Annotated in this window: 50 protein-coding genes, 10 tRNA genes, 3 rRNA genes, 1 other RNA gene and 1 riboswitch (1 of these 65 only partly in view); of the genes, 3 read left to right on the top strand and 61 right to left on the bottom strand. The window is 51.9% G+C overall.

Going from position 1 to position 57,671, the window contains the following annotated elements; translation table 11 throughout:
* A protein-coding gene (gene clpP, locus NSU01_RS00870; RefSeq protein WP_042132753.1) for an ATP-dependent Clp endopeptidase proteolytic subunit ClpP crosses the window boundary here: on the top strand, nt 1-138 show its 3' end. Its footprint begins 459 nt before the window's first position; the window shows 138 of its 597 coding nt (coding positions 460-597); its start codon lies off the left edge, out of view; it ends in the stop codon at nt 136-138.
* A gap of 86 nt (nt 139-224) precedes the next feature.
* Here clpP and NSU01_RS00865 read toward each other — a convergent pair whose 3' ends face one another.
* From NSU01_RS00865 to NSU01_RS00745, 25 genes are all read right to left on the bottom strand, one after another.
* The gene (locus NSU01_RS00865; RefSeq protein WP_042132752.1) at nt 225-863 is read right to left on the bottom strand and encodes a GDSL-type esterase/lipase family protein; all 639 of its coding nucleotides are present in this window, start codon (nt 861-863) and stop codon (nt 225-227) included.
* A 156-nt stretch (nt 864-1,019) separates the two neighbouring features.
* The gene (locus NSU01_RS00860) at nt 1,020-2,126 is read right to left on the bottom strand and encodes a DUF4163 domain-containing protein (protein ID WP_052421607.1); all 1,107 of its coding nucleotides are present in this window, start codon (nt 2,124-2,126) and stop codon (nt 1,020-1,022) included.
* 253 nt (nt 2,127-2,379) lie between these two features.
* On the bottom strand, nt 2,380-3,138 hold the full coding sequence (locus tag NSU01_RS00855; protein ID WP_076243422.1) for an SIMPL domain-containing protein: 759 nt from the start codon (nt 3,136-3,138) through the stop codon (nt 2,380-2,382).
* 95 nt (nt 3,139-3,233) lie between these two features.
* Complete coding sequence (locus NSU01_RS00850) at nt 3,234-3,770, bottom strand: GNAT family N-acetyltransferase (RefSeq protein WP_076243421.1); 537 nt, start codon at nt 3,768-3,770, stop codon at nt 3,234-3,236.
* Nucleotides 3,771-3,840: 70 nt separating this feature from the next.
* Nucleotides 3,841-4,110: an HPr family phosphocarrier protein gene (locus NSU01_RS00845; RefSeq protein WP_036651317.1), complete on the bottom strand. Its 270-nt coding sequence runs from the start codon at nt 4,108-4,110 to the stop codon at nt 3,841-3,843.
* 97 nt (nt 4,111-4,207) lie between these two features.
* Complete coding sequence (whiA, locus tag NSU01_RS00840; protein WP_076243420.1) at nt 4,208-5,137, bottom strand: DNA-binding protein WhiA; 930 nt, start codon at nt 5,135-5,137, stop codon at nt 4,208-4,210.
* Nucleotides 5,138-5,156: 19 nt separating this feature from the next.
* The gene (locus tag NSU01_RS00835; RefSeq protein WP_042140618.1) at nt 5,157-6,098 is read right to left on the bottom strand and encodes a YvcK family protein; all 942 of its coding nucleotides are present in this window, start codon (nt 6,096-6,098) and stop codon (nt 5,157-5,159) included.
* 57 nt (nt 6,099-6,155) lie between these two features.
* On the bottom strand, nt 6,156-7,055 hold the full coding sequence (gene rapZ, locus NSU01_RS00830; protein ID WP_039302396.1) for an RNase adapter RapZ: 900 nt from the start codon (nt 7,053-7,055) through the stop codon (nt 6,156-6,158).
* A 46-nt stretch (nt 7,056-7,101) separates the two neighbouring features.
* The gene (locus tag NSU01_RS00825) at nt 7,102-8,052 is read right to left on the bottom strand and encodes an ROK family glucokinase (protein ID WP_076243419.1); all 951 of its coding nucleotides are present in this window, start codon (nt 8,050-8,052) and stop codon (nt 7,102-7,104) included.
* Nucleotides 8,053-8,291: 239 nt separating this feature from the next.
* Nucleotides 8,292-9,551 carry a DUF438 domain-containing protein gene (locus tag NSU01_RS00820; protein WP_039302390.1) on the bottom strand — a complete coding sequence of 420 codons (1,260 nt, stop codon included), beginning with the start codon at nt 9,549-9,551 and terminating at the stop codon, nt 8,292-8,294.
* 14 nt (nt 9,552-9,565) lie between these two features.
* A complete protein-coding gene (locus NSU01_RS00815) occupies nt 9,566-9,793 on the bottom strand; it encodes a DUF1858 domain-containing protein (protein WP_042231578.1) in 228 nt (75 codons plus the stop codon).
* A gap of 167 nt (nt 9,794-9,960) precedes the next feature.
* Nucleotides 9,961-10,758, bottom strand: coding sequence for a class I SAM-dependent methyltransferase (locus NSU01_RS00810; RefSeq protein WP_076243418.1), 798 nt, complete (start codon nt 10,756-10,758; stop codon nt 9,961-9,963).
* A gap of 164 nt (nt 10,759-10,922) precedes the next feature.
* On the bottom strand, nt 10,923-12,617 hold the full coding sequence (gene thiC, locus NSU01_RS00805) for a phosphomethylpyrimidine synthase ThiC (RefSeq protein WP_144026042.1): 1,695 nt from the start codon (nt 12,615-12,617) through the stop codon (nt 10,923-10,925).
* A 169-nt stretch (nt 12,618-12,786) separates the two neighbouring features.
* Nucleotides 12,787-12,893, bottom strand: a riboswitch (TPP riboswitch).
* 72 nt (nt 12,894-12,965) lie between these two features.
* Complete coding sequence (gene trxB, locus NSU01_RS00800; RefSeq protein ID WP_039302384.1) at nt 12,966-13,919, bottom strand: thioredoxin-disulfide reductase; 954 nt, start codon at nt 13,917-13,919, stop codon at nt 12,966-12,968.
* Nucleotides 13,920-14,064: 145 nt separating this feature from the next.
* Nucleotides 14,065-15,813, bottom strand: coding sequence for a tetratricopeptide repeat protein (locus NSU01_RS00795; RefSeq protein ID WP_076243417.1), 1,749 nt, complete (start codon nt 15,811-15,813; stop codon nt 14,065-14,067).
* 244 nt (nt 15,814-16,057) lie between these two features.
* Nucleotides 16,058-17,005 carry a ribose-phosphate pyrophosphokinase gene (locus NSU01_RS00790; protein ID WP_039302378.1) on the bottom strand — a complete coding sequence of 316 codons (948 nt, stop codon included), beginning with the start codon at nt 17,003-17,005 and terminating at the stop codon, nt 16,058-16,060.
* Nucleotides 17,006-17,131: 126 nt separating this feature from the next.
* Nucleotides 17,132-17,953, bottom strand: coding sequence for a histidinol-phosphatase HisJ (hisJ, locus tag NSU01_RS00785; RefSeq protein WP_076243416.1), 822 nt, complete (start codon nt 17,951-17,953; stop codon nt 17,132-17,134).
* 14 nt (nt 17,954-17,967) lie between these two features.
* Nucleotides 17,968-18,684, bottom strand: coding sequence for a bifunctional phosphoribosyl-AMP cyclohydrolase/phosphoribosyl-ATP diphosphatase HisIE (gene hisIE, locus NSU01_RS00780; RefSeq protein ID WP_076243415.1), 717 nt, complete (start codon nt 18,682-18,684; stop codon nt 17,968-17,970).
* Nucleotides 18,681-19,439 (bottom strand): imidazole glycerol phosphate synthase subunit HisF, encoded by a 759-nt coding sequence (hisF, locus tag NSU01_RS00775; RefSeq protein WP_039302370.1) that lies wholly within the window; start codon nt 19,437-19,439, stop codon nt 18,681-18,683. Before hisF ends, hisIE begins: the two co-directional genes overlap by 4 nt.
* Before the next feature lie 52 nt (nt 19,440-19,491).
* Nucleotides 19,492-20,229, bottom strand: a complete 738-nt coding sequence (gene hisA, locus NSU01_RS00770) for a 1-(5-phosphoribosyl)-5-[(5-phosphoribosylamino)methylideneamino]imidazole-4-carboxamide isomerase (RefSeq protein ID WP_042132744.1) — start codon at nt 20,227-20,229, stop codon at nt 19,492-19,494.
* A gap of 48 nt (nt 20,230-20,277) precedes the next feature.
* On the bottom strand, nt 20,278-20,901 hold the full coding sequence (hisH, locus tag NSU01_RS00765) for an imidazole glycerol phosphate synthase subunit HisH (RefSeq protein ID WP_076243414.1): 624 nt from the start codon (nt 20,899-20,901) through the stop codon (nt 20,278-20,280).
* Nucleotide 20,902: 1 nt separating this feature from the next.
* On the bottom strand, nt 20,903-21,514 hold the full coding sequence (hisB, locus tag NSU01_RS00760) for an imidazoleglycerol-phosphate dehydratase HisB (protein ID WP_042132742.1): 612 nt from the start codon (nt 21,512-21,514) through the stop codon (nt 20,903-20,905).
* Entirely contained in the window at nt 21,501-22,811 is a 1,311-nt protein-coding gene (gene hisD, locus NSU01_RS00755) for a histidinol dehydrogenase (protein ID WP_042132741.1), read from the bottom strand. The genes hisB and hisD overlap by 14 nt, the downstream gene beginning before the upstream one ends.
* A gap of 145 nt (nt 22,812-22,956) precedes the next feature.
* Nucleotides 22,957-23,601: an ATP phosphoribosyltransferase gene (gene hisG, locus NSU01_RS00750; protein WP_039302355.1), complete on the bottom strand. Its 645-nt coding sequence runs from the start codon at nt 23,599-23,601 to the stop codon at nt 22,957-22,959.
* A gap of 112 nt (nt 23,602-23,713) precedes the next feature.
* The gene (locus tag NSU01_RS00745) at nt 23,714-24,931 is read right to left on the bottom strand and encodes an ATP phosphoribosyltransferase regulatory subunit (protein WP_042132740.1); all 1,218 of its coding nucleotides are present in this window, start codon (nt 24,929-24,931) and stop codon (nt 23,714-23,716) included.
* A 338-nt stretch (nt 24,932-25,269) separates the two neighbouring features.
* On the opposite strand from NSU01_RS00745, the gene gntK reads away from it, so the two are divergent.
* Nucleotides 25,270-26,814, top strand: coding sequence for a gluconokinase (gene gntK, locus NSU01_RS00740; RefSeq protein WP_179093480.1), 1,545 nt, complete (start codon nt 25,270-25,272; stop codon nt 26,812-26,814).
* 118 nt (nt 26,815-26,932) lie between these two features.
* Here gntK and NSU01_RS00735 read toward each other — a convergent pair whose 3' ends face one another.
* The 36 genes from NSU01_RS00735 to rpoE form a co-directional block, all read right to left on the bottom strand.
* Entirely contained in the window at nt 26,933-28,090 is a 1,158-nt protein-coding gene (locus tag NSU01_RS00735) for an acyltransferase (protein WP_042132739.1), read from the bottom strand.
* 59 nt (nt 28,091-28,149) lie between these two features.
* Nucleotides 28,150-29,361: an acyltransferase gene (locus NSU01_RS00730; protein WP_042132738.1), complete on the bottom strand. Its 1,212-nt coding sequence runs from the start codon at nt 29,359-29,361 to the stop codon at nt 28,150-28,152.
* Nucleotides 29,362-29,655: 294 nt separating this feature from the next.
* Nucleotides 29,656-30,165: an acyltransferase gene (locus tag NSU01_RS00725; RefSeq protein ID WP_076243413.1), complete on the bottom strand. Its 510-nt coding sequence runs from the start codon at nt 30,163-30,165 to the stop codon at nt 29,656-29,658.
* Nucleotides 30,162-30,815: a pyrophosphatase PpaX gene (gene ppaX / locus NSU01_RS00720; protein ID WP_076243412.1), complete on the bottom strand. Its 654-nt coding sequence runs from the start codon at nt 30,813-30,815 to the stop codon at nt 30,162-30,164. The genes NSU01_RS00725 and ppaX overlap by 4 nt, the downstream gene beginning before the upstream one ends.
* A gap of 8 nt (nt 30,816-30,823) precedes the next feature.
* Entirely contained in the window at nt 30,824-31,855 is a 1,032-nt protein-coding gene (gene lgt, locus NSU01_RS00715) for a prolipoprotein diacylglyceryl transferase (RefSeq protein ID WP_076243411.1), read from the bottom strand.
* A 12-nt stretch (nt 31,856-31,867) separates the two neighbouring features.
* Nucleotides 31,868-32,806: an HPr(Ser) kinase/phosphatase gene (hprK, locus tag NSU01_RS00710; RefSeq protein WP_042132736.1), complete on the bottom strand. Its 939-nt coding sequence runs from the start codon at nt 32,804-32,806 to the stop codon at nt 31,868-31,870.
* A gap of 286 nt (nt 32,807-33,092) precedes the next feature.
* Complete coding sequence (ugpC, locus tag NSU01_RS00705) at nt 33,093-34,214, bottom strand: sn-glycerol-3-phosphate ABC transporter ATP-binding protein UgpC (protein WP_039302337.1); 1,122 nt, start codon at nt 34,212-34,214, stop codon at nt 33,093-33,095.
* Nucleotides 34,215-34,323: 109 nt separating this feature from the next.
* Nucleotides 34,324-35,421 (bottom strand): helix-turn-helix domain-containing protein, encoded by a 1,098-nt coding sequence (locus NSU01_RS00700; RefSeq protein ID WP_076243410.1) that lies wholly within the window; start codon nt 35,419-35,421, stop codon nt 34,324-34,326.
* 116 nt (nt 35,422-35,537) lie between these two features.
* Nucleotides 35,538-36,482, bottom strand: coding sequence for an NAD(P)/FAD-dependent oxidoreductase (locus tag NSU01_RS00695; RefSeq protein ID WP_076243409.1), 945 nt, complete (start codon nt 36,480-36,482; stop codon nt 35,538-35,540).
* A gap of 154 nt (nt 36,483-36,636) precedes the next feature.
* Nucleotides 36,637-36,709: transfer RNA gene (locus NSU01_RS00690), tRNA-Lys, on the bottom strand.
* Nucleotides 36,710-36,720: 11 nt separating this feature from the next.
* Nucleotides 36,721-36,803 (bottom strand) — tRNA-Tyr (locus NSU01_RS00685).
* A 4-nt stretch (nt 36,804-36,807) separates the two neighbouring features.
* Nucleotides 36,808-36,883, bottom strand: a tRNA-Phe gene (locus NSU01_RS00680).
* Nucleotides 36,884-36,911: 28 nt separating this feature from the next.
* Nucleotides 36,912-36,989, bottom strand: a tRNA-Asp gene (locus NSU01_RS00675).
* Nucleotides 36,990-37,007: 18 nt separating this feature from the next.
* Nucleotides 37,008-37,083: transfer RNA gene (locus NSU01_RS00670), tRNA-Thr, on the bottom strand.
* Nucleotides 37,084-37,113: 30 nt separating this feature from the next.
* Nucleotides 37,114-37,189 (bottom strand) — tRNA-Val (locus NSU01_RS00665).
* 9 nt (nt 37,190-37,198) lie between these two features.
* Nucleotides 37,199-37,275 (bottom strand) — tRNA-Met (locus NSU01_RS00660).
* A 24-nt stretch (nt 37,276-37,299) separates the two neighbouring features.
* Nucleotides 37,300-37,391 (bottom strand) — tRNA-Ser (locus tag NSU01_RS00655).
* Nucleotides 37,392-37,472: 81 nt separating this feature from the next.
* Nucleotides 37,473-40,401: ribosomal RNA gene (locus NSU01_RS00650) — 23S ribosomal RNA — on the bottom strand.
* A gap of 155 nt (nt 40,402-40,556) precedes the next feature.
* Nucleotides 40,557-40,632, bottom strand: a tRNA-Ala gene (locus tag NSU01_RS00645).
* A gap of 29 nt (nt 40,633-40,661) precedes the next feature.
* Nucleotides 40,662-40,738: transfer RNA gene (locus NSU01_RS00640), tRNA-Ile, on the bottom strand.
* A gap of 44 nt (nt 40,739-40,782) precedes the next feature.
* Nucleotides 40,783-40,899: ribosomal RNA gene (gene rrf / locus NSU01_RS00635) — 5S ribosomal RNA — on the bottom strand.
* Between the two features lie 124 nt (nt 40,900-41,023).
* Nucleotides 41,024-42,581 (bottom strand): 16S ribosomal RNA (locus tag NSU01_RS00630).
* Together the 16S, 23S and 5S rRNA genes with 10 tRNA genes alongside form the textbook arrangement of a ribosomal RNA operon.
* A 302-nt stretch (nt 42,582-42,883) precedes the next feature.
* Nucleotides 42,884-43,150 (bottom strand): pro-sigmaK processing inhibitor BofA family protein, encoded by a 267-nt coding sequence (locus NSU01_RS00625; protein WP_076248760.1) that lies wholly within the window; start codon nt 43,148-43,150, stop codon nt 42,884-42,886.
* A 27-nt stretch (nt 43,151-43,177) separates the two neighbouring features.
* The gene (locus NSU01_RS00620) at nt 43,178-43,444 is read right to left on the bottom strand and encodes a DUF2508 family protein (protein ID WP_052421604.1); all 267 of its coding nucleotides are present in this window, start codon (nt 43,442-43,444) and stop codon (nt 43,178-43,180) included.
* Nucleotides 43,445-43,648: 204 nt separating this feature from the next.
* Nucleotides 43,649-44,248, bottom strand: coding sequence for a recombination mediator RecR (gene recR, locus NSU01_RS00615; protein ID WP_039309653.1), 600 nt, complete (start codon nt 44,246-44,248; stop codon nt 43,649-43,651).
* 36 nt (nt 44,249-44,284) lie between these two features.
* Entirely contained in the window at nt 44,285-44,596 is a 312-nt protein-coding gene (locus NSU01_RS00610; protein ID WP_039309650.1) for a YbaB/EbfC family nucleoid-associated protein, read from the bottom strand.
* Between the two features lie 52 nt (nt 44,597-44,648).
* Entirely contained in the window at nt 44,649-46,418 is a 1,770-nt protein-coding gene (gene dnaX, locus NSU01_RS00605; RefSeq protein WP_042132732.1) for a DNA polymerase III subunit gamma/tau, read from the bottom strand.
* Nucleotides 46,419-46,687: 269 nt separating this feature from the next.
* Nucleotides 46,688-46,956, bottom strand: an RNA gene (ffs, locus tag NSU01_RS00600) — signal recognition particle sRNA large type.
* Between the two features lie 60 nt (nt 46,957-47,016).
* Nucleotides 47,017-47,214, bottom strand: a complete 198-nt coding sequence (gene rpmE, locus NSU01_RS00595) for a 50S ribosomal protein L31 (protein ID WP_039309646.1) — start codon at nt 47,212-47,214, stop codon at nt 47,017-47,019.
* A gap of 123 nt (nt 47,215-47,337) precedes the next feature.
* Entirely contained in the window at nt 47,338-48,615 is a 1,278-nt protein-coding gene (locus NSU01_RS00590) for a radical SAM protein (protein ID WP_042132731.1), read from the bottom strand.
* A 25-nt stretch (nt 48,616-48,640) separates the two neighbouring features.
* Nucleotides 48,641-49,999 (bottom strand): transcription termination factor Rho, encoded by a 1,359-nt coding sequence (gene rho, locus NSU01_RS00585; RefSeq protein WP_042132730.1) that lies wholly within the window; start codon nt 49,997-49,999, stop codon nt 48,641-48,643.
* A 166-nt stretch (nt 50,000-50,165) separates the two neighbouring features.
* Nucleotides 50,166-51,419 (bottom strand): UDP-N-acetylglucosamine 1-carboxyvinyltransferase, encoded by a 1,254-nt coding sequence (locus NSU01_RS00580; RefSeq protein ID WP_039309636.1) that lies wholly within the window; start codon nt 51,417-51,419, stop codon nt 50,166-50,168.
* A gap of 246 nt (nt 51,420-51,665) precedes the next feature.
* Entirely contained in the window at nt 51,666-52,520 is an 855-nt protein-coding gene (fba, locus tag NSU01_RS00575; protein WP_039309634.1) for a class II fructose-1,6-bisphosphate aldolase, read from the bottom strand.
* Nucleotides 52,521-52,726: 206 nt separating this feature from the next.
* Entirely contained in the window at nt 52,727-53,113 is a 387-nt protein-coding gene (locus NSU01_RS00570; RefSeq protein WP_042132729.1) for a response regulator, read from the bottom strand.
* Nucleotides 53,114-53,456: 343 nt separating this feature from the next.
* Entirely contained in the window at nt 53,457-55,064 is a 1,608-nt protein-coding gene (locus NSU01_RS00565; RefSeq protein WP_039309630.1) for a CTP synthase, read from the bottom strand.
* 408 nt (nt 55,065-55,472) lie between these two features.
* Nucleotides 55,473-56,036 (bottom strand): DNA-directed RNA polymerase subunit delta, encoded by a 564-nt coding sequence (gene rpoE, locus NSU01_RS00560; protein ID WP_039309628.1) that lies wholly within the window; start codon nt 56,034-56,036, stop codon nt 55,473-55,475.
* A gap of 420 nt (nt 56,037-56,456) precedes the next feature.
* Between rpoE and NSU01_RS00555 the strand changes: the two genes are divergently transcribed.
* On the top strand, nt 56,457-57,656 hold the full coding sequence (locus NSU01_RS00555; protein ID WP_042132728.1) for a S8 family peptidase: 1,200 nt from the start codon (nt 56,457-56,459) through the stop codon (nt 57,654-57,656).
* The last annotated feature ends 15 nt before the right edge of the window (nt 57,657-57,671 follow it).

Genomic DNA, 57,671 nt, shown 5'->3' with positions numbered 1-57,671 from the left:
CTGTCCGAACGTACGGGCCAGCCGATCGAGAAGATCGAGAAGGATACCGACCGCGACTACTTCATGAGTGCTGCCGATGCAGCTGAATATGGCATTGTCGATAAAGTCATTGAGAAGACCTTGCCGACTGGCGTTTAATTTCTATACTTCACCAACACATAAAGAGGCTGCCACGGACCTACAGGTCTACGGCAGCCTCTTTATTTGGCATATATACTGATGTTTCACCTCAAGGTTCCATATCCCAGGGCATCCAGCTTGCCGGCAATCACCCGGTAGCCCCTGCCGTTCGGATGGATATGATCCAGGAACAGCAGCCCCCGCTCATTTCCGGCAAATTCATGATAAATGGAAGCAAACCCCACAACATAACTGCTGTAGCCGGCAGCATAGCGGTTGAACTGCCGCACCCAATCTGTAGCCGCATCCACCTGAGGATACGGATTATAGAGACCTACAATCCGGATAATGTAAGGACTTCGCGTACCCGCCTTCAGCTGTGCCAGAGTATTCATAATATCACTGAAATTCCGTTTGCATTCCCGGAGCGCTTTTTGCAGATATCCATTCAGCTCACCTGGCCTCCCCGCTGCGGCTTTGGCGGCCTTAATCAGATCATTGCCGCCAATAGAGACGGTGATGATCTCCGCATCCTTAACCGCAGAACGAAAGCCGCCATCTGTCTTGAGACGCTGCTCCAGCCCTGCTGTTGTCAGACCGTTCACTCCAAGATTCGCTGAAGCCACCGGAGTCTGCAGCCGCCCTTCCGCCATCCGGCGGTAGACGGGAACAAATCCGTTCCCGGGCAGAGCCCCGAATCCGGTCGTTAATGAATCTCCAATGGCCGTATATTGATAGACCATATCCTTCCCTCCCCGCTATAAGCTGCTTGCTTTCTTTAGCTTATGACTGCCTCGGGGATGTGGTAACGGCAGGGCAGCCTTAATAGGCCCGCAAAAGAAATCCTGCCCTTATGTCTCCGGAGGAAACGCATGGGCAGGATATATGAAACTACTATATTATTTCAGTGCAGCGAACGGACTGCTTCCGTCCGGCAGCAGCTCTTTGAAGCTGAAGATTACCTCCGGGAAGCCTGTAGCGTATGCAGTATACTCATATTGCTGGAAGAAGAGCACGGCTTTGCCCTCTTTCAGATAGAAGTATTTCTCTGTATTCAGGCCTGTGAATCCTCCCAGATAACCTCCGTTTGCTTTGATTTCAGTAGATACCTTGGCATTCAGCTGTTTCTTGTAGTTAGGATTAGCCTTGAACAAATCCCCCAGCAGCAGGCGTTTACCGTCTTTAAGTGAGAAGGTAAAGGCATTGCGGATAGTCGATCCATGTGCACCGCCGGTATATCCGTATTGATTCGTGATCAGACTGAGCACGCCGTCCTGATTATAAGTGACCACATAACCGCCTTCGAATTCATACGGACGGTCGTCCTCGGATTTAAGGGAGATTTGATCTTCGGCGTAAGCCGCGTATTTCTGAATCGTCTGTTTGATTGTATCATTGATTGCCTTCTCAGCCTCGCTACTTGCAAGACCGCTGACCTGTGGATAATCCAGCTTGATTGGTGCATCTTTATGGTCCTTAACATAGCTCTCAGTCTTTATAGTTACCGCATTTTGCGTTCTCTTCATCACATTGAGCCGTCCCGTAGCGGCACTCCAGTCACCCTTGTAGCCTAAGTAATCGCTGAGCAGGTCAAACGAAACATAGAAGCGGTTATCCATATTCTTCACTTCATATTCGCCGATAAAATAATTGTTCACTTTAATCGTAGTATAGTATTCAGTAACCGTCAGTTTAGTTTGTGTAGTACCTGTACCGATGGTATACGTCTTCTCTGCTTTATCATAAGATAGCGGCATCCCCAGCGCATCGCGCATAAACGTTACCGGAATCCATACCTTTCCGTCCTGGAAAAGCCCCTTCTGCGCTGCAATCTTGCCGTTTACCTTCAGTACTACTGGGGAGGATGCAGCCTTCACCTGAGCAGCTGCTGGAGCTGCCTGAGTTATACCTGCCGGTATTGCGGCTCCACCGAGCAGCATTCCCGCTGCAATCATTCCTGCGCCCCATTTACGGGCGTATTTCTTCGAAGTATCATTCATTTTCATTGTTGTTCTTCCCCTTCCGCTGGTGCGATGTATTATGACGTGATGTGTTCCCTCAGCTTCACTCTTCCTATTATAGGGATAAGAAGGTCGGCGGATGTTACAATGCGCTTTACAGTTTCTTAAGGATTGAAGAGTCTTTCTATCAACCTTATTACATTTATTTAAACAATTTGAGAGATTTCAACGAAAATTTCTCCTAAAAAAGGCGCCGCCCTGCCATAAACAGCAGAGCAAGCGCCTCTTCGCGGTCACTTTATTTCAATTCATAGGTTACGCTCAGCTGAGTGGTTACTTTAACTTCTCCGGGTTCAACGGAGCTTCCGGCAGCTGAATCATTCGCTGCTTTGGACATGGCGGCCTGTTCAACGAAGACAACCGGGTTATTCCCGTCGTCGTTCTGAATGACCGTTACCACCTGCCCGAGTCCGCGTTTCGCCGCTTTAGCAATCGCTGCCGCTTTTACATCTGCATTCTGCATTGCTTTTTCGATAACCTGTGCTTCAAAGGCTGATGGATCTTCGATCGCAAAGCTTGCATTGCCGATATTGTTCGCGCCTGCCGTCGATGCTGCATCCAGCAATTGTCCGACCTTAGTCAGATCACGGTAGGAAATCTTCAGCGTATGCTGGGCATTATAGCCTTTAACCTGCTGGCCTTCCTTTTCGCTATAGATGTAATTAGGCTGTACATAGAACTGCGTGCTCTGAATATCCTTGTCCGCAATTCCCCAGGTTGTTTTGAATAATGCAGTCAGCTTCGCAATCTTTGCCGCGGTACCCTTCTGCGCCTCTTGTGCAGTATCAGCCGTGGTAGTTACCCCGATGGAGAGATAGACGATATCCGGTTTGATCGCAAGTTCACCTTTACCGACTACGTTCACAATATTCTTCTGCACCTCATCGGCAGCGTAAGCCTTTTCAGGACCTTTTAGCACCCCGCTCAGCCCCATTCCTCCTATAATCAAGCTTCCTGCCAGCAGCACTGCTCCGATTGATTTGCCAAATTTCATCATGCTTGCCATCCCCTTTCGTTTCTTTAAGTTGTTGGTACCCTCTAGACGGACCAGCATGGCAAAAGTTGCATATCCTATGTACGTTATTTAATAATTTATTCCGTCTCTATCCAGAAACGCCGGATGACATTTCCGTCCTCCTCAATATATTCGCTATCCTCTACTCCGCCATTCTTGCGGATCGTCCGTTCCGATGCTGTATTGACGGCGTCGCAGACCACGAGTGCCTTCTCTATACCCAGTTCAGCAGCTTTCACGAGGGCCTGCTTCAGAAGTTCACTGGCATACCCCTGTTTGCGCTCCGAAGGGACCACGCCATAGCCGATATGCCCGCCTGTACGGAGTAACGCTTCCGTCAGCCGGTGTCTGATGTTCACGGCAGCCACCACCCGCTGATCCGTTGTCACCAGCCAGAAGGTTGAACTGCTCACCCATCCGTCTTTGATATTCACACCGCCGGCATGCTCACGCAGAGACTGAAGCATCCCGGCAAAGTCAGCAGGATCGATCTCGACTACCCAGGGAACGAATGATTCTCCGCTGGCCTTCCACTCTTCATAAAATGCCAGATAGGGCTCTCTGAGAGCTTCTGTAGGCTCCACTAATGTTACCTCACTGCCTTGGATCTGCATCTGTGTATCTCCCCTTACATAAATAATATGAAAAAAAGCCCCTAAGGGCTTTCGGTAAGACGTGTACCATTTATTGATTCTCGAGTTCTTCCTTACTTACAAGACTTGTCAAAGCGGTTACAGCTTGTTCCGCATCTGCGCCATCTGCGCTGATATAAATCTCCGTACCGGAACTGATCGCAAGGCTCATAATGCCCATGATACTTTTGGCGTTAACTTTTTTATCGTCTTTTTCCACGAAAATCTCCGACGAAAACTTATTAGCTTCTTGCACAAACAATGCTGCCGGCCGAGCATGGAGCCCCGTCTTCAACCGAACAACTACCGGGTGCTTTGTCATGAAACGCTTACCCCCTATTTGAGATCTGCCCAAAAATTTCACATTAATTTTATAATATTATATCATTATAACCTCTACCGCACTAGAAAAAAAATAATCAACTGCCCCGCACCTTGTCAGCCAGCTCATCAATTTTGCGCAAACGGTGGTTTACGCCTGATTTACTGACGGTGCCGCCCAGCATATCGCCAACTTCCTTCAGGTTGATATCCGGGTGTGCAAGTCTGATTTCCGCAACCTCACGCAGCTTATCCGGCAAGCTTTCCAGTCCCACCTCACGCTGCAGCAGCTTGATATTCTCAATCTGGCGTACCGCGGCGCTGATCGTTTTGTTAAGATTGGCCGTTTCGCAGTTGACGATCCGGTTAACGGAGTTACGCATATCGCGCATGATCCGTACGTCCTCGAATTTGAACAGTGCCTGATGGGCTCCGATCAAACTTAAGAATTCAATAATCTTCTCGCCTTCCTTGATGTATAGGATGAAGCCTTTCTTGCGTTCTATGCAGCGGGCATTCAGGTGAAATTCACCAGCCAGCTCCACGAGCGCATTGCAGTGCTCCTCATACATCGAAGCGATTTCCAGGTGATACGAGGAACCCTCCGGATTATTCACTGAGCCGCCAGCCATGAAGGCCCCGCGCAGGTAAGCACGCTTGCAGCAGTTCTTGCCGACGATTTCATCATCGATCCCATCGGTGAAGATGAAGCCTTCCGAGACAATCCGCAGATCCTTCAGGATCTCCTGAACCCGGTTTGGGATTCTTACGATATAGACGTTATTCTTCTTCAAACGCATTTTTTTACGCACGAGCAGCTCGATATGGACCTGGTAATATTTCTTAAGTAAAGAATATACCCGCCTTGCAATCGCGGCGTTCTCCGTCGAAATGTCGAGAACAACCTTTTTGCTCGAAAGCTGCACCGAACCATTCATCCGGATCAGCGCTGACATTTCCGCTTTCTCACAGCAGGGCTGGCTCTCGACCATCGTCAGCTCTTTTTTGGTAAGGGCCGCAAAAGACAAGGGGCTCACCTCTTTCATGTTAACTCTTTCTGTCAATCCAATCCTGAACCAGCTGGAAAATATGGTGGCTAAGCTTATCTGTATCATGCCGCAAATAGGTTTTAAATAATACCAGTTTGTCGGCAATCACCTTATATCCGTTGCCGTCAACGACATCGCGGTCAAGCTGCACCGGACGCGCGCCTTTCTCGGCATATTTGATCTGTACCTGCTCCGGGATCTCTCCGTCGTTCACAATTACATAATCGAACAGATGCAGTCCGATATGGTCGTATACCGCCTGAAGATGATCACTGACTGTATAATTATCCGTTTCACCGGGCTGGGTCATTACATTGCATACAAATATTTTGATCGCATCCGAGGCCACGACAGCTTCAGCCAGCTTCGGCACCAGCAGATTCGGCAGAATGCTTGTATACAGACTGCCCGGACCGAGCAGAATGGCATCCGCATTCCGGATCGCTTCCAGCGCCTCCGGCAGAGGCTCCACATCGGCAGGCTCCAGGAACACACGTTTGATTATACCGCCGGCCTCCGGTATTTTGGATTCGCCGGTAATCAGGGTACCATCCGACATCTCGGCGTGCAGTACCACCGCTTCGCCTGCAGCGGGCAGCACCCGGCCGCGGACGGCGAAAAGGCGGCTAAGCTCTCTGACTGCCGTAACGAAATCCCCGGAGATGTCTGTCAGCGCTGCCAGAATGAGATTGCCCAGGCTGTGTCCGGCGAGGCCCTCTCCGGTACTGAAACGGTAGCGCATGATCTGCGCCATCAGAGGCTCCACATCGGCCATAGCCGTCAGTACGTTACGGATATCCCCCGGAGGCGGCATTTGCAGCTCACTGCGCAGAATCCCGGAGCTCCCCCCGTCATCTGCCACGGTTACGATAGCCGTAATATCCAGCGGCTTCTCCTTCAATCCCCGAAGCATAACAGACAGCCCGGTACCGCCGCCCATGACGACGATCTTCGGACGCTGCCCTTGTTCTTCAGTCACTACTCATCCCTTCTCTCGTCAATGCCGATCACGTTCGGAATCCCGATGGCTGATTGCTACCGATTCCGTCTCGCTTACCCCCAGCATTTTGCCCAGATACTCTGCAATGGCTACGGAACGGTGTTTGCCGCCTGTACAGCCGATGCCGATAATAATCTGGGATTTGCCTTCCTTGCGGTATTGCGGAATAAGAAATTGAAGCATGTCAAGCAGCTTGGTCAGGAACGTCTGCGTTTCAGGCCATTTCATCACATAGTCATACACATCGTTGTCTTGGCCTGTCTTGGGCCGCAGCTGATCCACATAATGCGGATTAGGCAGGAAGCGGACATCGAACACCAGGTCAGCATCAATCGGAATACCATACTTGAACCCAAACGAAGTAATGTTAACGGAGAGGGTGCTTTTCCCGAGATGGGAGAACCGTGACACAATTTTTTCTTTTAGCTGTGCCGGCTTCATGCTGCTGGTATCCAGACACAGGGTAGCTGAATTCTTGAGCTCCTCCAGCATTTGGCGCTCCATCCGGATACCGTCAAGCGGCATGCCCTTGGGAGCAAGCGGGTGGTGACGCCGGCTCTCTTTGTAGCGTTGCACAAGCACTGAATCTGTTGCATCCAGGAAAAGAATCTCAAAGCCTATGGTCGACTCGTCCTTGATATAGGCCAGAGACTCCGACAGAGCGGTGAAGAATTCCCGTCCCCTGAGGTCGATCACGAGCGCCACTTTGGCGATTTTGCCTTTGGACTGCTCAATCAGTTCGGCGAACTTCGGGATCAGCACTGGCGGAAGATTATCGACGCAGAAGAAGCCGAGATCCTCCAGGCTCTGCACTGCAATCGTCTTGCCTGCTCCCGACATGCCGGTAATGATGATCAGGGTGGCACGACCGGGCGATATTTGCTCGAATTCGGTCATTAGAGCGTCCCCTCCCTAAGGTTAGTATATGAATAATTCCTGCTCCTTAAGAACGCAGCAAAAGACCTGCCGCACCAATAATACCGGCATCATTGCCAAGCTCCGCAGGCACGATGGTAACACCAGTCTGCAGAGGTGCAGGTGTTAGCTTGGCGAATACACGGCGGACTTCATCAAACAGGATATCGCCGGCTTTGGATACGCCGCCGCCTACGATAAACACTTCCGGATTCAGTACCGCAGCCACCGCAGCCATCGATTTGCCCAGGTAGAATGCTGCACGGTTCACAATACGCAGAGCGACTTCATCGCCTGCCTTGGCAGCGTCAAAGACCTCCTTGGCCGCAATCTTCTCCACCGTGGACAGAGTGGTGCGGTCCCCGCGGGCCACTGCATCATTCGCCATGCGGATAATGCCAGTCGCAGAGGAAACGGTTTCCAAACAACCTATGTTCCCGCAGCCGCACTGGATAGCTTCCAGATCGGGAACTACTGTGATATGGCCAAGCTCTCCGGCCAGACCGGCAAAGCCCTGATACACCTTGCCATTGATAATAATTCCGCCGCCTACCCCTGTACCCAGCGTATAGCAGACGCAATTCTCAATGCCGCGTCCTGCACCGCTCCAAGCCTCGCCCAGCGCAGCCACATTGGCGTCATTGTCTATTTTGACAGGCTTGTTCAAACGACCTTCCAGAATGGAACGGATCGGCACATCTCTAAATCCTATGTTAGGCGCAAGGATGATGATTCCTTCACGAATATTCGTAAACCCGGCAAGCCCGGCTCCCACACCGGCAAGCTGTTCCCAGGAATACGGAGAGTCCTCCACAATCAGGCGCACATACTTCTCGATATTATCGATAACGGCATCGACGCCGTCTGCGGTCCCCGTTGGACCTTCGTAAGTGTGCAGCAGGCTTCCCTCGGCATTGCAGATTCCAACCTTAATCGTGGTTCCACCTAAATCCACGCCAACGTAGATATTTTCAGACATGTTACAAGCCACCTTTTTCTATGCTAAAATAGTTAATCCTACGTACCCACTATAATAGAAGCCTCCCCTGCGGTCAAGGAAAGGCGATACACCCGGGGCAATGTTCTTCAGGAAGCGGTATGGGATGTTTTGACATGCTCCATCCGCGGACAACCCGCCTAACAAAAAGACCTTCTCACCCGGCAGGCAAGAAAGTCCGAAAGTAATCTTCTATTGCCCTGGTCCCTGTAAATCTGCCATTATTCCGACAAAATACGCTTTTGCCCCTCTAAGGCACGGATCGGAGCAATATTCTGTGTGAACTCCAGCGTTCCCATATAGCGGCCGGTCTCATCACGTACTGCGAAGTAGCGGATATAGATGAATTTATCTTTGATGGCAATCCAGAAATCCTCAGCATCCTTAACGCCTGCCTTGAAATCTGCCAGCAGCTTCTCCACTACATGCACGCTTTGCGGCGGATGACAGTTCTGCACCGTACGGCCGATAACCGCCTTGGTCCGGGCGAAGATCCGTTCCTTGCCATGCGAGAAGTAGCGGACCACATCGTTCTCATCGATAAAGGTCAAATCCACCGGCAGATGATTCATCATCGTCTCGAGCTGATGGAGTGACAGCAGCCCGGTCTCAAAACGGATGAAGCCCTGCGGTGATGCAGCTTCTCCTTCCTCCTGACTCTGGGCACCCTCCGGTTCAGCGGCACGCTCCGGAATCCATTCCTGCTCCGGCGCGGTCAGGCAGAAGCCGATCTCATCGCTTTCGCGGGCGATTTTGACCCATTCGTCTTCAGTAAGCTTATCGAGCGCCATCGGCAGCAGAATATTCTCTTCTTTGAAGATCATCTCGTTGACTTCTTTAATGATCTCTTCCAGTGAAGCTGCAATCTGCTCAGACTCCCCGTTGTACGCGCTGAGTGCTTTCTTAGCTTCCTTAATCATATTACGGATCCCGTCATCCACGCCCCACATTACCTTGGTTGGACCATAAATGCCGTACTTCTCTAAGTAAGGAAACAGCAGATTTTCCTTGCGGCTGTAATGCTTGTCGAGGTCGAGCAGTAGGCTCAGATCCTCCAGCAGCTTGAAGATGATCTCTTCGCTGGCGTTCTTCTTGAACTTATCTGTGTGCAGCTCCAGCCGGAAGTTAACCAGCCGCTCAATCTCACGGTTCTCCAGCTTGAAGGTATGCACAGGATGCCCCGGCTGCTCTTCGGCCTTCGAGGAACGGTGAATTTGCTCAATTGAGCCTTTGAAGATGGCCGTATGAACGGAGCAAAGGCGCTGTACTTCCTCTACCGGAATGCCCTCCTCCGTCATCAGGGAATGCTCCATGGCAGATATCTCAGCTACAGTCACATCGCCTACCGCTTCGGCAAAACGCGCCTTAACTTCCTCTACACTTTTACCCGCATGCAGCTCCTTGATGATCTCCTTCAGCATAGCCTGGCGGCGCGTCTGCTCCGGTACATCCACTTCACGGTTATTAATCAGTTCGCTCATTATATTCTCTCCTTCTATTCAATAATCTCGAAGCCGTGCTGCTCAAAGGCCAGCCGAACGGTTTCCAGCTCTATTCTCTTTAATTTCATGCCTTTGGATAATGTCATGAACCTGCCTGCCGTCTGCAGCATTCCAGGCTTCGTTATATCATGGAAACCCAGACCGGCCATAATATCTACGGCTTCCGGGTGCCTGGTTACCAGCTCCAATATAGACTCATCTAGCTTCAACACTTTGCTCAAGATCTGCACACCTCACAATTGAGAATTCTTCTCAGCAACAGCTTAGCATAGGGCAGGGGGGTAAATTGTGATTACAGTCACTAAGTATAAAATTACCCCACAACATATTAGCTTTTAAGGAAAAAGCTGCCCGTACGCCTGTTACAGCATAGGGACAGCCATGTATGTTAAGAATTCACAGAATTCAAGGCTTCGGCTATGAAAAGCGTACATATAAAATTCCTTTGCAGGGTGCCGCCATTCCGGCCGATCAGCTTATGTAACCTGGCGCTTAATTCAATCTGCTCCGCTTCCTTCAGCCCGATGAACCCGTTGCAGGTCCGCAGGAAGTTAATGAAGCTATCCGCGTCATCCCTGCTGTCCCAAGGATACCGGTAGACCTCCGGGGCTCTGAAATTTCCGCTGCCGGACAGCTCTGCTACAGTTCGCTCCACTCTCTGTTCAATTACATCCCGCTTATTAAACCAGAATACCTCATACTCCGCACAGACCTCGGCAATCTCTTGCTCCATCTCACTGTCTCCCTGCAGATAAAAATTCCAAAAGAGCGCGAGCCGCCCTCCCGGCTTCAGCAGCCGCCCACATTTCTTGTAACCTTCCGGCTGCGGCACCCAATGAAAGGCTTGAGCGGAGAAGATCAGGTCGAAATCCTTCTCCGGCCCAGACCAGTGCTCGAATCTGGAGGTTACAAATCGCACGTTTTTATCCCTATGCTTCTGTCTTCCCAATTCCGCCAGTTGTGGGCCCGGTTCAATACATAGCAGCTCATACCCGCGGTCCAGGAATAATTCGGAGGCTTTACCGCTCCCGGCACCGATCTCAAGAATTCTGGACTCCTTAGTCAGAGAGGCTTCTTGTACAATCTGCTCAATCAGGGCGAATGGATAACTGGGTCTATACCTATCATAGTATTCAGCCGCTTGATTGAAACGTTCGCTTTCCTTGAGCCAGTCTTTGTTCCTCATTCGATTCACTCCCTATACTTGGATAATGCTATTTACGCCAACGGTTGTGCATGGTTTCACATAATAGGGAGAAGAATCTTGTGCTATTCGCGCATAAGAAAAGCTGCCCTCACGCCTTTTACAGCATGGGACAGCAGGGAAATAGCTATAGAAGACTTGCCTTTTTACAGCGACCTGCTCAATCTGTAGGAATTACGGATATCATGCGAAATCCGCATGCTGCAGAATTTAGGACCGCACATAGAGCAGAAATGAGCTTGCTTCGCCCCCTCCGCAGGAAGCGTCTCATCATGATACTCCAGCGCCCTTTCCGGGTCCAGAGAGAGATGGAACTGGTCTCGCCAGCGAAACTCGAACCGTGCCTTGGACAGCGCATTATCCCTGTCCTGTGCACCCGGATGCCCCTTGGCGAGGTCTGCGGCATGTGCAGCGATCTTGTAGGTAATGACTCCCTCGCGCACGTCATTCTTGTTAGGCAGACCTAAATGCTCCTTGGGTGTAACGTAACACAGCATAGCCGTCCCGAGCCAGCCGATCATCGCCGCCCCGATGGCTGAAGTGATATGATCATAACCGGGTGCAATATCGGTAGTGAGCGGACCCAGGGTGTAAAAAGGGGCTTCCCGGCAAATCTCGAGCTGCTTGTCCATATTCTCCTTAATCTTGTGCATCGGCACATGCCCCGGGCCCTCAACCATTACCTGAACATCGTGCTTCCAGGCCAGCGCTGTCAGCTCTCCCAGTGTCTCCAGCTCAGCGAATTGAGCTTCGTCATTGGCATCTGCTATAGAACCCGGACGAAGTCCGTCCCCCAGAGAGAAGGCCACATCATACGTCTTCATAATCTCACATATAGCTTCGAAGTGTGTGTACAGAAAGTTCTCCTGCTGATGGGCAAGGCACCAAGCGGCCATAATCGAGCCGCCCCGTGATACGATTCCCGTCATTCTTCCGGCAGTCAGCGGAATATAGCGCTGTAGCACCCCGGCATGAATGGTAAAGTAATCGACCCCCTGCTCCGCCTGCTCAATCAGCGTGTCGCGATAGAGCTCCCAGGTTAAATCCTCGGCTATGCCGTTCACCTTTTCGAGCGCCTGGTATAAGGGCACCGTGCCGACAGGCACAGGAGAATTGCGTATAATCCATTCACGGGTGGTATGAATCTTGGAGCCGGTGGAGAGGTCCATGATGGTGTCGGCCCCCCAGCGGGTTGCCCACCGCATCTTCTCCACTTCCTCTTCAATAGAAGAAGACACCGCAGAATTTCCGATGTTCGCATTGATCTTAACCAGGAAGTTACGGCCAATAATCATCGGCTCGCTCTCGGGATGATTGATGTTGGCCGGAATAATGGCCCGTCCGGCGGCCACCTCATCCCTTACGAATTCCGGCCGGGTATTCTCGCGGATCGCGATATACTCCATTTCCGAAGTAATGATCCCTTGCCGCGCATAATGCAGCTGGGTAACATTGTTGCCCGCATGTGCCCGCAGGGGACTCCGCTGCAGCCCTGGATAAGCCTCTGCGGGCGGCCCGCCCCTGCGGATTCCATTATCCTGCGGCTGCACAGCTCTTCCGGTGTATTCCTCCGAATCGCCACGCTCCGCAATCCAGCATAAACGGTGCGGCGGCAGCCCCCTCCGAATGTCAGCCTCTTGCGCAGCATCGGTGTAAATTCCGCTTGTGTCATAGACACGCAGCGGTTCGTTCTCCTCTTCCCCGGCAACGCCCTCGGTTCTGCTGAGGCTGATCTCCCGCATCGGAACCTGAATATCCGGGCGCGAGCCCTCTACATACACTTTGCGGCTTGCAGGAAATCGGGAAAGGTCCACCTCTTCGTTCTTCATCATTTCTGGCATTCTAATCTCCTCCTCTTCGCCCTATGAGCCAATCAGATAAGATTTCACGCAGCAGACTGAGCCGAAGAATCATGTATAGCACAAGGCATATGAATTCTTGCAAGTCAAAAAGCCGCTCCACCTGGAGCGGCTTTATCAAAGGAACAGCCCAATAAGACTGTATTCAAAAAAAGGTCCGACTCCACTTTCCTACGCTGGTATGATCCAGATCAGGTTCAAGGGTCCGGAAATTCACTTTTCCCGTCTCAGCCTATTCAGGCTCCCCTAGTGGGTATCTTATCTAATTAAATACATTCTACTGGTATAGGATTTTTTTGTAAACCCGTAAATAACAAGAACCTTCTCCGGTTATTTATCGAGCGATTCGCTCCAGTCATGCACCATCGTGCCTTCCAGGAACTTCTCGGCATCCATGGCGGCCATACAGCCGGTTCCGGCTGCCGATATGGCTTGACGGTAACGCGTATCCTGCACGTCGCCGCAAGCGAATACGCCGGGAATATTCGTCTCTGTGGTGCCCGGGTTAACCACTATATAGCCATTGGCATCGGTGTTAATCTGCCCGCCTAAGAAAGCGGTATTCGGTGTATGTCCGATAGCGACAAATACACCATCCGCTTCCACCAGCTCGGTAAGTCCCGTCTCATTGTTAAGGACGGTGATGCCCTTAACTCCGGTATCGCCGACGGTTACCTCAAGCGGCGTGCGGTTCAGTGCCCATGACACCTTGCTGTTGTCGCGTGCGCGGTCCTGCATGATCTTCGAAGCACGCAGCTCCGGACGGCGGTGCACCAGCGTTACGCTGGAAGCAAAGCGGGTCAGGAAGCTGGCTTCCTCCATCGCGGAATCGCCGCCGCCGACCACGACAATTTTTTTGTTACGGAAAAAGAATCCGTCACAGGTCGCACAGGTGCTGACCCCGCGTCCTACATTCTCCTGCTCGCCCGGGATACCCAGGTATCTGGCGGAGGCGCCGGTCGAAATAATGACCGACTCCGCTTCCAGTACACCCATTCCGTCTACAGTCACCTTGAACGGACGCTGTGAGAAGTCAACCGACTCCACCCAGCCATTCTTGAATTCAGCGCCGAAGCGTTCGGCCTGCTTACGCATGTTGTCCATCAGATCAGGACCCAGAATTCCTTCAGGGAAGCCTGGAAAGTTCTCCACTTCTGTCGTCGTTGTCAGCTGTCCTCCCGGCTGCAAGCCTTCAATTACGAGCGGGCTCAGGTTCGCGCGCGCCAGATAAATCGCGGCAGTCAGCCCGGCCGGGCCTGTTCCGATTACAATCGTTTTGTACATTACATTGGCCTCCTTACAAGTAGGTTTGTATTTACAAGTGGAAACGGCTTTATCGTCCTTTTATTAAGACGGTACCGTTTCAGCGAGAAATATAAGGATAAGTTATCGTGAGAAACGTATAGATTCTTATATTTGAAAAAAGGGTTCAAATATTGTTGGTGGACGGCGACAAGCCGTCCGTTCCCGGCAGCATGCCCTGGGTATCGCATTCACTGTCGATCCGCCGTGCATAGCGGCTTACCATGGAGACCGAGACGCCGTAACGCTGTGCCGCCTCGCGGAAGGTGACCGGACGCCCGTGCAGCCTGGCAGTCAGATACTCCAGTGCCGCACACCAGCCGCCGTCATTGCGGAATAACGGTACATCCGGATACAGGCTGCCGATGAACTGCTTCCAGATAAACTCTGCATCCTTCTTCTGCACAGCATCATATCTCCGGTCCATCATGGCCACCGTATGATCGATAATCCGCTGCCAGTCTTCCTTCCATTCAGCCGGGCCCTTGGGGCTGGAAGCCGCTTGCAACGGCTCTTCCTCAGGAGCTGCAGCTTCTTCCAGATTCTCTCCAATCAGCCGCTGCAGGCTGAACAGCGCCGCCTCCTGCAGCCGGTCCTCCTGGAGCGGCTGATGCTCCAGAACTCCGCGCAGTACCTCGGACATCTCCTCATCCTCAATCCAGCGCAGGGCTTCGGTCACCTGCAGCTTCGTGGAGGAATCGCCGTAGCGCAGCGCCCAGAAGAACGAGGCTCGCAGCAGCGGATTGTTCCGTACTTCTTCAGTGAACTTGCCTGTATTCCCCTTCCACTGCTTAAGCTGCTCCTGGAAAGGCAATTGGTAATTATAGCTGACAGCAGGCATGGGTCTGTCTTCTCCCCGGGCTTGCTGGAGCTGGGACAGGAAGAATGCCGGCACGGCAGACTCAGGGTCCAGCTTCGCAGCCTGTCTCCAGCAGCGTAGCGCTTCAGTGTAGAGGCCGCTGTTGCTGGCCGCTGCTGCGCAGTAATGATACAGGCCGGCGTCTCCGGCGACCTCTTCATCCTTCAGCAGACGCCGGAAGTGGCTGTATGCTGCAGTATGTCTGCCCAGGATGCCCATCGTCGTGGCCATTTTGAATACATGCTCCTGATGAAAAGGCACAGTGGCTTCAAGCATGCCCAGCAGAGAATCCAGCTGCTCCTTGTCACCTGCATACTGCAGGAAGATCGCCATATTGCAGAGCGCATGCAGATTACCGGGGTCCTGCTTCAGCACCTCGTTCAGGCATTCCTTCGCTTTGGCAAACCGGCCCATATAGAAATAAGCGAGGGCCAGGTTATTATGCGCAGCCAGAAAGTCCGGCGAGATCGCAATGATCTCTTCCAGCAGCTCTACGGCCTGGGGAAACTTGCCCTCCTCCAGCAGACTGCGGGCCCGGTCATGCTCGACCACACCCTCACGGCTGCGGATCCGCACAAGCGGAGCAGGACGGTTCAGCTCATATTGCAGCAGCTCCATCAGCTCTTCGGATTCGGCCATGAACTCGCCGCTGGCATCCTCCTCCAGATACGTGACCAGCGAACGCTCCGCCTCTTCAAAGCTTTCCATATTGGCGTAATTATTAGCCATATAGAAATGACATTCGGTCATTGCGGGATCAATCTTCTCCAGTACATGGGTCAGAATCTCATTAGATGCTGTGTAATTACCCATCTCAGATAATATACCCGCCATGTTGCAATGATTCACCGGATTATCCGGCTCATATTCAACAGCTTTGCGAAAATTCTTTAATGCCTTATCATATTGAAAGCGGTCAAGCGACCGTACGGCTCTTTCAAAGAAAAAATTGGCATCCAGAGTGACCGGAATCACATTACCGCTGTCCGTATCATTCTCTGAAGTTTTCTCAATCATGGAAGCAAGGCACCTCCCTTTGTAAGCTTCCCTAGCCTAACGAAAAATAGGAGAGCGGCATCAAATATATACCCATACTCCCTGTCTTAAGTGTTCTTTTCGTTTCCATTTATGGACTTGGCTGTCTTCTTCACACAGTATACCACATGTGGTAGTGAGATTCTCAACCGGGGAGGAGAGTTAAGGGGAGGAAAAAGCTTGAAAAGTTGCTGCTGCAGCATAACTGTAAAAAGAAACGCAGGGACTATATCCCCGCGTCTCTAAATAGCTTGTCTATGGAACCGCCTTCGATGATAATACGTGTGGCTTCTGCCAGCATAGGTGCAACAGAGAGCACCGAGAATCTGCTGGAGTGCTCATCCGGCAGCGCAATAGAATCCGTGACGACAATTTCGTCGATATTGGGATGATCCATCCGCTCCAGCGCATCTCCGGAGAACAGCCCGTGCGTGGCACAGACGATGCTGTTCCGGGCCCCGCGCTCCTTCAGCCCTTCTACCACATTGACGATCGTGGTCCCCGTATCAATAAGATCCTCAATAATAATCGGCGTTCTTCCCTCAACGTCTCCGATGACATGGGTAATCACCGATTCGTTATGAGCCGGACGTTTCTTGATCATGATGGCAAACGGAGAGTCCAGCCGGCTGGCCAGCTTCTCAGCCATGGAGGCGCGGCCTGCATCGGGTGATACGACTACCAGATCGGAGAGGCCTTTGATCTTCAAATAGCCGCTGATCAGATCAAGCGCAGTCAGATGATCCACGGGAATGTTGAAGAAACCCTGGATAGCCGCTGCATGCAGGTCAATAGTTATCACGCGGGTAGCTCCTGCAGTGGTCAGCACATCGGCAACCATTTTGGCTGAGATCGGCTCACGCGGCGCAGATTTGCGCTCCTGCCGGGCATACCCGTAATAAGGAACGATAATATTCACTGTTCTTGCCGATGCGCGTTTGGCAGCGTCGATCATAACCAGCAATTCTACAAACAGCTCGTTAATCGGATGAGCCAGGGATTGCACCAAAAATACGTCGCAGTTCCGGATGCTCTCTTCATAATGCACATATATCTCGCCGCTCTTGAAACGTGTCAGCTTAATCAGGCCCAGCGGTGCGCCAAGGCGCTCCGCAATATCAGCGGCCAGCTTCGGATTCGACGAACCGGAAAAAATACGTAATTGATGATGCATAGTACCCTCCTGGGATTATAATTTAAACTTCGAACGCAAGTGGAAACGGCTTTGCCGTCCTTGTATGGACGGTACCGTTTCAGCGAGAAATAGAAGGATAATATATAGCGCGAAGCCTATACATTCTTATATTTGGACGGATGTGCGGCGGCGTCCTTCGAACACAGCCAGTTCACGGAAGCCCGTGCGCCACAGCATTTCCCGCGCCTCCTGTAAGCCGTCTCCCAGCTTCAGAGGGTCATGGGCGTCTGAGCCCACGGTGAGCGGAATGCCCAGGGCATACGCCTGCTGAAGCACATGCTCAGCCGGGAACATTTCGGCGCAAGGCTTAGTGAGTCCCGAAGCATTCAGCTCCATCGCGATTCCGCTGCCGGATATAACCTTGAGCGTCTCAAGCTCCAGTGCTCTGGCCTCGGCTCTTCCTTCCGGAGTCTGCGGCCCGTAACCGAACCTTTTGATGACATCCATATGTCCTATAATATCATATAATCCCGATAACGCCGACTTCTGCACTGCATCATAATATCGGCGGTAGACGCTCATCACGTCCTGGCCTTCCCAGCCATGGGTCTGCCGGTGGTCCGTAATATCCCATTCTCCGAGAAAATGCACCGACCCGATCAGATAGTCCCACGGATAGGGTGCTAAAAGCTCGCGGATCTGCTCTTCATATCCCTCGATATAATCCGCTTCAAGCCCCACCCGCAGCTCAATCGTTCCGCGGTAGCGCTCCTTCAGCGTAAGACATTCCTCCACATAACGCGGAAGCTCCGCAAGCGGCATAGCCATCTCGGGATAATAGTGCTCCGGATCTACATGGATAAGCGGCAGATGATCGGACAGTCCAAGCTGCTGCAGCCCGAGCGCTATGCCGCGCTGCACATACTCTTCAAGCTTCCCTACGGCATGGCCGCAGCGCTCATGGTGGGTATGGTAATCAATACGCATGCTGAACCTTCCTCCTAGTCCCGGCGAGGCCGTTCATGGCGGGCACTCAGCTCTTCCAGAATCTCATCCAGCGGAAGCTTCCGCTCCTGCAGCAGGACCAGTAAATGATAGATCAGATCGCTGACTTCAAGGCGAAGCTCGGCATTATCTTTATTTTTGGCGGCGATAATGGTTTCGGAGGCTTCTTCGCCGACCTTCTTGAGAATCTTGTCGACGCCCTTATCAAACAGATAAGTAGTGTACGCCCCTTCCGGACGGTTCACTTCCCGCTCGGCAATTACGCGCTCCAGCTCACCCAGTACAGCAAAGCGGTCATGGCCTGCTGCTGCCGAGTTAACTGTACCCCCAGCTGCTTCAGCTGTTGCCGGTGCATCGAGGGGAATCTCGCGGAAGAAGCAGCTGTTCTCACCCGTATGGCAGGCCGGTCCTTCCGGCACAACTTTCACCAGTAGCGTATCGCTGTCACAATCGTAATGGATGGAGGTGATGGCCTGGGTATTGCCGGAGGTTCCGCCCTTATGCCAGAGCTCACTACGCGAACGGCTCCAGAACCAGGTCTGGCCGCTCTCAAGAGACAGCCGTAGTGACTCCGGATTCATATAGGCGAACATTAATACTTCCAGGGTACGGGCATCCTGCACCACTGCCGGCAGCAGGCCAGCTTCATTCCAGCGGATGCCTGACAATGCCTCCTGCTGGCTCTGCGCTATATCTTTCTTGTCCTCGCTCATCGGATCTCTACCCCTCTTTGCTTCAGATCAGCCTTCAAATCATGAATGGCAATCTCTTTATAGTGAAAAATAGTTGCCGCAAGTCCGGCATCTGCCTTGCCTGCGGTAAATACATCATAGAAATGATCAATTCTTCCCGCACCGCCGGAAGCAATTACAGGAATGCTCAGCAGATCGCAGACTGCTGCCGTCAGCTTCAGATCGAAGCCGTCCTTGGTGCCGTCGGCATCCATGCTTGTAAGCAGGATCTCGCCGGCTCCCAGCCGCTCAGCTTCCTTGGCCCAGGTAAGCGCCCGGATACCGGTAGGCGTACGGCCGCCGTGAGTGTACACTTCCCACTCGCCCCAAGCCTCATTATATTTGGCATCCATCGCCACCACAATGCACTGGGAGCCGAAGTGGCGGGCGCCTTCAAGAATCAGCTGCGGATTATTGACAGCTGCCGTATTAATGCCGATCTTGTCTGCACCGGCACGCAGGATCCGCTTCATGTCCTCAGGTGTCGAAATCCCGCCGCCCACCGTGAATGGAATAGCAATCTCCCCGGCAGTCTGCCGCACGACCTCGACCATGGTCGCCCGGCCTTCCACCGATGCGGAGATATCCAGAAATACCAGCTCATCTGCACCTTCGCTATCATATAAAGCCGCCAGCTCCACCGGATCTCCGGCATCGCGCAGATTTACGAAATTAACGCCTTTTACCACCCGCCCGTCCTTCACATCCAGACAGGGGATAATCCGTTTGGCTAACATCCAAGACCCCTCCTTCACAGGCTAACAAAAGTAATTACTAAGCCCGTAACCCCTACGCCTTACCCAGCGCCTGCAGGGCTTCAGCCAGATCAATATTGCCGGTGTAGAGCGCCTTGCCGACAATCGCTCCACCGATCCCGCTGCCGCTATGTACGCTCAGACGCAGCAGATCGTCCAGGCTGGTAACACCGCCGGAGGCGATTACGGTTTTGCCGCTCGCCCCGGCCATGGACAGAATACCCTCCACGTTCGGACCCTGCATCATCCCGTCACGGGAGATATCTGTGTAGATGAAGGTCTCTGCACCCTTGGCTGCCAGCTCCTTGGCCAGATCCTCTGCGCGCACCTCGGAGGTATTAAGCCACCCATGCGTAGCCACATAGCCGTTACGGGCGTCAATACCGATCGCTACCTTATCGCCATACTTCGCGAGAACCGCCTCTGTAAAAGCATAATCATTGATCGCCGCCGTTCCAATAATGACCCGGCTGATGCCAAGACCCAGCAGCTTCTCCACATCCGCAAGCGTGCGGAGACCGCCGCCGACCTGAACCGGAACATTGGCATTCCTGGCAATGGCTCCGATGATGGCATCATTAACGGGATGCCCGGCCTTGGCGCCGTCCAGATCGACCAGATGGATAAACTGTCCGCCCTGCTCTTCCCAAGACTTGGCCACCTGAACCGGGCTGTCGTTATAAATAGTTTCCTGGCTGTAATCCCCCTGCTGCAACCGGACACATTTGCCGTCCCGGATATCAATTGCCGGATATACGATAAAAGAAGACATGTAGCGCTCCCCGCTTTCATTACAATTTGCAATATAGTTATTCAGGCTTCACGCCTGCTCTCTTCGAAGCCGCAGGAAATTCCCCAGCAGCTTGATGCCAAGCTCGCCGCTTTTCTCAGGGTGAAACTGCATGCCGTACACATTGTTCCGCCCGACTACAGCCGTTACCGGATGTCCATAATCCGTGACCGCCAGCAGGTCGCTGTCGCTACCCGCAAGTACATGATAGGAATGGACGAAGTAGACATGCCCTTCCTCAAGGCCGGTCAGAAGCGGACTCGCCGGCTGGAGGAAGCCCAGCCTGTTCCAGCCCATATGCGGCACCTTGTAGCCGTCACGGGGTGCGAAGCGTACCACCGAGCCCGGCAGAAGATCCAGCCCCTTATGCTCGCCATGCTCCTCGCTGCTGCTGAACAGCAGCTGCATACCGAGGCATATGCCCAGCAGCGGCAGTCCCGCTTCAGCTGCAGCCTTAACTACAACATCCATTCCGCTCGCCCGCAGATGCTCCATCGCATCGCCGAATGCACCGACACCCGGCAGGATCACGCTGTCTGCCGCCAGAATCTCACCGGCATCTGCCGTCACCAGACTCGTATACCCCAGGCGTTCCACCGCCTTGCTGACACTGTGCAGGTTGCCCATGCCGTAATCGACGATTGCAACGGTCATGCTACAGCACTCCCTTCGTTGAAGGCACACCCTTCACCCGGGGGTCCACTTGTGTCGCTTCATCCAGCGCCCGTCCCAGTGCCTTGAAGACCGCTTCAATCATGTGATGGGTGTTGGAGCCGTAATGCACAATGACATGCAGCGTAATTCTCGCTTCCAGCGCAAATTTCCAGAGGAATTCGTGAACCAGCTCCGTAGAGAAGCTGCCTACCTGCTGCGAAGGATACGTTGCCCGGTATTCAAAATGCGGCCGGTTGCTGATATCAATCACTACCTGAGCCAGTGCCTCATCCATGGGGATGAAGACACTCGCATAACGCTTGATGCCTTTTTTGTCGCCAAGCGCTTCCCGCAGCGCCTGTCCCAGACAGATACCGATATCCTCAACCGTGTGGTGGTCATCGATATCGATGTCGCCCCGCGCCTGTACGCTCAGATCAAACTGTCCATGCTTGGTGAATAGATCCAGCATATGATTCAGAAAAGGCACATCGGTCTCCAGCTCGGAAACTCCGCTGCCGTCCACAGCAAAGGTCAACGCGATGTCCGTTTCGTTGGTTGTACGGCTAAGTCCGGCCTTGCGCAGCGCCACTTCATTATTATTGTTCTCCATTTCCGTCTCCACCTTTCGCTTCGTTCTCCAGCCGGATTTCTATTGCGCGGGCATGGCCTTCCAGGCCCTCACGCCGGGCGAGCTCCATAATCGCCGCCCCGTCCCGCAGCAGTGCTTCCTTGCTGTAATAGATCAGGCTGGATTTCTTAATGAAATCATCCACGTCCACAGGCGAGGAGAACCTTGCTGTGCCGTTGGTCGGTATAATATGGTTCGGTCCGGCGAAGTAATCGCCGACCGGCTCCGAGCTGTACGGACCCAGGAAGATTGCCCCGGCGTTCTCAATCGCGCCGGTCAATGCCATCGGGTCGGCCACTACAATCTCCAGATGCTCCGGCGCCAGCCGGTTCACAATGGAGATGCCCTCCTCGAGCGATTCCACGACGATAATCGCGCCGTAGTTCTCTACCGAGGCCCGCGCGATAGCTTCGCGCGGCAACGTCTGCAGCTGCCGTTCTACTTCGGCAGCAACGGCCTCCGCGAGACGCTGCGACGGCGTCACAAGGATCGCCGAGGCCATCTCGTCGTGCTCGGCCTGCGAGAGCAGGTCGGCCGCGACGTAGGCGGCCTCGGCGGTATCGTCGGCGAGCACGACGATCTCGCTCGGTCCGGCGATGCTGTCGATATCGACAGCGCCGTAGACCTCGCGTTTGGCCAGGGCCACGTAGATGTTCCCTGGCCCGCAGATCTTATCGACCGGCACGATCGATTCCGTGCCGAAGGCCAGGGCGGCGATCGCCTGCGCGCCGCCTACGCGGTATATCTCGTTTACGCCTGCCTCAGCGGCGGCAACGAGAATATAGGGATCGATGCCTTCGAAGCCGCCCGTCGAAGGCGGTGTAACCATCACGATCTCCGGCACGCCAGCGATCTGTGCCGGAATAACGTTCATCAGCACCGAGGAAGGATACGCTGCCTTGCCCCCGGGAACATAGACGCCCACCCGCTTCAGCGGGCGGATGATCTGTCCGAGGATCGTGCCGTCCGGCTGCAGATCCATCCAGGAATTGCGCTTCTGCCGCGCATGGAACGCACGGATATTGACGGCTGCCGCCCGGATTGCCGTCACGAAGGACTCCTCTACCCGGCCATAGGCGGCCTCTAGCTCCTCCTGCGTTACCCGCAGCTGCGCAGGCGTCAGCACTGCGCCGTCGAAGCGCTCCGTATACCGGAGCAATGCCGCATCACCTTCCTGTTTGATACCGGCCACGATTTCACGTACCGCCTTGTTCTGCTCCGGCGTGCCGTATTCCACTTCACGCTGCAGCTTAAACTCCTTACTGGACTGGACCTTCACCGCTGCTTCCCCCCTGAACTTTCTATTTACTAGCTAGGCTCAGCCGTAACTACGGATAATGTTTGGACTTCCGCTCCTACAGTTCCAAACTTCCCCTTCGTCACTTCTATCCTTTTTTCATCTCTTAAAGTTTAATCTGTATAGCTTATTTAATCTGCAGCTCCGGGCCTGCAATCACGGCCTGCAGGCGGTCACACAGCTGCTGGATTTCCTCATTCTTCATCCGGTAGCTTACCCGGTTGGCCACCAGGCGGCTGGTAATTTCGAAGATACTGGTCATTTCCACCAGCCCGTTATCCTTCAGGGTCTGGCCGGTCTCCACCATATCCACGATCCGGTCAGCCAGTCCAATCAGCGGCGCCAGCTCAATCGAGCCGTTCAGCTTCACAACCTCGACCTGCTGGCCCTGCTCACGGAAGTACCGTGAGGCCACGTTCGGATATTTGGTCGCTACCCGCTGCTGGATGCCCGGCTGCCAGTTCGGGAGTCCGATAATCGACATCCGGCAGCGGGCGATTCCCAGATCAAGCAGTTCGTACACATCACGGTTTTCTTCCAGCAGTACATCTTTGCCGACAATACCGATATCCGCTACACCATACTCTACATATGTAGGCACATCTACCGGCTTGGCAAGAATAAACTCCATTCCGGCTTCCGGCAGTGAAATCACCAGCTTGCGTGATTCTTCCCCGTCCGGAGGAATCGGCAGTCCCGCCTTGCGGAACAGCTCTGCGGCTTTGTTGTAAATCCGGCCTTTCGGCATGGCTACCTTAAGAATCTGTGCCATTCATACCCGCCTCCATTTCAATTTCCGCTACATACTTGCAGGGATTACTTGAGTTCACATGTTCCTTCATTTCACGTATTGTCACCTATTGCTTCATTCCACATTTATGAGCTCAGCCATGCTCGCTGATAAAAGACACAAACGTATAAATCTCTCCGTAACGTTCACCCTCTGCCTCTACGGTATCCGTATCCAGGCGCTTCACAACCTTCAGCTCTTCCGGGCCTGCCGCCAGCCGGGTTACCACAGCGTGGCCCTCATTCCGCAGCCGGGCCGCCTCAGCAAGACCTTCCTGACGCCGCAGGGCATCGTACTGGACCAGTACCGGCAGTTCTTCCTCTTCGGTCACTCCGGATACACCATCCAGAATGCGGTTGGTCTTCAGTGAGAAGCCTGTCGACGGAATCGGGCGTCCAAACTGCTGAAGCAGATTGTCGTACCTTCCGCCGCTGCACACCGGGAAGCCCAGCTCCGAAGCATAACCTTCAAACGTCATGCCCGTATAATAGGAGAAATCACCGATCATCGTCAGATCAATCAGCACATGCTGAGAGACGCCGTATGCGACAAGCACCTCCCATACCTTGCATAAATGCTCAATGGAAGCGCGTGCCAGCGGATGGCTGCTGAGCTCCAGCGCCTGTCCGCAGATTTCCTTGCCTCCCCGCAGCCGCAGCAGTCCGTCCAGTTCCTTCTTCTGGGCTTCCGGCAGTTCCAGGCGGCGCAGCGTCTCCCGGAAAGCGACATAATCACGGCCCAGCAGATGACTCTTCAGCTCTTCCTGGGCCTGCGGGAGGCCGGATACCGCTTCCTGGAACAGACCGTCGAGGAAGCCTACATGCCCTATCGCAATTTTAAAAGATTTCACTCCCGCGGCCTCCAGCGAGGCAATTGCCAGTGCAACGACCTCAGCATCCGCCTCTGGTGAATCATCTCCGACAAGCTCCACTCCGGTCTGGAAGAATTCTGCTTCCCGGCCGGCCTCCTCTTCGATAGCACGGAAGACATTGGCATGATAGGACAGGCGCAGCGGCAGCGGTTCGTCCTTCAATAAGGAGGAGACTACGCGGGCAACGGGCGCTGTCATTTCTGAACGCAGCACGAGTGCCTGACCGCGGTTATTCAGTAATTTATACAACTTCTGGTCTGACGTGGAACTGGCCACACCGACCGTATCGTAATATTCAAGGGTGGGGGTAATCATCTGGCGGTAGCCCCAGCGGCTCATGCAGTGCAGCACATCGTTCTCAATCTTGCGCAGCTTCGTTACCGCACGCGGGAGATAATCCCGTACGCCGGCAGGCTTTTCGAATCCCTTTGGTTTGGACATCTTCACTTTTCACCTCATCAGATATCATAAGAAGCATCTTAAATCGCTTTAATATGGTAAAGTGGTAGTAAACTAAAGCAGTGGTAATATCGTATCACGGACTATCCTTTTGCGTCAACAATCTCCTTCTATACCCGCCGGTTTCGGAAGCTTGGACTATATATGTTAAGCAGCGCCTATCCATCCTCTCTTTGCCACCGTGATTACCTGCGAATATAATAAGCTGTAGAACATGAACTTCAGAATGTTTCATACGAAATATATAATATAATTGTACTTTATTTCCTGCATTAAGTATTCCCGGTATCTATTTCAGAGCAGAAAGAAGGACTGACGGCTTGAGTACATCCTATATGATCGGCGTTGATATTGGAACCACCAGCACCAAGGCTGTCCTCTTCGAGGAGAACGGAACAATCGTCACACAGAGCAACCAGGGCTATCCGCTGCATCAGCCTTCCCCTTCTGTAGCAGAACAGGACCCTGGTCAGATTCTGCAGGCTGTCCTGCACACTATCTCTTCAGTCATGCAGGACAGCCACGTCCCTCCTGGACAGGTTCTGCTTGTCTCCTTCAGCTCGGCCATGCACAGCGTGATTGCTGTAGATTCTTCCGGCAAACCGCTTACCGCCTGCATCACCTGGGCCGATAACCGGAGCAGTGCAGCTGCCCGGCGGCTGAAGAATGAACTGCACGGGCATGAGCTGTATATGCGGACAGGAACACCCGTCCATCCGATGTCTCCAATTACCAAGCTGATGTGGCTCGGTGAGGAGCATCCGGAGCTGTTCAGCCAGACCCATAAATTCATCTCCATTAAAGAATATATCTTCTTCAAGCTGTTCGGCAAATATGTAATTGATCACTCCATTGCCTCTTCTACAGGTATGTTCAATCTGGAGAAGCTTGACTGGGACGCTGAGGCGCTCCGTATCGCCGGAATTACTCCAGAACGTCTATCAAGACCGGTGCCCACCACGCAGATCCTGCAGGGGCTGCTTCCGGGACTTCCGGAAGAGCTTGGACTTCTGGCCGCCACACCGTTTGTCGTAGGCGCCAGTGATGGTGTCCTGTCCAATCTGGGGGTCGGTGCCATAGAGCCGGGGGTTATTGCCGCGACTATAGGAACCAGCGGTGCCATCCGCACCGTGGTCGACCGGCCGCTGACCGACCCGAAAGGGCGGACCTTCTGCTATGCACTAACGGACAAGCACTGGGTTATTGGCGGACCCGTGAATAATGGCGGCATGCTGTTCCGCTGGGTGCGTGATGAGTTCGCCGCCTCTGAGGTAGAGACCGCGAAGCGCCTCGGTATTGATCCTTATGAGGTTCTAACCCGGATCGCCGAGCAGGTACCGCCAGGCAGCAATGGCCTGCTCTTTCATCCCTATCTGACCGGTGAGCGTGCCCCGCTGTGGAACCCCGATGCGCGCGGCTCCTTCTTCGGACTGAGCATGAATCACCGCAAAGAGCATATGATCCGCTCTGTGCTGGAGGGTGTCATCTTCAATATGTATACCGTCCTGCTCGCTATGGAGGAAATTATCGGCCAGCCGGGCAGAATCCTGGCTACCGGCGGCTTCGCCCGCTCCGCTCTATGGCGGCAGATGATGGCGGACATATTTGATCAGGAGGTGGTAGTCCCTGAGAGCTTCGAGAGCTCCTGTCTTGGCGCCGTTGTCCTCGGGCTGTACGCCATCGGCCGGATCGATTCCTTCGATTCCGTATTCGGCATGATTGGCTCGACCCACCGCCATGAACCCGACCAGGCACATGCCAAAGTCTATAAGCAGCTGCTGCCCATCTATATCTCCGTATACCGCAGCCTCGAAGGCCAATATCAGGCGATTGCCGATTTCCAGCGCGAACAGGCCGGAGAGTAGTCTGCAATCCTGCCAATATATGAATAAAAGCGCCAACTGGCCCGCATCTGCGGCCAGTCGGCGCTTTTATCATTCTGGATTTGAAGTCCCCTTCATTACTGCATTTCAAGGCACCCAGCTACACTGTTGCTTTAGGCGCCCGCTTAACCTTCTGCGGCCCAGAGCCAAAGAGTACCCATGCCGGCTTCACATAACGGAAGACGAGGGCGACGACCAGCCAGGAGCCGGCGAAGGCTACCAGCCAGCCCCCGGCAATGGCAGCCGTGTAGGCAAGTGATCCGCCGTGCAGCGGCAGCTTTCTATAGAAGAAGAGCAGCGCCGGATGCAGCAGATATATCCCGAAGGAACAGGCGCCGGCAGAGATCAGCAATCTTGCCAGCAGGCTTCGCCCCGCTCCGTACAGCAGGAAGGACAGCTGGAACAGCACAAGACAAGAGAGCAGCGCATGAAGATTGGAGAAGCCTTCATACCATAGACTGTTGATGACCGTCTTCTTCGTATAATTGTTGAACCACAGCTCCACATGAACGATTCCTGCAGTGGCCCATATGAACCACAGCACAATCCAGCTTGCCCCCTTACCGGAGCGCCACCCTTCGCGTGTAGGAATCAGCCACTTTTTCAAAGAGCTGTAATATACCGCAATCGCTGCACCGAGCAGGAAATAAGAGAAGTACGTAATTGCAAGACTGCCCTTGGACAGCTGCCAGTATCCGTGATTAGCCATATATTTGTTCAGCAGCACGAATCCCCACTGTAAGGCCAGTCCGATGAGCGGTGCCCACACCGCCAGACGGCGGACCTTCTGCAGACACCAGAGCATGAGCGGGAACAGTACATAGAACTGAATTATGATAATAATATAGTACAGATGGGTATACGCCGTACCGGTCCACAGATATTTGCCGAATTTGGCCGCCTGCTCATTAAGAGGCATGCCCCATGTATGCCCGGCAGTCATTTTCAATATAAAGTACAGCACCGAGAAAACAAGATAAGGCACAATAATATAAATCAGCCTTCGGCTATAGAATTTCGCGAGAGTCTTCCCGCCAAGCGGACGGTCAATATAATTGTAGAACAGCACGAACCCGCTTAGGAATACAAACGAAGGTACAGCGAACTGGCTGAACTTGTTTATGAACAGAAACGGATGAAACAAAGAGGTATCCAGTGTTTCCGCCAGTGTCCGCGAAGTGGCGTGAATTGCTATGACCGCAATAATCGCTATCGCCCGGAATACATCAAGCTGCGGTATTCTTTCCTTTTGAGCCATTATCTTCCCTCCTGCCTAGACCCTCATCCCTGATGCCTGGGTTGGGGTCTGTTGAACTCTCATGATTTACTGATATCTTTACCTTCGAGCACTCTATTGGTGCTCCCGTGCACAGGCTTGTCCTTCACCGTAGGGGCAAGTGAACGCGGTACACTCCCGAATGCCACCCAGGACAGGCGGATGCGGCGGAACGCAAACTGCACAAGCATCCAGCTTCCTGCCAGCGCCGCAGCCAATCCCCCGTAAATATAGAATACATAGGTTAATGAATCTGTAGGAATTCCCGTTCCGAATCTTCTATACACTGCAAGCAGCAGAGGATGGATCAGATACACCGCAAATGAAACCTCACCCAGCCGGGTCAAAATAGCAACGATCACCTTCGGTGCCCTGCGGTAGATAAGAAAGGTGGCATACAGCAGCACCAGCGCTGACAGCATCGTATGTACATTCCAGAGCAGCTCGTACCAGAGCGAGTCCGTCCATATCCCGAAGTGGCGGGCTCTATACCATAATTGTACATGCGTGAAGGCTGCTCCGAGCCACAATGTAACAAGCAGCAGGATAAGCACTTTATACCTGGCAGCCAGTTCACGCCAAGGCTTCATCAGCCACAGCTTGATCGCTTCGAAATTAATGGCGATATAGGCGCCCAGCATATAATATGCCAGATACGAGATCGACAAGCTTCCTTTTTCCACAATATGCAGCTGATACTTGTTCCAGATAATGAATACCCACTGCAGCGCAAGTCCAATCGGAAAAGCCCAGCGCACCCACAGCCGTGAGCTCTGCAGCAGCTTAAGCAGCAACGGAAACAGCAGGTAGAACTGGATGCTGATGAATACGAAATACAAATGCGCATACGCCGAACCCGTAAATAAGGCACCCAGGAAGCCGGAGATGCTCTCTGCCAGAGGCTGTGTCAGCTTCCCATTCACGTACAGGGTCAATCCGTAATAGCCGATGGATACCAGCATATAGGGAAGCAGAATGTACTTCAGCCTGCGGCGGTAAAAGCTTCCGATCAGGCTCCCCGTCACGGGCCGCCCGTAATAATTATAGAACAGCACAAAGCTGCTTAGAAAAATAAACGACGGTGTACCGAATTTAAAGAAGATGTTGATCCAGTTTAACCAATAATAATAGGGTGACTGGAGTGCCAATTCTCCGGCCGCAAAAGATGATGAATGGACATGCAATACGCCCAATATCGCCAGAGCACGGTAAATATCCAGCTGGGGCAGACGTTCCTGTTTTGCTGCATTCACTTTAAGATTCCTCTTCTCTGCTATGATGGCTGTTCATAGACGCCAAGCGGAAGTGATACCTATCAGGAAGTCTGCCCCTGCTGATTATTTCATTCTGATATGTGCTGCGCGTCCGTATGCGGAAAGATCCGCTCCTGCACTTACAAGTATATCGCCAATATATACCCGCCGAACACTTAAAGGTTGCTTAAGATTGCTTAATTGCCTCAGGCTGCGAAGTTTACACAAGAAACCCTGCAGCTCCTGCGCAGATACACGCAATATGAAACTGCAGGGTAAGAGGTTACCTGGTGACTATTCTTCTACAGCCTTCTCTGCTGATCCCGGCGGACGCAGCTCACGCAGCGGATTGCCCCCGACGAACGAGCCCGCAGCTACATTCTTGTGCACGACAGAACCCGCGGCGACAACCGCCCAATCTCCAATCGTAACGCCGGGCAATATCGTTGTGTTGGCTCCAATCAGGACGTTCTCCCCGATAATGACTTCACCCAGCCTGTACTCTTTGATGAGGTATTCATGGGCAAGAATGGTCGTGTTATAGCCGATAACCGAGTTCTCACCGACCGAAATTTTCTCCGGAAAAAACACATCCACCATCGCCATTAGCCCAAACGCAGTATGCTTGCCCACCTTCATGCCGAGTACCCTGCGGTAAATCCAGTTCTTAAGCGGCAAGACCGGACAGTAGCGGGCAATCTGGATAAAAATAAAATTGCGCACGCCCTTCCACGGGCTCACCGTACGGTAAATATACCAGAGTGAATTATGGCCCTCCACCGGATAGCGGGTTAACTTTCTCACGGCTGCTTCGTCTCCTGCTCCACTATAGTATATAAGTCCTTCATGTCGTGGATGATGTAATCGGGGTTGTACTTCCGCAGCATTTCCTCACCTTTGAGTGACCAGGCGACCGCAGCTACACGCACACCCGCTGCCTTGGCAGACTGAATATCGACCGCACTGTCACCTACCATCAGGGTTCTGGCCGGATCAACACCCAGATTAGCAACCGCAGTTAGGACAGGCTCCGGATGCGGCTTCGCCTGACTGACATCATTGACCGTCACAATCGTCTCCATATACTTCAGCAGATCGAACATTTCCAGCGCTTTGAGTGTAGTTGGACGAATCTTCGTTGTCACAATCCCGAGCTTTATTCCCCGGCTTAACAGCCCTTCCATAGTCTCATTCACATGAGGAAAAGAACGGATTAGCTCATCATGATGCGCATAATTATATGAACGGTAAGAAAGCTCCAGCACGCTTGTGTCCTGCAGACCGGAGAACACGCTCATCTGCTGCTGGAGCGTAGTTCCCATATGGGGAATAATCTCTTCCCGGGTTAGAGCCGGGAGGTTATTCTCCTTCAGCGCATGCATGAACGAGCTGATGATCAGCTCATTAGTATTCACAATCGTTCCGTCCAAGTCAAATAACACGCATTCTATCATTAGTTCTACTACTCCTTTGTTTCCTTATCTTCAGATGAGTCCTTCGCCGGCTGGATAGGCTGAGGAGCCTTCTGCGGTGTATTCACTGCACTCTCGGGAACTACAGCATCTGCCGCTGCCGGTTTAGTGCTGACAATCGGATCAGAATAATGATCCTTCGGCTGACCGCTGACACGCCGTACAATGATCAATACAACTGCAACGAGAATGATCAGTAGTGCCAGCAGCTGTGAGATACGGACATTCCCGTATGCCGGATCGAAATACCCCTGCTCAAATCCCAGCCATTTCATCGGACTCCATAGACCGTTAATGAACGATGCCAAACCGCTGCTGCCGTTAAATCCTAGGCTGTCCGTACGTAAAGCTTCAATAAAGAAGCGGCCGATCGAATACCAGATGAAATAGGACATGAAGATTTCGCCGGCACGGACAAATTTCTGGCGGCGCAGCACCATGAGGAGCAGAATGCCCAGCAGGCTCCAGAGCGATTCATACAGGAAGGTCGGATGGTGAAACGCATCCCCTATGTACATTTGATTCACAATAAAGTCCGGCAGATGCAGCTTGTCACGCAGGAAAGATTCCTCTACAACGCCGCCGTAGGCTTCCTGATTGATGAAATTACCCCAACGGCCAATCATCTGACCGGCGAGCAGTCCAGGTGCACATATGTCCACGATACGCCAGAACGGATATCCCTTGTAACGGAAATAAATAATTCCGCAGATGATCGCCCCGATCAGCGCGCCATAAATAGCAATACCGCCATTCCAGACTTTGAATATATCCAACAAGTTGTCCTTATAATCTTCCCACTTGAACGCTACAAAATAAATCCGCGCGCCAATGATCGCTGAAGGAACTCCGAGCAGCAGCATGTCCATGAAGAACTCCTGCGGAATGTTGTAGCGTTTGCCTTCTTGAATAGCAAGGAATAATCCGGCTAATGCACCAAGACCCAGTATCAAACCATACCAGTGAACAGGCAGCGAACCGATGGAGAAGACAATCGGATTAATCGCTAATGAAAAAAACATGCTCTCACACTCCTAGTCCAGATCATCCATGTCTTCTGAGATGGTGGCTGTAAGTTTATTCGTAAATTGTAGAGCCGCGTTAAAGCCCATTTGTTTCAACCGGTAGTTCATCGCTGCAACCTCGATAATTACCGCAAGGTTACGTCCCGGACGTACGGGGATCGTTACAAGCGGCACATCAGTGTCAATGATCCGTGTAGTCTCCTCGTCCAGTCCGAGCCGGTCATATTGTTTATCCTGCTGCCAGGCCTCGAGTCTAACGACCAGTGTGATCCGCTTATGATTACGGATGGCCCCGGCACCGAAGAGAGTCATTACATTAATAATCCCTACCCCACGGATTTCGAGCAAATGACGAATGAGCTCCGGAGCTGTACCATGCAGCTGGTTATCCGAGGTCTGACGGATCTCTACGGCATCATCGGCGATCAGGCGGTGCCCGCGTTTAACCAGTTCGAGCGCCGTTTCACTTTTACCGATACCGCTGCTGCCTGTAATCAGCATACCTACACCATATACATCACAGAGAACACCGTGGATTGTTGCCGTAGGTGCCAGTCTGCCTTCCAGGAAGCTTGTCAGTCTGCTCGAGAAAATAGTGGTCGCCATTGAGCTGCGCAGCACAGGTAATCCCTTTTCATTACTGATCTCAATAAGCTCCTGCGGAACATCCAGTGCACGGGTAATTACAATACAAGGGGTATTATCGTTGCAAATCCCGCGAATCCGGCTTTTGCGTTCTTCCTCAGGTAACATTGAGAAAAAGGCCAGCTCTGTTTTGCCCAGCAGCTGAACACGTTCTTCAGGATAATATTCGAAATAACCGGCCATTTCCAGTCCCGGACGATTCAAATCATCCACTGTAATCGGTCTTTTCAGACCCTCTTGTCCGGAAACAACCTCTAATTGAAAATGCTGTACCAGTTCTGATACCTTTACCTTCTTAGCCATGTATGTCCGTCCTTTCGTCACCTGCGGTTGTGCCCGTTTCCTGCACCCGGGTTCACAACTTTTCCCATTCCAGCTACAGGTAATTCTCCTGCTATCTTAATTGATAACGCCTATGAATGCAATCTTATTACCTACGGTATTGCTAAGCCTGTCCTGACGGAATCCCCTGCTTTCCGGGTCCTTGGACCAATACGTTTTATCTCAGCTCTACACGCCCAATACAAGAAAAAGCCGCCTGTGAGGGCGGCTTTCTTCTATTATAACCTATATCCCGCTGTGCTTCGTCTTATCCCAGCAGAATGTTCAGTTCGGACTCTTTATCGAAGAGGTGAATTTTGTTCATGTCGATTGCCAATTTAGGCTTGCTGCCTTCACGGGTAGTGGAACGTCCATCTACACGGGCAATTACAGTGTTAGCGCCAAGGCCGCTCAAGTAGAGGAGCATTTCATGACCAAGGTTTTCAGTAACATCAACGAGCGAAGTGAAGATTGTGTTAGGGGAAGCTTCCAGGAATACTGGCTCTTCATGAATATCTTCTGGACGAACGCCCATGATTACATCTTTGCCGATATAACCTTTGTTGCGCAGGATTGTAGCTTTGCCGCCTGGAACTTCAACATCAAGGTTATCTGCGCGGAAGCGGACAGCGCCGCCAACATCGGAGAGTGTACCATTGATAAAGTTCATTGTTGGGGATCCGATGAATCCTGCAACGAACAGGTTTGTAGGCTCATTGTACAATTCTTCAGGGGAAGCTGCTTGTTGAATGATACCATCGTACATAACTACGATACGGTCACCCATTGTCATAGCTTCTGTCTGGTCATGCGTTACATAGATACAAGTGGTTTCAAGACGTTTAACCAGCTTAGTGATTTCAGCACGCATTTGACCACGAAGTTTAGCATCCAAGTTGGAAAGAGGCTCATCCATCAGGAAGACTTGCGGATCACGGACAATAGCGCGGCCCAGAGCGACACGTTGGCGTTGACCACCGGACAGTGCCTTAGGTTTGCGTTCCAGCAAATGCTCGATATCGAGGATTCTTGCTGCTTCGCGCACTTTCTTGTCGATTTCTTCTTTCTTCACTTTACGCAGTTTCAGACCGAAAGCCATGTTCTGATACACGCTCATATGCGGGTACAGGGCGTAGGATTGGAATACCATCGCGATATCGCGGTCTTTAGGAGCCACGTCATTCACTACACGGTCACCAATGTACATTTTACCTTCAGAGATTTCTTCAAGACCTGCGATCATACGCAGTGTTGTGGATTTACCGCAACCGGAAGGACCAACCAGTACGAGAAATTCCTTATCTTTAATATCAAGATTGATATCGATTACTGTTGCTTTATCAGAACCCGGGTATTTTTTGAAAATATGCTCTAAACGTACGCCTGCCATTGTATTTCCCCCTCGAGTCAATTATTGGATTAGAAAATCAAACGCTTTCTTGTACACTTATCTTACCCCAGACCAGGCCTCCTGGCTATTTGTAAGGTTCACAAAAATCCTATTTTCTTTTCGTCACTTTATACAATAACATGGCTAACTTCACAATCGCCGCATCCCCGAAACTGCGGACATCGGCTCCCGTTTCCTGTTTGATCTTGTCGAGTCTGTACAGGAGTGTATTCCGGTGGATATACAGCTTCTTCGCGGTTTCGCTGACATTGCAGTCCATTTCAAAAAAAGTCTCCAGCGTCAACAGCATTTCCTTATCCGCCAGCACAGCCGTATAATCACCGATCTGACCCAGCAGCTGTCTGCGGCGGTCATCGGGGATACTGTTCACCAGACGCTCCATATGAAGCTCCCACGGCAGATGGATATAATCGCCTACCTGGAAAATCCGGCCCAGAATAATCGTCTCGCGCAGCAGAGCAACGGAGCCTGTCAGGCCTTTAACCGGAATGATGGCCGGAGAAACCGCCAGATGGAAGACGCCAACCCATTCACTGGCGATCAGTTCATGCAGTCCCATAGAGGTCTGAGACAGCAGATCCTCAGCACTTTCTTCCTCATCTTCCTTATCATCTCCGCCGGTGAGCAGTTCCTTACGGGCTAAAATTAACCATTCCTTATCCAACAGGGGAATTAGCAGAACTTCGTTCTCGAAATAACTGCGCAGCAGCTTCATTAACGAACGGTATGTCATCTGCGGATTATGGACATTCTCACTAACCAGCAAAAAAGGAATCATTTCCCCGAACAGCCGGCCTTTCAGCGTAATATCATCCGGAATCTCTGCATCATCCTTTTCTTGCTCAAGCTGCGAGTTCAACCAGCCGCTAAGCTGACGGGCCTCCATCTCTCCTTCTTCCTTAAGCCCGGTAGCCTTGAGGGCTACCGCGAAATTACGGCCCGCATAATTGACCAGCTGCAGTTCCAGAGGCGACAGCCCTTCTGTCTCCACCCACACCGCGGTTATACGCCCGTCATTCTCATATAGGGGAATCCACAAATATCCCTCATGAAAGACTGCCTGCTCTTGATCCTTCTCCGTGCCCATGCCAAAAAGAGAAGCTGAATGCTGCCTCCCGAGCTGCTTGATTCCGGTTCTCTTTCCGGTGAGTTGCTCCAATTTTTGACGCAAAACCTCACTATCCATCGTCACCATTCTCCACCACTTTTGCTCTTTTCGCCTATTTTATCATATTTTGCTGCAAATTGCGGAATAGCTCTCCTGAACCCTGAGTGACATTTGATCAGTTGTGAATCAAAAGTCTATTTTGCTGCATAATGCTTCTTGGCTGGAGGCAGACTTACCGGATTCATCTTTTTCAAAGTCTTATGCATCCAGATCCCGGCAATGGCTCCTTCGCCCATAGCGACCGTCGCCTGCTCCGCATGCACTGCAACATCTCCTGCCACCCATACATGCTCAATATTAGTCATTAATGAACGTTTATTCGCCTCCACATGCTTGTTCTTATGAAGCGTTACTCCCAGCTGTGCAGCTAGCTCAGAATGTACCGGATTCCGGCCAAAAGCAATAAATCCGCGCTCTGCCGGCAGAACCTCACCGTTCTCCAAGGCTACCGCCTTAATTCTTCCGTTCTCTTCCTTAATGCGGGCAACCGGTTCTTCGATATACTGTATATCCTCATCCCGCAGCCGATTACGATTTTCCGCCGAGACGGGTGTACATTCATGATTAATGTAGGTCAAGTCACCTGTGCGTTCCCTTAAAACAAAAGCCATATTAGCGCCTACATCACCAGAGCCTATCAATACGGTCTGCCGGTTCTGAATTTCAAAACCATCACAGTCCGGGCAAACATAGATCGTCATGCCAAGGGCAGGCCGTAAGCCCGGCAGCTCAGGAAACCGGTCCATTACTCCAGTAGCAAGCAACAGAGTCCGGCCTACATATTGCTGCCCCCCGGTTCCGTGAAGTATGAATAATTCATCCGGCTTCTCGGCCTTAACTATTCTATCCTTCTGAAAGCCTACACCTGCCCTTTCCGCCTGAAGCCTCCCCTTGGCCCGCAGTTCCTCACCCGGCACACCGTCAGGCCAGCCCAATATATTATGATAATTCCAGCATATGCTTGATCTTCCGCCTCCTGCATCAATTACAAGCACCTGATGGACCGAGTAACGTCCCAATTGAATAGCCGCCTGAAGCCCCGCAAAACCGCCGCCCACTATAATCGCATCATAGATCAATTGTCATTTCCTCATTTCTACAGCATTATAGACTTATAATTAAACGAGGGGAGCTATTTTAAACGAAATCCGGGTAATTTATATACTTTTTAATATTCAGACCTCCAGAAAACATAAAAAAAGCCATCACATGAACGTGATGACTTGATTGGGATGAGCCATGAAGGACTCGAACCTTCGACACCCTGATTAAAAGTCAGGTGCTCTACCAACTGAGCTAATGGCTCATAAAAAGGGATGGAGGCTGATGGATTCGAACCACCGAACACGTACGTGAGCAGATTTACAGTCTGATGCGTTTGGCCACTTCGCTAAGCCTCCATAATGGTGGCGCGGGAGGGAATCGAACCCCCGACACAAGGATTTTCAGTCCTTTGCTCTACCGACTGAGCTACCGAGCCATAAAAACAAGCCTTAAAACAAAAAAAATGGCGGAACCGACGGGATTCGAACCCGCGATCTCCTGCGTGACAGGCAGGCATGTTAGGCCAACTACACCACGGTTCCACAATTTAATGTAAAAAATGGTGCCGGCGAGAGGACTTGAACCCCCAACCTACTGATTACAAGTCAGTTGCTCTACCAGTTGAGCTACACCGGCACGGTGTAAGGTGGATCTAAGATTTAAAAATGGTGGAGGCTGAGGGGTTCGAACCCCCGACCCTCTGCTTGTAAGGCAGATGCTCTCCCAGCTGAGCTAAGCCTCCGGGTATGTATGGTAGCGGCAGAGGGGATCGAACCCCCGACCTCACGGGTATGAACCGTACGCTCTAGCCAGCTGAGCTACGCCGCCACACTACAAGTATTGGATTTATAATGGCGGAGAGAGAGGGATTCGAACCCTCGCACCGCTTACGCAGTCTAACCCCTTAGCAGAGGGTCCCCTTATAGCCACTTGGGTATCTCTCCAAATAAATGGTAGCCATGTAAATCCGCACAGGAAATTAATTCCTGAAAACTGAATCCGAAACGAATCTGCGCTCTAAGAATTTGGATAAGCCCTCGACCGATTAGTATTGGTCAGCTCCATGCATTGCTGCACTTCCACCTCCAACCTATCTACCTCGTCGTCTTCAAGGGGTCTTACTAATTGGGAAATCTCATCTTGAGGGGGGCTTCACGCTTAGATGCTTTCAGCGCTTATCCCGTCCGTACGTAGCTACTCAGCCATGCTCCTGGCGGAACAACTGATGCACCAGCGGTACGTCCATCCCGGTCCTCTCGTACTAAGGACAGCTCCTCTCAAATTTCCTGCGCCCACGACAGATAGGGACCGAACTGTCTCACGACGTTCTGAACCCAGCTCGCGTACCGCTTTAATGGGCGAACAGCCCAACCCTTGGGACCTACTTCAGCCCCAGGATGCGATGAGCCGACATCGAGGTGCCAAACCTCCCCGTCGATGTGGACTCTTGGGGGAGATAAGCCTGTTATCCCCAGGGTAGCTTTTATCCGTTGAGCGATGGCCCTTCCATGCGGTACCACCGGATCACTAAGTCCGACTTTCGTCCCTGCTCGACTTGTTGGTCTCGCAGTCAAGCTCCCTTATGCCTTTGCACTCTTCGAATGATTTCCAACCATTCTGAGGGAACCTTTGAACGCCTCCGTTACTCTTTAGGAGGCGACCGCCCCAGTCAAACTGCCCGCCTGACACGGTCCCCGTACCCGATTAGGGTACCAGGTTAGAACCTAGATACGATCAGGGTGGTATCCCAACGGCGCCTCCGCAGAAGCTTGCGCTCCTGCCTCAACGGCTCCCACCTATCCTGTACAGATCGTACCCAAATTCAATATCAAGCTGCAGTAAAGCTCCATGGGGTCTTTCCGTCTTGTCGCGGGTAACCTGCATCTTCACAGGTATTAAAATTTCACCGGATCTCTCGTTGAGACAGCGCCCAAGTCGTTACGCCATTCGTGCGGGTCAGAATTTACCTGACAAGGAATTTCGCTACCTTAGGACCGTTATAGTTACGGCCGCCGTTTACTGGGGCTTCGGTTCACAGCTTCGGATTGCTCCTAACCACTCCCCTTAACCTTCCAGCACCGGGCAGGCGTCAGCCCGTATACTTCGCCTTGCGGCTTCGCACAGACCTGTGTTTTTGCTAAACAGTCGCTTGGGCCTTTTCACTGCGGCCCCCTCGGGCTATTCACCCTACCGAGGCACCTCTTCTCCCGAAGTTACGAGGTCATTTTGCCGAGTTCCTTAACGAGAGTTCTTCCGCGCGCCTTAGAATTCTCTTCTCGCCTACCTGTGTCGGTTTGCGGTACGGGCACCTTCTCCTGGCTAGAGGCTTTTCTTGGCAGTGTGAGATCATGACCTTCGCTACTACAATTTTCGCTCCCCATCACAGCCCAGCCTTAGTGATGTGCGGATTTGCCTACACATCAGCCTCACTGCTTAGACGGACATATCCATCAGTCCGCGTCACTACCCTCCTGCGTCACCCCATCGCTCATAGCGGATTACGGTGGTACAGTAATTTCAAACTGTTGTCCTTCGACTACGCCTTTCGGCCTCGCCTTAGGTCCCGACTTACCCTGAGCGGACGAGCCTTCCTCAGGAAACCTTGGGCTTTCGGCGGATCAGATTCTCACTGATCTTTTCGTTACTCATACCGGCATTCTCACTTGTATGCTGTCCAGCGCTCCTTACGGTACACCTTCAACCTGCATACAACGCTCCCCTACCCCAGATGCAAAGCATCTAGCCATAGCTTCGGTGGTGTGTTTAGCCCCGTTACATTTTCGGCGCAGAGTCACTCGACCAGTGAGCTATTACGCACTCTTTCAATGGTGGCTGCTTCTAAGCCAACATCCTGGTTGTCTGTGCAACTCCACATCCTTTCCCACTTAACACACACTTGGGGACCTTAGCTGATGGTCTGGGCTGTTTCCCTTTTGACAATGGATCTTAGCACTCACTGTCTGACTCCCGGCAAGAAGTTAATGGCATTCGGAGTTTGACTGAGCTTGGTAACCCTTGCGGGCCCCGCACCCAATCAGTGCTCTACCTCCACCACTCCATTCACCGAGGCTAGCCCTAAAGCTATTTCGGGGAGAACCAGCTATCTCCGAGTTCGATTGGAATTTCTCCGCTACCCCCACCTCATCCCCGCATTTTTCAACATGCGTGGGTTCGGGCCTCCAGTGCGTGTTACCGCACCTTCACCCTGGACAGGGGTAGATCACACGGTTTCGGGTCTACGTCCACATACTTAGTCGCCCTATTCAGACTCGCTTTCGCTGCGGCTCCGGCTTCTCACCTTAACCTTGCATGTTAAACGTAACTCGCCGGTTCATTCTACAAAAGGCACGCCATCACCCATAGATCGGGCTCTGACTTTTTGTAAGCACACGGTTTCAGGTTCTATTTCACTCCCCTTCCGGGGTGCTTTTCACCTTTCCCTCACGGTACTGTTTCACTATCGGTCGCCAGGTAGTATTTAGCCTTAGCAGATGGTCCTGCTGGATTCATACGGGGTTTCACGTGCCCCGCACTACTCGGGATCCGTCTCGGAGAGAACACAGTTTAGGCTACAGGGCTTTTACCTCTATCGCGGGCCTTTCCAGACCTCTTCGCCTACCATATTCCTTTGTAACTCCATGTGAGACGTCCCACAACCCCAAGAGGCAAGCCCCTTGGTTTAGGCTGTTCCGCGTTCGCTCGCCGCTACTGACGGAATCACTATTGTTTTCTCTTCCTCAGGGTACTTAGATGTTTCAGTTCCCCTGGTCTGCCTCTGCGTATCCTATGTATTCAGATACGAGTAACTGCGAATTACCACAGCTGGGTTTCCCCATTCGGACACCCCCGGATCAAAGCTTGCTTACAGCTCCCCGAGGCAGTTTCGTTGTTCGCCACGTCCTTCGTCGGCTCCTGGCGCCTAGGCATCCTCCGTGTGCTCTTATTAGCTTAACCAATGCGTTTTCCGTTAGGAAAATCGCTGTAGCAACTAATAACTATTTCAACTTGCTTACACAAGTTTCAGCTAAAAGATGTTCTAAAACGCAAATTCGTTTCGGTATCCAGTTTTCAAGGATCAAGTTCTTGCATATAATCTTGTAAAGAAGTATTGGTGGAGCCAAGCGGGATCGAACCGCTGACCTCCTGCTTGCAAGGCAGGCGCTCTCCCAGCTGAGCTATGGCCCCATAGAGGTATTCAATTCTAAAATGTTATATGGTGGGCCTTGGTGGACTCGAACCACCGACCTCACCCTTATCAGAGGTGCGCTCTAACCAACTGAGCTAAAAGCCCATATAACAGATAACATTGTGAATCAACCAATAAATTGATTGTTCGCTTGGCGGCGTCCTACTCTCCCAGGACCCTTCGGTCCAAGTACCATCGGCGCTGGAGGGCTTAACGGTCGTGTTCGGGATGGGTACGTGTGGAACCCCTCCGCTATCGCCACCAAACGCATACGAAAGAGACTTGCTCTTTCAAAACTGAACACGAGTGAGTGTCCGAACCCGAAGGTTCGTTGTGGAAGCTTACGCTTCCGATTTGAATGTCACCGTTGCAGGTGACGATTCTCCATAGAAAGGAGGTGATCCAGCCGCACCTTCCGATACGGCTACCTTGTTACGACTTCACCCCAATCATCTACCCCACCTTCGGCGGCTGGCTCCCTTGCGGGTTACCCCACCGACTTCGGGTGTTGTAAACTCTCGTGGTGTGACGGGCGGTGTGTACAAGACCCGGGAACGTATTCACCGCGGCATGCTGATCCGCGATTACTAGCAATTCCGACTTCATGCAGGCGAGTTGCAGCCTGCAATCCGAACTGAGACCGGCTTTGCTGGGATTGGCTCCACCTCGCGGTTTCGCTTCCCGTTGTACCGGCCATTGTAGTACGTGTGTAGCCCAGGTCATAAGGGGCATGATGATTTGACGTCATCCCCACCTTCCTCCGGTTTGTCACCGGCAGTCACTCTAGAGTGCCCAGCCTTACCTGCTGGCAACTAAAGTCAAGGGTTGCGCTCGTTGCGGGACTTAACCCAACATCTCACGACACGAGCTGACGACAACCATGCACCACCTGTCTCCGATGCTCCGAAGAGGGGCACTATCTCTAATGCTTTCATCGGGATGTCAAGACCTGGTAAGGTTCTTCGCGTTGCTTCGAATTAAACCACATACTCCACTGCTTGTGCGGGTCCCCGTCAATTCCTTTGAGTTTCAGTCTTGCGACCGTACTCCCCAGGCGGAGTGCTTACTGTGTTAACTTCGGCACCAAGGGTATCGAAACCCCTAACACCTAGCACTCATCGTTTACGGCGTGGACTACCAGGGTATCTAATCCTGTTTGCTCCCCACGCTTTCGCGCCTCAGCGTCAGTTACAGCCCAGAAAGTCGCCTTCGCCACTGGTGTTCCTCCACATATCTACGCATTTCACCGCTACACGTGGAATTCCACTTTCCTCTTCTGTACTCAAGTCACCCAGTTTCCAGTGCGACCCCAGGTTGAGCCCAAGGTTTAAACACCAGACTTAAATGACCGCCTGCGCGCGCTTTACGCCCAATAATTCCGGACAACGCTTGCCCCCTACGTATTACCGCGGCTGCTGGCACGTAGTTAGCCGGGGCTTTCTTCTCAGGTACCGTCACTCCGGTAGCAGTTACTCTACCGGACGTTCTTCCCTGGCAACAGAGCTTTACGATCCGAAAACCTTCATCACTCACGCGGCATTGCTCCGTCAGGCTTTCGCCCATTGCGGAAGATTCCCTACTGCTGCCTCCCGTAGGAGTCTGGGCCGTGTCTCAGTCCCAGTGTGGCCGTTCACCCTCTCAGGTCGGCTACGCATCGTCGCCTTGGTGAGCCGTTACCCCACCAACTAGCTAATGCGCCGCAGGCCCATCCCCAAGTGGCAGATTGCTCCGCCTTTCATTCTCTCTTCAGGAGAGGAAAGAAATTATCCGGTATTAGCTACCGTTTCCGGTAGTTATCCCAGTCTTGAGGGCAGGTTGCCTACGTGTTACTCACCCGTCCGCCGCTAAGCATGAATGGAAGCAAGCTTCCATTCAAACTCCGCTCGACTTGCATGTATTAGGCATGCCGCCAGCGTTCGTCCTGAGCCAGGATCAAACTCTCCAAATTGTATTTAGAAAGAGCGATTGCTCATTTTGAAACATCTGACGAGAATTTTCATTCTCTTTTTTGGAAGTCACTTTCGTGATTTCCCACTCACTCGTTGTTCAGTTTTCAAAGATCAATGTCTCATCTTTTGTCACTGTCATTTGTTTCAGCAGCGACCTTTATAATATATCACAGCACCTTTGTTTCAGTCAAGCTTTTTTTTAATTTCTTTTTTCGCTTTAGCTTTCAGCAAGTTATCCGAGAACATCTTGCTCAAAGGGCCGAGACTTAATGTATCATAAATCTACAACCCTCGTCAACCATTAAAACAAAGTTAATTTTAAACCCAGCAGCATTAGTACCCCGGGCAGCCCAAGAATCGTTACTGCGCCTATGGTTGTGGGATTCAGCGGGATGTGTACATCCGTTAGAATACCGGAGAAGTTAACGATATAAATTCCGATTGCAGCCAGAATAAGATGAGTTCCGAATACACTAATCCATGCCCACCCCAGTTTTTTTCTGAATACAATTAGAATTAACAGGAGTCCTGACAGAATCAGCACACCCAATGCAACAGTTCTTAGCATTGCGATCCCCCTCAATAATTATTCCGGTTACATCGGCAGCCGGCTCCGGTTCAGCCCCAGTCTCTTGGCATGCTTAAGATGGATCTGGTATTTACGCTCGGCCGCCTCGAGTATATAGATGGCATAATCAATCTGGTCCTGCCCCATCGCCTCATCAAACATCAGATATGCCCGTTCCCACTCCGACTGCGCTTTGCGGACCTCATGGTACACTGTACCCCACTCTTCTTCCGTATGGGCATTATTCGCTCCTTCTGCATCTCTGCCCAGCCATTTCGTGTTCCACCATCCCATTGCAATCCCCTCCTATGAATGACTACTGGCGCAGCCGGTGCCGCACACCCGTTAATCTCATACATATCGGAATAGGGACAAACTTAGAACCATGAGTCAGTGCTCGTCTGCTCTTTTGTTGAATGCTGGCTGCCCCTGGAGTCTATATCTAATAAAAAAAGAGGCCCCAAGGGCCTCTTCAAGTACAATTCATTGTCAGAACACTCAGAACAGCTCACGACGGCCTTCCAGCGCCTTCGACAGGGTTACCTCATCCGCATACTCAAGATCGCCGCCTACAGGCAAGCCATGGGCGATTCTCGTGATCTTGATCTCGAACGGACGGACTAGACGGGAGATATACATGGCCGTGGCCTCGCCCTCAATGTTGGGATTGGTCGCCATAATCAGCTCCTTGACCCGCTCATCACTGAGTCTGGTCAGCAGCTCCTTCAGCCGTATATCATCAGGTCCGATGCCCTCCATCGGGGAGATGGCCCCCTGCAGCACATGATAGTAGCCGTCAAACTCTTTGGTTCTCTCTATGGCTACCAGATCCTTGGAGTCCTGAACCACACAGATGATCGAAGCATCGCGGGTTTTGTCCTGACAGATCCGGCACGGGTCAGTATCGGTAATATTACAGCAGACCGAGCAATAATGAAGATTCCGTTTAACACTGACCAGGGCTTTGGCGAAATCAATCACCTCATCCTCCTTCATGTTAAGCACATGAAAGGCCAGCCGGGCTGCTGTCTTCGGACCAATCCCTGGTAAACGTGTAAAAGCTTCTATCAGCTTGGCTAGCGGTTCTGGATAATACAAAGTAATGGTTCTCCTTTGGTCGGGAGTGGAGTAAGCCTAGAATAAGCCAGGGATCTTCATTCCGCCGGTGAATTTACCCATATCGTTGTTAGCCAACTCTTCAGCCTGGGTAAGAGCATCATTAACAGCAGTGATCACCAGATCCTGCAGCATTTCGATATCTTCCGGATCAACAACCTCCGGTTTAATCTGAATGGAGAGCAATTTTTTGTGGCCGTTCACCTGAACGGTAACCACGCCGCCGCCGGATGAGCCTTCAATGGTCTTACCGCCTAGTTCTTCCTGGGCTTTGAGCATCTGCTCCTGCATTTTTTTAACCTGCTTCATCATTTGGTTCATATTATTCATACATCGTCTCTCCTTTGGGATGCGCGTTATCTGCGCTAGTATGCTTGAGGCTCTATTCCTTTATGACAACAAGGTCTTCTCCAAAGAGCTGGATCGCCTCGTCAATCCATGGTTCGGGTTTAGCTTCTATAGTCTCGTGCTCATGCTCCAGATGCAGTTCTTCTGTGCTGGCCTTGGAAGCTGACTTGGTCGCAGCCTCATTCCAGTCACGCAGCATCATCGTCACCAGCCGGTATGGCTTACCCAGCTTAGCAGACATCACGTTCTCGATGACCTGCCGGTTGGCCGGCTTCTCAGTCGTATCCCGGTGAATTGTATTCTTGAAGGCGACCAGCACTGCATCTTCCATGACTGCAACCGGTTCTCCATCTACAAACCACGCATGCACAGTTACTTTCTCTTCCTTCACGCCCTGCAGAACCTGGCTCCACTGCTTATACACATTGCCAAAGTCAGCGCTGTCTTTACCCGCAATGAACTTATCGAGCTGCGGCGGAAGCTTGCCTGCAGATGATACTCTTGGAGCGCTTGGCGGGGCGGCCGCTCTCTGCGGCGCAGCCTGCTCTCGCCCGCCGGCCACACCTCCGGATTGGATTGCCTGCTCAAGCTTCTTCTCCAGCGCAGCAATCTGCCGTTTGAGTGCATCCAGTTCCCCCGAATCCGCCGGGGAAGAACTTCTTCCCGCTTCCGGTGCTACAGCACTCAAAGACGGAGCGCCCGCTGAAGGAGCCGCATCCTGCTGGGTACTGCACAGCTTCATCAGCGCTACTTCAAATAAAGTCTGCGGGTGAGTGGCATATTTCATCTCACCCAGATAGCGGCTCAGCGTCTCCACAATCAGGAACAGCCGGTCACGGGTAAAGGCTGCTGCCATATCACGGAATTCCGCCGGATTCAGTACACGGTCGGTTAACTGGTCTGCCCCCGGTACCATCTTGATCATAAGTAAATCACGGAAATAATACAAAAGATTCTCCAGACATTTGTCGGCACTCTTGCCCTCGTGCATCAACTGCTCGACAAGCTCCAGCAGCAGCCCCATATCACTCTCCAAAATGGCTGTAGCCAGACGGGCGAACTGTTCGGATGGAATTCCTCCAGTCATGCCCAGCACCTGCTGATACGTCACATTCCCGTCTGTGAAAGACGAGATCTGATCAAGTATGCTCAGCGCATCCCGCATCCCTCCGTCGGACAGACGGGCGATGTACTGCAGTGCGTCCGCATCTGCCGTAATGCCTTCCTTCTGGCATATCTCTCTCAGCCGTCCGGTCTGCTCCTCCAGGGAAACCCGGCGGAAGTCAAACCGCTGGCAGCGTGAGATGATCGTAGCCGGCAGTTTATGCGGCTCTGTCGTAGCCAGAATAAACATGACATGCGGCGGCGGTTCTTCCAGCGTCTTAAGCAGGGCATTGAATGCTTCTGTTGTCAGCATATGCACTTCATCAATAATATACACTTTACGGCGTACTTCGGTAGGTGCATATTTCACCTTATCCCGCAGATCGCGAATCTCTTCAACACCCCGGTTGGAGGCCGCGTCAATCTCCTGGACATCCATTACGTTGCCCGCTGTGATCCGCAGACAAGACGGACATTCATTGCACGGCTCCGGACCCGGACCCCGCTCGCAATTGACCGCTTTGGCCAGTACCTTGGCCGCACTCGTCTTACCGGTCCCCCGCGGGCCGCTGAACAGATACGCATGCGAAACCCGCTGTTCACGGATCGCATTCTGCAGCGTCTGGATAATATGCTGCTGCCCTACCATATCCTGAAACGACTGCGGCCGCCAAGCACGGTACAGCGCGATATGTTCCACTATGCATTACCCTCTCTCAGGCTGCCGCTTTCCGGCATTTGTCGCTAATTTATTATACTATATTCCCCAGTCTTTGACCAAGCAGAAGCGCTTTCGCCGTCCTCTAACGAGGCCTATGCTTCCGATGCAGCGATACCTCATATCACTTTCAGGCATCCGTATCAGCGGGAGTATTAGGATAAAGTAGGATGAAGCATATACTTTCTTATCTTTCAAAAACAAAAAGCATCTTCGCTTGTGGCAAAGACGCTATCATAATAGTATTTAAACCGTGCACCCGTTATTGATGACTGCGATCCAAGCGGCAACCCTACAAAACTGCTCGGGCTAGGCCACCCTCCGGCACAAGAGTAAACTCACTTATGGCTGCTTCCTTCCGGACCTGACCAGGTTCACAAGCACTCATTGCGGAGGACCCAACCGTCAACACAGCCCATAGGAACCAAGGCCTCACATCGACAGCACCTCTAACAGGAATTCAACCTCGCTACAGCGGATTGCGAGTTACAGGGCACCGCTACCTCCCCGTCTAGCACGGCGAAGATAAGTATAGCCTACGGCCGGACAAAAATCAACTAACAATAAAATGGAAGAACAATTAAATGCCGTATTTCTTCTTGAACTTATCAACTCGGCCGCCGGCATCCAGGAACTTCTGCTTGCCGGTGAAGAACGGATGGCAGCTGGAGCAAATTTCGACGCGCAGCTCTTCCTTGGCAGAGCCAGCTTCAAAGGAGTTGCCGCAGGCGCAGGTCACCTTAGTTACATTGTACTTGGGTTGAATTGCTGTTTGCATTTGAATATTCACCTCTCACGCCCTAAGCCTCATGCGGGCTTAGAGTTATATGATTACGCAAGCTACATTTTAGCATGGAAGCTGAGGGGGCTGCAATAGGTTTGGCAAGACTCAACTCAGCGGTTACTGGTGCACTCTGCGCTGCTTGGCACGGGCTAGTTCTGCAGGCGGAACATGAGTGAAGGAACCGATCACAACATCCGGAAGCTCCTCGCGGAAGATCTCCAGCATCGTCTTCATTCCGAGAATCTCACCTTGAGCGGGAGGAATCAGCTCCAGATAGCTCTCCGGGTCAATATTAAGATTCCGCATCTGAATCAGCTTGATATCTGTACGTCTGACGAACTCAACCATCGCCTCAATCTCTTCCTCGCGGTCCGTGACACCGGGGAAGATCAAATAGTTAATGGAAGTATATACACCCTGTGAAGCTGCATATTTCAGGGACTTCTCTACATTAGCCAAAGTATAGCCGCGCGGCTTGTAGTATGCATTATAGTGATCATCCAGCGCACTGATTGTACTGACCCGCATAAGGTCAAGACCAGCATCCACAATGCCGCGGATATGATCGCTTAATCCTGCGTTCGTATTGATATTGATATAACCCATATCTGTAATAGAGCGTACTTCACGGATGGACTCAATGATTATCTTCGCCTGGGTAGAAGGTTCGCCTTCACAGCCCTGTCCAAAGCTTACAATCGACTCCGGCGTCTTCAGGTGCTCCAGCATGACTTGTGAAACTTCGCTCACTGTAGGACGGAAGTTCATCCGCGTCTGCGGCGACACAAACCCGCTGTCATCGGGCTGTTCCGAGATACAGCCGAAGCAGCCGGCATTGCACGAGTAGGAGACCGGAACAGCACCTTCCCAGCGGCCCAAGAAGGTATTGGACGAGGTCAGGCATTCGTATTCCAGTGCGCAGTTGGACAGATGATTATAGAGACGGTTCTCCGGGTACTTGGCGGTCAAATCACTGACGCCAATCTCTACATCCCCGCGGTCACAATTCAAAGGATTCCACTGCTCCGTATCATCTGTAGGATCCGCCGCTACGTAGAATCCGCCATCCTTCCATACTACAGCGGAATAACCGAAGAGCGGAAGCTTATACGTCTTGTCTGTCTTGACATAGCCGGGAAGGCACAGACGGGTAAAGCCCTGCGGCAACAGCGCTCCAACAGCCTGTGAGCCTAAAGGCAACGGCAGCATTTCACCTGTCCCGGGATCCATCCCGATTGCCCGCGTATTAGGCAGCCCCACCAGAGTAGCGCCTTCAGGCAGCGGGATCAATTCTTCCTCCAGTATCTCAACAATCATATCCCCGCTGCGGGCCAGCCCGTACAGCTCGGGATGATCATATACGTTTCCTTGCCCGTCGGCATATACCAAATACATGTTAGTCTCCTCTTGTTATCAATTCTCAGGTTGTAGGTACAGAAGGTGTCTTGGGCCGCGTGGTTCGGCGGGCCGATGAGCCGCTGTTCGATGTTCCGCCTTTGCTGGCGGTACTGTTTGCTGACGAAGAATCCTTGTTGCCCGCCACATCAAAAGAGGCCAGGAACTCAGCATTCGTCTTAGTGTCACGCAGTTTCTTCAGGAATCCTTCTACGAAGTCGTAGGATTCATTCATATTTTTACGGATTGACCAGATGGTATCCAGCTCTTCCTTGCTAAGCAATACTTCCTCGCGGCGTGTACCCGAACGGCGGATATCGATGGCCGGGAAGATACGGCGTTCTGCCAGCTTGCGGTCCAGGTGAAGCTCCATGTTCCCTGTGCCTTTGAATTCTTCGTAAATAATATCGTCCATGCGTGATCCGGTATCAATCAGCGCTGTTGCAAGTATGGTCAGGCTTCCGCCTTCTTCTACGTTCCGCGCGGAACCGAAGAAACGCTTAGGACGATGGAAGGCCGCAGGATCAATCCCTCCGCTCAGTGTCCGGCCGGATGGCGGAACTACGAGATTGTAAGCACGGGCCAGCCGGGTAATGCTGTCCAGCAGAATAACGACATCTTTCTTGTGCTCGACCAGACGCAGTGCCCGTTGAAGCACAAGCTCAGCCACTTTGATATGGTTCTCCGGAAGCTCGTCGAACGTTGAAGCTACTACCTCGCCCTTAACAGAACGCTGCATATCCGTTACTTCCTCGGGACGTTCATCAATCAGCAGTACAAACAATGCGATCTCAGGATTGTTAGTGGAGATACTGTTGGCAATTTCTTTTAGGAGGAGCGTCTTTCCTGCTTTGGGAGGTGCTACAATCAAACCGCGCTGTCCTAAACCTACAGGAGCAAGCAAATCCATTATACGGGTAGATAAATGGGCAGAGGAAGTTTCAAGCGGCAGCTTGTCTTGCGGATAAAGAGGTGTAAGAGCCGGGAAATGTAATCGTTCAGCTGCACTGGCCGGATTCTCACCATTGACGGCATTGACTTGAAGCAATCCGAAATAACGTTCATTCTCTTTGGGTGTACGGCATTTCCCGGATACAAGGTCGCCGCTTCTAAGATCAAACTTGCGGATCTGCGAAGCCGAGATATAAATATCCTCCGCACTCGGCAAGTAGTTAATCGGTCTAAGGAAACCGTAGCCTTCCGGCAGGATCTCAAGCACGCCTTCCATAAACATAAGACCGCTCTGCTCAGCCTGCGCCCGGAGAATCGCGAAGATCAGCTCCCGCTTCTTGAGCGTTCCGTAATAAGGGATCTGGTATTTCTTAGCCAGCTTATACAGATCGGTCAGCTTCATTTCTTCCAGATCGGAAATTTGAAGATCCATGTGTGATAACCACCTATTCAATTTTTATAATGAGTTCTTCCGGCGTTCTTTGCCGGGCAAAATATGAGTCTATGAAAATGCTTATTAGGATAGGATTACCCGAATTGGAAGGAGATATGCAGTTTAAAGGCAAATTATGCTCCTTCCAATCGTTCCGGGTACATACTTATTCGTTCTCGCGCCAGACTTCGGCACCTAAATTGCGCAGGTTGCTTACGAGGTTATCATAACCGCGGTCTATATACTCCACGCCTGTCACTTCGGTAATCCCTTCCTCAACGGTGAGTCCGGCAATGACCAGAGCCGCACCTGCCCGTAAATCGGCAGCCTTCACCTTCGCGGCATTGAGCTTGCCGCCCTCAATAATTGCAGAACGCCCTTCGACGCGAATCTTGGCGCCCATACGGACTAATTCAGGGACATGCTTGAACCGGTTGCTGTATACGAAATCGCTCAAGACGCTAACGCCTTCCGCTTGAGTTAGCATACTTGTCATCGGAGATTGCAAATCGGTGGCGAAGCCGGGGTATATCAATGCTTTGACATCAGCATGCTGGTACTTGGCTCTGCCGATGACCCGGATACTCTCATCCAGCTCTTCTATATCTACTCCCATTTCCAGCAGCTTGGCAGTCAGCGCCTCCAGATGCTTGGGAATCACGTTATCTATCAGCACATTGCCACGCGTTGCCGCAGCGGCAATCATATATGTTCCCGCTTGAATTCGGTCAGGAATGATGGAATGGCGGCAACCATGCATTTCAGTTACGCCTTCAATTCGGATCGTTTCTGTACCGGCGCCTTTAATAACAGCGCCCATAGAGTTTAATAGGGTAGCTACATCTATAATCTCAGGCTCTTTAGCCGCATTTTCAATAATTGTAGAGCCTTTGGCACGTGAGGCCGCCAGCATAATATTTATTGTGGCTCCAACGCTGGATACATCCAGATAAATCTTGGCACCACGCAGTTCTTTGGCATACAAGTGAATAGAGCCATGATCGTTGGTTACAGTCGCACCAAGCGCCTCAAAGCCTTTGATATGCTGGTCAATCGGACGCGGCTCAAAATTACAGCCGCCGGGAAGACCAATCGTCGCCTCTTTGAATCTGCCGAGAAGCGCACCCATCATATAATAAGAAGCCCGGAGTTTCTTGACCGGTCCGTTAGGCATGGGAATGGATACGATACGGGAGGGATTAATTCTCATCTGGCTGCCGGTCCACGATACACTCGCGCCAAGCTCCTCCAGAATTTCGGAGTAAACGGCCACATCACTAAGAGCAGGCAGGTTATCCAGCACAACTTCAGATTCCGCCAAAATCGCCGCTGGAATAAGCGCAATTGCGCTGTTCTTTGCTCCGCTGATGGTTACAACGCCCTCTAGCGGACGTCCGCCGCCAATCATTAATTTTTCCATAAATTTATCTGGTTCCCCCTACGTGTATTGCGGCTTGTTCTGGCAATACCAGCTGTGGCTTGTGGTGACATGGTGATTAGAAGAAGAAACGGCTGCGCCGCCCTAACTTAAGGACGGCACCCGTTTCTGAGGAAATCTGAAATGACTTTACCGGAAGGACACCGGCTATGCGGTGCACTCTTCTGATAAAGATATGCAGGCGGGACAGCAGGAAATAACCTGTCCCGTTACGCGGCAGAGTTAAAATTACGCTTTGTTGCTGGATCCGAATTCACGGATTTTGCCAATAACGGTTTGTTTGATGGCTTCGCGGCCTGGTGCGATGAATGTACGCGGATCGTAAGCATCCGGTTTAGCAGCCAGAACTTCGCGGACTACTTTGGCAAACGCGATTTGGTTCTCAGTGTTTACGTTGATCTTGGAAGTACCCAGGGAGATGGACTTCTGAATGTCATGTACAGGAATACCAGTACCGCCGTGAAGTACGAGCGGAAGGTTAACTGCATCACGAATTTCTTCCATTTCCTTGAATCCAAGGTTCGGTTCGCCCAGGTAAGGACCATGTACGGAACCCAGTGCCGGAGCCAAAGTGTCGATGCCGGTTTCTTTAACGATGCGTACGCATTCGTTAAGGTCAGCGTATTGGATGCCGCCGATAACGTCATCTTCCTGTCCGCCTACAGTACCAACTTCAGCTTCTACAGAAACACCTTTAGCATGAGCATATTCAACGACCTTCTTGGTCATTTCAATGTTCTCGTCGATTGGGTGGTGGGAGCCGTCGATCATTACGGAAGTAAATCCGGCATCGATTGCATCCTTACATTTGTCAAAGCTTGAACCGTGGTCCAAGTGGATTGCTACAGGAACGGTAATTTTCATGTCATGAATAAGACCTTCAACCATCTTAACAACAGTGTAGAAGCCGCCCATGTGACGAGCTGCACCTTCGGATACGCCAAGGATTACTGGTGATTTCTCTTCTTCTGCTGCACCAAGAATCGCTTGAGTCCACTCCAGGTTATTGATGTTGAACTGGCCAACTGCATATTTTCCTTCAAGTGCTTTGGTTAACATGTCTGTCATAGATACTAATGGCATGGTTTCAATCCTCCTAAAATGTTTGAGTTGCTTATATAAGCCGACATCACATACAGGCCTATTATAGCACATCCTGTGTCAAATACTAAATAGGATACACAAAAAAATGTCCCGGTGGGACGATATTCAGCCAGCCCATATTCCTGCGGGACTTTCCCTCTTTAGCGTATCCATAACAGGACTTACCCAAACTGTTCATTTCTAAGCTAGCTGCATTGATCAACCGACTTATTGTGCAGATGCATATTAACGGCAACCCGCATCTCATCGATATCAAACGGCTTGGTGAAATGCATCAGGGCTCCCAGCTTGGTCGCTTCTTTGATCATGTCCAGTTCCCCGTAAGCCGTCATCATAATCACTTTAATCGCCGGGTTCAGCTCCTTCAAATGCTTGAGGATCTCCAGTCCGTCCATCCCCGGGATTTTCATATCGAGCAGAACCATATCCGGCGATTCGTTCTTGACGATCTCGAGTGCCAATTTTCCGTTAGCTGCCTGAAAGGTGGCATAACCTTCACTATTAAACACTTCCATGAGGAGAATCCGGATTCCATTCTGATCATCGACAATTAATACTTTCTTTTTTTCCATACGATACCCTCCCAGAATTTAAGGCAGATTGTCTATACCGCGCCCTCTCACAGCTAACGGCCCCGCTTCAACTTAGTCTATACGAAACCTATTATTCGTGCTTTGTAGCCAAAATCCTGCTAATTGGTTAAAATGCGTAAATCTATGCCATATAAAGGTGTATTTCCAGTTAAAAAGCGGTAGTACAGTCCCCTTGTAATTTGGGAGATATCATAAATGAGACCTATAACAAGAGAAAATAGAAGAATAAAGTTTAGTGTAAAATGTATATTTCCTTCATCTCCAAAAAAGAAAGCCCCCGTAAGGAGGCTCCCGCAGGACCGGAAGGCCCTGAAGATAATTATTACAGCTGTTCGGAATGGGTAAGCGATGCTTTGACAAATTCACGGAACAGCGGCTGCGGACGGTTCGGACGTGAAGTGAATTCCGGATGGAATTGCACGGACAGGAACCAAGGGTGACCCGGCAGCTCAACAATCTCAACCAGACGGCCGTCAGGGGAGGTTCCGGAGAAGACCAGACCTGCCTTCTCCATCTCATCGCGGTAAGCGTTATTGAACTCATACCGGTGACGGTGGCGTTCATAGACCAGTTCATCATCATAGCAGGACATCGCCAATGAACCAGGGGAAAGCTTGCAAGGATACAGTCCGAGGCGCATGGTGCCGCCCATATCCTCAATATCCTTCTGTTCAGGCAAGAGGTCAATCAGCGGATACGCGGTAGCCGGATCGATCTCGGAGCTGTTCGCACCGGTCATTCCGAGCACGGAACGGCCGTACTCAATCACAGACACCTGCATACCCAGGCAAATCCCGAAGAACGGAATGGACTGCTCACGCGCATAGCGGATAGCCGAAATTTTGCCTTCGATCCCGCGGTCGCCGAAGCCGCCCGGAACCAGAATGCCGCCGATGCCGCCCAGCAGCTCGTCCACATTCTCATCCGTAACCAGCTCTGCATCCACCCACCGGAGTTTCACTTCGGCATTGGAGGCAAACCCGGCATGCGACAGTGACTCTACAACGCTTAAATAAGCATCATGAAGCGCTACATATTTACCGACAATAGCGATCTCAACGGTACGTTCCAGCTTCTGAATCCGTTCCAGCATGCTCTCCCATTCACGCATATCCGGCGCAGGAGTAGTCAGCTTCAGGTGGTTGACTACAATCTCGTCCAAGCCTTCGTCGCGCAGGTTAAGCGGAACTTCATACAGTGTTGAAGCGTCGCGGCATTCCACAACGGCATTCTTATCAATATCGCAGAACAAAGCAAGCTTGGCCTTCATATCATCGGTCAAAGGATACTCCGTACGGCACACGATCACATTCGGCTGAATTCCGATGCTGCGCAGCTCTTTTACACTGTGCTGTGTCGGCTTCGTCTTCACTTCGCCTGCAGCCTTGATGTAAGGAATCAGCGTAACATGAATGTACATGACATTCTCACGGCCGATGTCACTCTTGATCTGACGGATCGCTTCCATGAACGGCAAGCTCTCGATGTCCCCTACAGTACCGCCAATCTCCGTAATGACCACATCCGAACCGGTCTCACGGCCAGCGCGGAATACCCGTTCCTTGATTTCATTCGTAATATGCGGGATAACCTGAACGGTGCCGCCCAAATATTCCCCGCGGCGCTCTTTGCTGATAACGGAGGAATAAATTTTACCTGTGGTTACGTTGCTGTTCTTCGACAAATTGATATCAATAAACCGTTCATAATGCCCAAGGTCCAGGTCAGTCTCCGCACCATCATCGGTTACAAACACTTCCCCGTGCTGATAAGGACTCATAGTTCCAGGGTCTACGTTGATGTAAGGATCGAATTTCTGGATCGTTACTTTCAGACCTCTGTTCTTGAGCAGCCTGCCCAGCGAAGCGGCGGTGATGCCTTTGCCAAGGGACGACACAACGCCACCCGTTACAAAAATATACTTTGTCACTGTAAAACCCTCCTAAATAAAGTCCAGAAATTCAGGGGACGCTTGTTGTTTATCGTAACCCTTTTTTCCATCATCAAACCGGGGAACCCAAAAGTTGCTTCAGAACCGCCAAAACTTAAGACCAGAGTCCCCAGAATTACGGAAAACCGCAGTTTTTTGGCATTCAAGTAGAAACGGCTTTGCCGTCCTTTAAAGGACGGCACCGTTTCAGCGAGAAAGATAAGGAACATTGATTGCGCGAAGCATATTAATTCTTATCTTTTAAAAAAACAAAAAAGTGACACCCGTAGACCCGGGGCACTTTTTATTTTAGAAAACATATTAACTTTCATTATAAGCCCATGCAATAGTTTACTCTGACGGTCCTGCCCCTGTCAAGGGACGAATTACACCGCCGGAAAGACTATTCTAAAATTTCTCGTCCTCTTCCTCATCATCGGCTTCGTCTTCTTCGCCGTCTTCGGAATCTTCCTCATCCGCTTCGTCTTCGTCAATGTCATCTTCATCAATGACAACATCTTCGTCAACTTCCTCTTCGCTGTCGTCGTCAGAATAGAGGTCGTCGCGATCTTCATCAATCGCATCGAAATCCTCTTCCTCCGCAGCGTAATTCTCTTCTTCTTCGGCAAAGTCGTCATCTTCCAAATCGTCGTCCTCATCGTTGATGATACGTACGCGTTTGGTGTTGCCGACAGGATCATCGGAGCGTTCCAGCGGGTACCAGCGTTTCAGGCCCCAAAGGTTGGTTCCGACACAGGCAAAACGCCCGTCAATGTTAATCTCGGTATATAACTGTGCAATAGTATCTTGGCTCTCTTGATCGGTCATCCCGCGCAGCTTGGCTACCTCGACCATCAGATCACGGTAGTAGTAAGGCGTATTGGCTGCCTTAAGCACCAGGAAAGCCAGGTCGACCATCGGTATTTCTTTAACTTTCTCAGGGTCCAGCTTTAAATTGAGTGGCGTACTCACTAAAGGACACTTCCTCTCACGCATTGTTCACATTACAAATCATGCTTAATTCATGATATCCATTAACAAACCTAAGTAAAACCTATTTGCGTGCAAATTGCAAGTCTAATACACCCGCTTCTGCGGGAAAACGCAGGAGGGCTGATTATCCGTAACCTCTATGTAACCCAAATGATTCCCCTAAATTCAAAAAGGCGGAGGGAAACCCTCCGCACATGACTGTATCCACGCCAAGGATCGGCTCCTTACGGGATGTTGCAAAGGGGCCTTGCGGTTCCCTTCTGTTCATTTTATGTAATCCTCCGCCTTTTGACACGATGGGCAGCCCATTTCGCTAAAAAAGGGCAAGTTCCCATTCGGACGTCTGCCTCTTTTCATACTATATGGCAGCACGGCACCGAGGAGGGGACGGCGTAACTTATGGATTATTACGGATTTTGGCAGATGCTGCTTGAAGAGATTAAGGCTGCCCCCACAAATGCCCAGCGGCGTATTGTGACCTTCAACGATCCCCGCATGTATGCCGGAGCGCTATCCCAGTGGAAATCACTTAAGACCAAAACGCCGGGGCTGCGGCAGGTTCAGGTATCTACGCTGATCCGGGCCTTCTTCGTGCCCGCCGCCGGAGCAGGAAAGCTGATGGACCGTTATGCTGATTCCCTATGTATAGAAGAAGATCACCGGATTCAGGTTCACTCCGTGGCACCGGATAAAAGCGGTTCTGCCATGATGCCCTGGGGGGTCAAGTCGATTCACGCCCCGCAGGCCTGGTCCAAATCTACGGGAGTTCATGTGAAGATCGGCGTCATCGATACGGGCGTGGACTTCCGCCATCCCGATCTGAAGCATTCCCTCGCTTCCGGGGTCAATCTGCTGAACCGCGGTATGATGCCGCTCGATGACAATGGCCACGGCACACATATTGCCGGCACCCTGGCTGCAGCCGGAGGGACGCGCGGCATGATGGGCGTAGCCCCCAGGGCGCTGATCTATCCGGTCAAGGCTTTTGACCACAGCGGCTCTGCCTATGTGTCTGATATTGTCCTGGGCATCGATTGGTGCGTGCAGAACAAGATCGATATCATTAATATGAGCTTCGGGATGAAAAACAGAAGCAAGGCCCTGCATGATGTGGTGATCAAGGCCTACCGGGCCGGGATCGCCATCATCGCCTCCAGCGGCAACGACGGCAAGCGCGGCGGGGATTACCCCGCGCGCTATCCGGAGACTATTGCCGTAGGCGCCCTTGACAGAAGGCAGCGCGTCGCCGCCTTCAGCAACCGCGGACCGTATATCGACGTATACGGTCCGGGCGAGGGCATCCCCTCCTGCTGGCTGCGGGAGGGGTATAAAGAAATGAGCGGCACCTCTATGGCGACATCGCATGTCACCGGTGCCGCGGCCCTTCTGCTCGCGCTGCGGCCGGGGCTGTCGCCCCGCGAGCTGAAGCTGCTCCTGCGCCGCACAGCCTCGCCGGTGCGGCTGCGCAAGGGCCAGCGCCGCGCCTCCCTGGGCGGCGGCGCGGCCGATGCGCTGCGCCTGCTGCGCGCAGGCGCCCGGGCACGGCGCAGCAGCGGCAGCAGCAGCACCGCCAAAGCCGCAGCAGCGGCGAAGGCTTAGCATGCGGCGGTGATG

Source organism: Paenibacillus sp. FSL H8-0259, from assembly GCF_037963255.1.
In the GTDB taxonomy this organism is placed as follows: domain Bacteria; phylum Bacillota; class Bacilli; order Paenibacillales; family Paenibacillaceae; genus Paenibacillus_AQ; species Paenibacillus_AQ phytohabitans.
Note: the sequence above shows the minus strand (reverse complement) of the source record. Positions and strands in the feature narration are given on the sequence as shown.

Bases quoted from the DNA above. Each gene is read 5' to 3' on its own strand.
- NSU01_RS00820 (WP_039302390.1), bottom strand. From the start codon at position 9,551: ATGAGCGAACTGATTAATAACCGTGAAGTGGATGTACCGGAGCAGACG.
- NSU01_RS00620 (WP_052421604.1), bottom strand. From the start codon at position 43,444: ATGGGATGGTGGAACACGAAATGGCTGGGCAGAGATGCAGAAGGAGCG.
- NSU01_RS00700 (WP_076243410.1), bottom strand. From the start codon at position 35,421: ATGGATAGTGAGGTTTTGCGTCAAAAATTGGAGCAACTCACCGGAAAG.
- NSU01_RS00580 (WP_039309636.1), bottom strand. From the start codon at position 51,419: ATGGAAAAATTAATGATTGGCGGCGGACGTCCGCTAGAGGGCGTTGTA.
- rho (WP_042132730.1), bottom strand. From the start codon at position 49,999: ATGGATCTTCAAATTTCCGATCTGGAAGAAATGAAGCTGACCGATCTG.
- hisIE (WP_076243415.1), bottom strand. From the start codon at position 18,684: ATGAGCGAGGACAAGAAAGATATAGCGCAGAGCCAGCAGGAGGCATTG.
- hisG (WP_039302355.1), bottom strand. From the start codon at position 23,601: ATGGCACAGATTCTTAAGGTAGCCATGCCGAAAGGCCGGATTTACAAC.
- trxB (WP_039302384.1), bottom strand. From the start codon at position 13,919: ATGTACAAAACGATTGTAATCGGAACAGGCCCGGCCGGGCTGACTGCC.
- hisJ (WP_076243416.1), bottom strand. From the start codon at position 17,953: ATGCGTATTGATTACCATACCCACCATGAGCGCTGCGGCCATGCCGTA.
- NSU01_RS00610 (WP_039309650.1), bottom strand. From the start codon at position 44,596: ATGAATAATATGAACCAAATGATGAAGCAGGTTAAAAAAATGCAGGAG.
- ugpC (WP_039302337.1), bottom strand. From the start codon at position 34,214: ATGGCAGGCGTACGTTTAGAGCATATTTTCAAAAAATACCCGGGTTCT.
- hprK (WP_042132736.1), bottom strand. From the start codon at position 32,806: ATGGCTAAGAAGGTAAAGGTATCAGAACTGGTACAGCATTTTCAATTA.
- NSU01_RS00855 (WP_076243422.1), bottom strand. From the start codon at position 3,138: ATGATGAAATTTGGCAAATCAATCGGAGCAGTGCTGCTGGCAGGAAGC.
- NSU01_RS00790 (WP_039302378.1), bottom strand. From the start codon at position 17,005: ATGCATCATCAATTACGTATTTTTTCCGGTTCGTCGAATCCGAAGCTG.
- hisH (WP_076243414.1), bottom strand. From the start codon at position 20,901: ATGACCGTTGCAATCGTCGATTACGGCATGGGCAACCTGCACAGTGTC.
- NSU01_RS00555 (WP_042132728.1), top strand. From the start codon at position 56,457: ATGGATTATTACGGATTTTGGCAGATGCTGCTTGAAGAGATTAAGGCT.
- NSU01_RS00570 (WP_042132729.1), bottom strand. From the start codon at position 53,113: ATGGAAAAAAAGAAAGTATTAATTGTCGATGATCAGAATGGAATCCGG.
- NSU01_RS00745 (WP_042132740.1), bottom strand. From the start codon at position 24,931: ATGTCCAAACCAAAGGGATTCGAAAAGCCTGCCGGCGTACGGGATTAT.
- lgt (WP_076243411.1), bottom strand. From the start codon at position 31,855: ATGTTTTTTTCATTAGCGATTAATCCGATTGTCTTCTCCATCGGTTCG.
- NSU01_RS00795 (WP_076243417.1), bottom strand. From the start codon at position 15,813: ATGATTGAGAAAACTTCAGAGAATGATACGGACAGCGGTAATGTGATT.
- thiC (WP_144026042.1), bottom strand. From the start codon at position 12,617: ATGCCAGAAATGATGAAGAACGAAGAGGTGGACCTTTCCCGATTTCCT.
- fba (WP_039309634.1), bottom strand. From the start codon at position 52,520: ATGCCATTAGTATCTATGACAGACATGTTAACCAAAGCACTTGAAGGA.
- rpmE (WP_039309646.1), bottom strand. From the start codon at position 47,214: ATGCAAACAGCAATTCAACCCAAGTACAATGTAACTAAGGTGACCTGC.
- NSU01_RS00625 (WP_076248760.1), bottom strand. From the start codon at position 43,150: ATGCTAAGAACTGTTGCATTGGGTGTGCTGATTCTGTCAGGACTCCTG.
- hisA (WP_042132744.1), bottom strand. From the start codon at position 20,229: ATGTCTTCTTTTATCGTATATCCGGCAATTGATATCCGGGACGGCAAA.
- NSU01_RS00825 (WP_076243419.1), bottom strand. From the start codon at position 8,052: ATGTCTGAAAATATCTACGTTGGCGTGGATTTAGGTGGAACCACGATT.
- ppaX (WP_076243412.1), bottom strand. From the start codon at position 30,815: ATGATAGAATGCGTGTTATTTGACTTGGACGGAACGATTGTGAATACT.
- NSU01_RS00860 (WP_052421607.1), bottom strand. From the start codon at position 2,126: ATGAAAATGAATGATACTTCGAAGAAATACGCCCGTAAATGGGGCGCA.
- NSU01_RS00810 (WP_076243418.1), bottom strand. From the start codon at position 10,758: ATGAGGAACAAAGACTGGCTCAAGGAAAGCGAACGTTTCAATCAAGCG.
- rapZ (WP_039302396.1), bottom strand. From the start codon at position 7,055: ATGACCGAATTCGAGCAAATATCGCCCGGTCGTGCCACCCTGATCATC.
- NSU01_RS00850 (WP_076243421.1), bottom strand. From the start codon at position 3,770: ATGCAGATCCAAGGCAGTGAGGTAACATTAGTGGAGCCTACAGAAGCT.
- NSU01_RS00735 (WP_042132739.1), bottom strand. From the start codon at position 28,090: ATGGCTCAAAAGGAAAGAATACCGCAGCTTGATGTATTCCGGGCGATA.
- hisB (WP_042132742.1), bottom strand. From the start codon at position 21,514: ATGGAGAACAATAATAATGAAGTGGCGCTGCGCAAGGCCGGACTTAGC.
- NSU01_RS00835 (WP_042140618.1), bottom strand. From the start codon at position 6,098: ATGGGCGGCGGTACCGGGCTGTCTGTTATGCTTCGGGGATTGAAGGAG.
- NSU01_RS00590 (WP_042132731.1), bottom strand. From the start codon at position 48,615: ATGTATTTGGTATATGCCGACGGGCAAGGAAACGTATATGATCATCCC.
- NSU01_RS00845 (WP_036651317.1), bottom strand. From the start codon at position 4,110: ATGACAAAGCACCCGGTAGTTGTTCGGTTGAAGACGGGGCTCCATGCT.
- hisF (WP_039302370.1), bottom strand. From the start codon at position 19,439: ATGTTAGCCAAACGGATTATCCCCTGTCTGGATGTGAAGGACGGGCGG.
- NSU01_RS00865 (WP_042132752.1), bottom strand. From the start codon at position 863: ATGGTCTATCAATATACGGCCATTGGAGATTCATTAACGACCGGATTC.